Annotated in this window: 58 protein-coding genes, 1 tRNA gene and 1 other RNA gene (2 of these 60 cut by a window edge); 42 read left to right on the plus strand and 18 right to left on the minus strand. The window is 48.8% G+C overall.

Features of this window, described 5'->3' with window-relative positions; all coding sequences use genetic code 11:
* The 4 genes in view from typA to A1sIA56_RS00830 are tightly spaced (at most 44 nt apart) and all read left to right on the plus strand, a layout consistent with a single transcriptional unit that may run on beyond the window.
* Window positions 1–851, plus strand: the 3' end of a protein-coding gene (gene typA / locus A1sIA56_RS00815) for a translational GTPase TypA (protein ID WP_095673076.1). Its footprint begins 1,078 nt before the window's first position; the window shows 851 of its 1,929 coding nt (coding positions 1,079–1,929); the start codon falls outside the window, past its left edge; the stop codon is at window positions 849–851.
* A gap of 18 nt (window positions 852–869) precedes the next feature.
* Entirely contained in the window at window positions 870–1,268 is a 399-nt protein-coding gene (locus A1sIA56_RS00820) for a copper resistance CopC family protein (RefSeq protein WP_095673077.1), read from the plus strand.
* Between the two features lie 44 nt (window positions 1,269–1,312).
* Window positions 1,313–4,381, plus strand: a complete 3,069-nt coding sequence (locus A1sIA56_RS00825; RefSeq protein WP_223298443.1) for an ATP-dependent helicase — start codon at window positions 1,313–1,315, stop codon at window positions 4,379–4,381.
* Complete coding sequence (locus A1sIA56_RS00830) at window positions 4,378–7,590, plus strand: ATP-dependent DNA helicase (protein ID WP_095673078.1); 3,213 nt, start codon at window positions 4,378–4,380, stop codon at window positions 7,588–7,590. Before A1sIA56_RS00825 ends, A1sIA56_RS00830 begins: the two co-directional genes overlap by 4 nt.
* A 2-nt stretch (window positions 7,591–7,592) precedes the next feature.
* Here A1sIA56_RS00830 and katG read toward each other — a convergent pair whose 3' ends face one another.
* Complete coding sequence (gene katG, locus A1sIA56_RS00835) at window positions 7,593–9,836, minus strand: catalase/peroxidase HPI (RefSeq protein ID WP_095673079.1); 2,244 nt, start codon at window positions 9,834–9,836, stop codon at window positions 7,593–7,595.
* A gap of 32 nt (window positions 9,837–9,868) precedes the next feature.
* Window positions 9,869–10,693 (minus strand): endonuclease/exonuclease/phosphatase family protein, encoded by an 825-nt coding sequence (locus tag A1sIA56_RS00840; RefSeq protein ID WP_150121985.1) that lies wholly within the window; start codon window positions 10,691–10,693, stop codon window positions 9,869–9,871.
* A gap of 25 nt (window positions 10,694–10,718) precedes the next feature.
* Here A1sIA56_RS00840 and nudC point away from each other — a divergent pair, with 25 nt between their 5' ends.
* The 4 genes from nudC to A1sIA56_RS00860 all read left to right on the plus strand — a co-directional run bounded on the left by nudC (window position 10,719) and on the right by A1sIA56_RS00860 (window position 14,105).
* Window positions 10,719–11,648, plus strand: a complete 930-nt coding sequence (gene nudC / locus A1sIA56_RS00845) for an NAD(+) diphosphatase (RefSeq protein WP_095673081.1) — start codon at window positions 10,719–10,721, stop codon at window positions 11,646–11,648.
* A 42-nt stretch (window positions 11,649–11,690) separates the two neighbouring features.
* Window positions 11,691–13,340: an ATP-dependent helicase gene (locus A1sIA56_RS00850; protein ID WP_095673082.1), complete on the plus strand. Its 1,650-nt coding sequence runs from the start codon at window positions 11,691–11,693 to the stop codon at window positions 13,338–13,340.
* Between the two features lie 91 nt (window positions 13,341–13,431).
* Window positions 13,432–13,617: a hypothetical protein gene (locus A1sIA56_RS00855; protein ID WP_095673083.1), complete on the plus strand. Its 186-nt coding sequence runs from the start codon at window positions 13,432–13,434 to the stop codon at window positions 13,615–13,617.
* Between the two features lie 125 nt (window positions 13,618–13,742).
* The gene (locus A1sIA56_RS00860) at window positions 13,743–14,105 is read left to right on the plus strand and encodes a WhiB family transcriptional regulator (RefSeq protein ID WP_095673084.1); all 363 of its coding nucleotides are present in this window, start codon (window positions 13,743–13,745) and stop codon (window positions 14,103–14,105) included.
* A 16-nt stretch (window positions 14,106–14,121) separates the two neighbouring features.
* Here the strand turns inward: A1sIA56_RS00860 and A1sIA56_RS00865 are convergent, their stop codons facing one another.
* The 4 genes from A1sIA56_RS00865 to A1sIA56_RS00880 all read right to left on the minus strand — a co-directional run bounded on the left by A1sIA56_RS00865 (window position 14,122) and on the right by A1sIA56_RS00880 (window position 17,800).
* Entirely contained in the window at window positions 14,122–15,231 is a 1,110-nt protein-coding gene (locus A1sIA56_RS00865) for a hypothetical protein (protein ID WP_095673085.1), read from the minus strand.
* A gap of 120 nt (window positions 15,232–15,351) precedes the next feature.
* On the minus strand, window positions 15,352–15,522 hold the full coding sequence (locus A1sIA56_RS06945; protein ID WP_095673086.1) for a DUF5679 domain-containing protein: 171 nt from the start codon (window positions 15,520–15,522) through the stop codon (window positions 15,352–15,354).
* Between the two features lie 124 nt (window positions 15,523–15,646).
* Window positions 15,647–16,228 (minus strand): M48 metallopeptidase family protein, encoded by a 582-nt coding sequence (locus tag A1sIA56_RS00875; RefSeq protein WP_095673087.1) that lies wholly within the window; start codon window positions 16,226–16,228, stop codon window positions 15,647–15,649.
* 222 nt (window positions 16,229–16,450) lie between these two features.
* The gene (locus A1sIA56_RS00880; RefSeq protein WP_095673088.1) at window positions 16,451–17,800 is read right to left on the minus strand and encodes a zinc-dependent metalloprotease; all 1,350 of its coding nucleotides are present in this window, start codon (window positions 17,798–17,800) and stop codon (window positions 16,451–16,453) included.
* Window positions 17,801–17,931: 131 nt separating this feature from the next.
* Between A1sIA56_RS00880 and A1sIA56_RS00885 the strand changes: the two genes are divergently transcribed.
* The 5 genes from A1sIA56_RS00885 (at window position 17,932) to A1sIA56_RS00905 (ending at window position 22,779) form a co-directional block, all read left to right on the plus strand.
* Complete coding sequence (locus tag A1sIA56_RS00885) at window positions 17,932–18,183, plus strand: hypothetical protein (RefSeq protein ID WP_223298444.1); 252 nt, start codon at window positions 17,932–17,934, stop codon at window positions 18,181–18,183.
* A gap of 12 nt (window positions 18,184–18,195) precedes the next feature.
* Complete coding sequence (locus tag A1sIA56_RS00890) at window positions 18,196–19,005, plus strand: S16 family serine protease (RefSeq protein WP_095673089.1); 810 nt, start codon at window positions 18,196–18,198, stop codon at window positions 19,003–19,005.
* Window positions 19,002–21,806, plus strand: a complete 2,805-nt coding sequence (locus A1sIA56_RS00895; RefSeq protein WP_095673090.1) for a UPF0182 family membrane protein — start codon at window positions 19,002–19,004, stop codon at window positions 21,804–21,806. Before A1sIA56_RS00890 ends, A1sIA56_RS00895 begins: the two co-directional genes overlap by 4 nt.
* A 73-nt stretch (window positions 21,807–21,879) precedes the next feature.
* A tRNA-Met gene (locus A1sIA56_RS00900) sits at window positions 21,880–21,956 on the plus strand.
* Between the two features lie 76 nt (window positions 21,957–22,032).
* Complete coding sequence (locus A1sIA56_RS00905; protein WP_223298445.1) at window positions 22,033–22,779, plus strand: CDP-alcohol phosphatidyltransferase family protein; 747 nt, start codon at window positions 22,033–22,035, stop codon at window positions 22,777–22,779.
* A gap of 12 nt (window positions 22,780–22,791) precedes the next feature.
* Here A1sIA56_RS00905 and A1sIA56_RS00910 read toward each other — a convergent pair whose 3' ends face one another.
* The 4 genes from A1sIA56_RS00910 to aroA are packed head-to-tail and all read right to left on the minus strand — an operon-like array spanning window position 22,792 to window position 28,248.
* A complete protein-coding gene (locus tag A1sIA56_RS00910) occupies window positions 22,792–25,119 on the minus strand; it encodes a heavy metal translocating P-type ATPase (RefSeq protein ID WP_223298446.1) in 2,328 nt (775 codons plus the stop codon).
* A gap of 17 nt (window positions 25,120–25,136) precedes the next feature.
* Window positions 25,137–25,940, minus strand: a complete 804-nt coding sequence (locus tag A1sIA56_RS00915) for an inositol monophosphatase family protein (protein ID WP_095673092.1) — start codon at window positions 25,938–25,940, stop codon at window positions 25,137–25,139.
* 26 nt (window positions 25,941–25,966) lie between these two features.
* On the minus strand, window positions 25,967–26,974 hold the full coding sequence (gene rsgA, locus A1sIA56_RS00920) for a ribosome small subunit-dependent GTPase A (RefSeq protein ID WP_095673093.1): 1,008 nt from the start codon (window positions 26,972–26,974) through the stop codon (window positions 25,967–25,969).
* Window positions 26,971–28,248, minus strand: coding sequence for a 3-phosphoshikimate 1-carboxyvinyltransferase (gene aroA / locus A1sIA56_RS00925; protein WP_095673094.1), 1,278 nt, complete (start codon window positions 28,246–28,248; stop codon window positions 26,971–26,973). The genes rsgA and aroA overlap by 4 nt, the downstream gene beginning before the upstream one ends.
* Window positions 28,249–28,290: 42 nt before the next feature.
* On the opposite strand from aroA, the gene A1sIA56_RS00930 reads away from it, so the two are divergent.
* From A1sIA56_RS00930 to A1sIA56_RS00945, 4 genes are read left to right on the plus strand one after another with little or no spacing between them, the layout of a single operon-like run.
* Entirely contained in the window at window positions 28,291–29,013 is a 723-nt protein-coding gene (locus A1sIA56_RS00930) for an SOS response-associated peptidase (RefSeq protein ID WP_095673095.1), read from the plus strand.
* Window positions 29,014–29,028: 15 nt separating this feature from the next.
* Window positions 29,029–29,664: a sigma-70 family RNA polymerase sigma factor gene (locus tag A1sIA56_RS00935; RefSeq protein WP_095673096.1), complete on the plus strand. Its 636-nt coding sequence runs from the start codon at window positions 29,029–29,031 to the stop codon at window positions 29,662–29,664.
* Window positions 29,661–30,056: an anti-sigma factor family protein gene (locus tag A1sIA56_RS00940; protein WP_095673097.1), complete on the plus strand. Its 396-nt coding sequence runs from the start codon at window positions 29,661–29,663 to the stop codon at window positions 30,054–30,056. Before A1sIA56_RS00935 ends, A1sIA56_RS00940 begins: the two co-directional genes overlap by 4 nt.
* A 10-nt stretch (window positions 30,057–30,066) precedes the next feature.
* Complete coding sequence (locus A1sIA56_RS00945; RefSeq protein WP_095673098.1) at window positions 30,067–30,471, plus strand: thioesterase family protein; 405 nt, start codon at window positions 30,067–30,069, stop codon at window positions 30,469–30,471.
* A gap of 12 nt (window positions 30,472–30,483) precedes the next feature.
* Here the strand turns inward: A1sIA56_RS00945 and sodN are convergent, their stop codons facing one another.
* Window positions 30,484–30,882 (minus strand): superoxide dismutase, Ni, encoded by a 399-nt coding sequence (gene sodN, locus A1sIA56_RS00950; RefSeq protein ID WP_095673099.1) that lies wholly within the window; start codon window positions 30,880–30,882, stop codon window positions 30,484–30,486.
* A 35-nt stretch (window positions 30,883–30,917) separates the two neighbouring features.
* Between sodN and A1sIA56_RS00955 the strand changes: the two genes are divergently transcribed.
* Complete coding sequence (locus A1sIA56_RS00955; RefSeq protein ID WP_095673100.1) at window positions 30,918–31,262, plus strand: S26 family signal peptidase; 345 nt, start codon at window positions 30,918–30,920, stop codon at window positions 31,260–31,262.
* Here A1sIA56_RS00955 and A1sIA56_RS00960 read toward each other — a convergent pair.
* Together A1sIA56_RS00960 and A1sIA56_RS00965 are read right to left on the minus strand one after the other, a co-directional pair.
* The gene (locus A1sIA56_RS00960; protein WP_095673101.1) at window positions 31,259–31,534 is read right to left on the minus strand and encodes a glutaredoxin domain-containing protein; all 276 of its coding nucleotides are present in this window, start codon (window positions 31,532–31,534) and stop codon (window positions 31,259–31,261) included. The two genes, A1sIA56_RS00955 and A1sIA56_RS00960, sit on opposite strands and share 4 nt — an antisense overlap.
* On the minus strand, window positions 31,531–35,271 hold the full coding sequence (locus tag A1sIA56_RS00965) for a multifunctional oxoglutarate decarboxylase/oxoglutarate dehydrogenase thiamine pyrophosphate-binding subunit/dihydrolipoyllysine-residue succinyltransferase subunit (RefSeq protein WP_095673102.1): 3,741 nt from the start codon (window positions 35,269–35,271) through the stop codon (window positions 31,531–31,533). The genes A1sIA56_RS00960 and A1sIA56_RS00965 overlap by 4 nt, the downstream gene beginning before the upstream one ends.
* A gap of 181 nt (window positions 35,272–35,452) precedes the next feature.
* Here A1sIA56_RS00965 and A1sIA56_RS00970 point away from each other — a divergent pair, with 181 nt between their 5' ends.
* Window positions 35,453–36,208, plus strand: a complete 756-nt coding sequence (locus A1sIA56_RS00970; protein WP_095673103.1) for an SDR family NAD(P)-dependent oxidoreductase — start codon at window positions 35,453–35,455, stop codon at window positions 36,206–36,208.
* Window positions 36,209–36,239: 31 nt separating this feature from the next.
* Here A1sIA56_RS00970 and A1sIA56_RS00975 read toward each other — a convergent pair whose 3' ends face one another.
* Window positions 36,240–36,620 (minus strand): hypothetical protein, encoded by a 381-nt coding sequence (locus tag A1sIA56_RS00975; protein WP_095673104.1) that lies wholly within the window; start codon window positions 36,618–36,620, stop codon window positions 36,240–36,242.
* 51 nt (window positions 36,621–36,671) lie between these two features.
* Between A1sIA56_RS00975 and A1sIA56_RS00980 the strand changes: the two genes are divergently transcribed.
* The 13 genes from A1sIA56_RS00980 to ssrA all read left to right on the plus strand — a co-directional run bounded on the left by A1sIA56_RS00980 (window position 36,672) and on the right by ssrA (window position 45,276).
* Window positions 36,672–37,142: a diguanylate cyclase domain-containing protein gene (locus A1sIA56_RS00980; protein WP_095673105.1), complete on the plus strand. Its 471-nt coding sequence runs from the start codon at window positions 36,672–36,674 to the stop codon at window positions 37,140–37,142.
* 72 nt (window positions 37,143–37,214) lie between these two features.
* Window positions 37,215–38,201 carry a TadA family conjugal transfer-associated ATPase gene (locus tag A1sIA56_RS00985; protein ID WP_095673106.1) on the plus strand — a complete coding sequence of 329 codons (987 nt, stop codon included), beginning with the start codon at window positions 37,215–37,217 and terminating at the stop codon, window positions 38,199–38,201.
* Window positions 38,198–38,929, plus strand: coding sequence for a type II secretion system F family protein (locus tag A1sIA56_RS00990; protein WP_095673107.1), 732 nt, complete (start codon window positions 38,198–38,200; stop codon window positions 38,927–38,929). The genes A1sIA56_RS00985 and A1sIA56_RS00990 overlap by 4 nt, the downstream gene beginning before the upstream one ends.
* Window positions 38,930–38,949: 20 nt before the next feature.
* On the plus strand, window positions 38,950–39,723 hold the full coding sequence (locus A1sIA56_RS00995; RefSeq protein WP_190277016.1) for a type II secretion system F family protein: 774 nt from the start codon (window positions 38,950–38,952) through the stop codon (window positions 39,721–39,723).
* Between the two features lie 65 nt (window positions 39,724–39,788).
* Window positions 39,789–40,028 carry a hypothetical protein gene (locus A1sIA56_RS01000; RefSeq protein ID WP_150121986.1) on the plus strand — a complete coding sequence of 80 codons (240 nt, stop codon included), beginning with the start codon at window positions 39,789–39,791 and terminating at the stop codon, window positions 40,026–40,028.
* Between the two features lie 132 nt (window positions 40,029–40,160).
* The gene (locus A1sIA56_RS01005; protein WP_095673110.1) at window positions 40,161–40,394 is read left to right on the plus strand and encodes a hypothetical protein; all 234 of its coding nucleotides are present in this window, start codon (window positions 40,161–40,163) and stop codon (window positions 40,392–40,394) included.
* On the plus strand, window positions 40,394–40,819 hold the full coding sequence (locus tag A1sIA56_RS07020) for a TadE/TadG family type IV pilus assembly protein (protein ID WP_223298488.1): 426 nt from the start codon (window positions 40,394–40,396) through the stop codon (window positions 40,817–40,819). The genes A1sIA56_RS01005 and A1sIA56_RS07020 overlap by 1 nt, the downstream gene beginning before the upstream one ends.
* Before the next feature lie 72 nt (window positions 40,820–40,891).
* A complete protein-coding gene (locus A1sIA56_RS01015; RefSeq protein ID WP_150121987.1) occupies window positions 40,892–41,380 on the plus strand; it encodes a hypothetical protein in 489 nt (162 codons plus the stop codon).
* Between the two features lie 20 nt (window positions 41,381–41,400).
* Window positions 41,401–42,507, plus strand: coding sequence for a peptide chain release factor 2 (gene prfB, locus A1sIA56_RS01020; protein ID WP_095673113.1), 1,107 nt, complete (start codon window positions 41,401–41,403; stop codon window positions 42,505–42,507).
* A 132-nt stretch (window positions 42,508–42,639) separates the two neighbouring features.
* A complete protein-coding gene (gene ftsE / locus A1sIA56_RS01025; RefSeq protein ID WP_095673114.1) occupies window positions 42,640–43,329 on the plus strand; it encodes a cell division ATP-binding protein FtsE in 690 nt (229 codons plus the stop codon).
* A 38-nt stretch (window positions 43,330–43,367) separates the two neighbouring features.
* Window positions 43,368–44,270, plus strand: a complete 903-nt coding sequence (ftsX, locus tag A1sIA56_RS01030) for a permease-like cell division protein FtsX (protein WP_095673115.1) — start codon at window positions 43,368–43,370, stop codon at window positions 44,268–44,270.
* 38 nt (window positions 44,271–44,308) lie between these two features.
* Entirely contained in the window at window positions 44,309–44,791 is a 483-nt protein-coding gene (gene smpB, locus A1sIA56_RS01035; RefSeq protein ID WP_095673116.1) for an SsrA-binding protein SmpB, read from the plus strand.
* A gap of 114 nt (window positions 44,792–44,905) precedes the next feature.
* Window positions 44,906–45,276: a transfer-messenger RNA gene (gene ssrA / locus A1sIA56_RS01040) on the plus strand.
* A gap of 3 nt (window positions 45,277–45,279) precedes the next feature.
* Here ssrA and A1sIA56_RS01045 read toward each other — a convergent pair.
* Window positions 45,280–45,567 (minus strand): DUF3039 domain-containing protein, encoded by a 288-nt coding sequence (locus A1sIA56_RS01045; RefSeq protein WP_095673117.1) that lies wholly within the window; start codon window positions 45,565–45,567, stop codon window positions 45,280–45,282.
* A 35-nt stretch (window positions 45,568–45,602) separates the two neighbouring features.
* Between A1sIA56_RS01045 and argF the strand changes: the two genes are divergently transcribed.
* The 4 genes from argF (at window position 45,603) to A1sIA56_RS01065 (ending at window position 49,534) form a co-directional block, all read left to right on the plus strand.
* Window positions 45,603–46,547, plus strand: coding sequence for an ornithine carbamoyltransferase (gene argF / locus A1sIA56_RS01050; protein WP_095673118.1), 945 nt, complete (start codon window positions 45,603–45,605; stop codon window positions 46,545–46,547).
* 142 nt (window positions 46,548–46,689) lie between these two features.
* On the plus strand, window positions 46,690–47,835 hold the full coding sequence (locus A1sIA56_RS01055; RefSeq protein ID WP_095673119.1) for a Re/Si-specific NAD(P)(+) transhydrogenase subunit alpha: 1,146 nt from the start codon (window positions 46,690–46,692) through the stop codon (window positions 47,833–47,835).
* Window positions 47,835–48,125, plus strand: a complete 291-nt coding sequence (locus A1sIA56_RS01060; protein WP_095673120.1) for an NAD(P) transhydrogenase subunit alpha part 2 — start codon at window positions 47,835–47,837, stop codon at window positions 48,123–48,125. The genes A1sIA56_RS01055 and A1sIA56_RS01060 overlap by 1 nt, the downstream gene beginning before the upstream one ends.
* On the plus strand, window positions 48,125–49,534 hold the full coding sequence (locus A1sIA56_RS01065) for an NAD(P)(+) transhydrogenase (Re/Si-specific) subunit beta (RefSeq protein ID WP_095673121.1): 1,410 nt from the start codon (window positions 48,125–48,127) through the stop codon (window positions 49,532–49,534). The genes A1sIA56_RS01060 and A1sIA56_RS01065 overlap by 1 nt, the downstream gene beginning before the upstream one ends.
* A 10-nt stretch (window positions 49,535–49,544) precedes the next feature.
* Here the strand turns inward: A1sIA56_RS01065 and A1sIA56_RS01070 are convergent, their stop codons facing one another.
* From A1sIA56_RS01070 to A1sIA56_RS01080, 3 genes are read right to left on the minus strand one after another with little or no spacing between them, the layout of a single operon-like run.
* The gene (locus A1sIA56_RS01070; protein WP_095673122.1) at window positions 49,545–49,925 is read right to left on the minus strand and encodes a VOC family protein; all 381 of its coding nucleotides are present in this window, start codon (window positions 49,923–49,925) and stop codon (window positions 49,545–49,547) included.
* 8 nt (window positions 49,926–49,933) lie between these two features.
* On the minus strand, window positions 49,934–50,977 hold the full coding sequence (locus tag A1sIA56_RS01075) for a pirin family protein (RefSeq protein ID WP_095673123.1): 1,044 nt from the start codon (window positions 50,975–50,977) through the stop codon (window positions 49,934–49,936).
* A 58-nt stretch (window positions 50,978–51,035) separates the two neighbouring features.
* On the minus strand, window positions 51,036–52,358 hold the full coding sequence (locus A1sIA56_RS01080) for an HNH endonuclease signature motif containing protein (RefSeq protein WP_095673124.1): 1,323 nt from the start codon (window positions 52,356–52,358) through the stop codon (window positions 51,036–51,038).
* 148 nt (window positions 52,359–52,506) lie between these two features.
* On the opposite strand from A1sIA56_RS01080, the gene trhO reads away from it, so the two are divergent.
* The 6 genes in view from trhO to A1sIA56_RS01110 are tightly spaced (at most 37 nt apart) and all read left to right on the plus strand, a layout consistent with a single transcriptional unit that may run on beyond the window.
* The gene (trhO, locus tag A1sIA56_RS01085; RefSeq protein WP_095673125.1) at window positions 52,507–53,430 is read left to right on the plus strand and encodes an oxygen-dependent tRNA uridine(34) hydroxylase TrhO; all 924 of its coding nucleotides are present in this window, start codon (window positions 52,507–52,509) and stop codon (window positions 53,428–53,430) included.
* Between the two features lie 6 nt (window positions 53,431–53,436).
* Window positions 53,437–54,012: a GNAT family N-acetyltransferase gene (locus tag A1sIA56_RS01090; protein WP_095673126.1), complete on the plus strand. Its 576-nt coding sequence runs from the start codon at window positions 53,437–53,439 to the stop codon at window positions 54,010–54,012.
* 19 nt (window positions 54,013–54,031) lie between these two features.
* Window positions 54,032–55,804 (plus strand): glycosyl hydrolase family 18 protein, encoded by a 1,773-nt coding sequence (locus A1sIA56_RS01095; RefSeq protein WP_095673127.1) that lies wholly within the window; start codon window positions 54,032–54,034, stop codon window positions 55,802–55,804.
* Complete coding sequence (gene clpS, locus A1sIA56_RS01100; RefSeq protein WP_095673128.1) at window positions 55,804–56,097, plus strand: ATP-dependent Clp protease adapter ClpS; 294 nt, start codon at window positions 55,804–55,806, stop codon at window positions 56,095–56,097. The genes A1sIA56_RS01095 and clpS overlap by 1 nt, the downstream gene beginning before the upstream one ends.
* Window positions 56,094–56,684, plus strand: coding sequence for a DUF2017 domain-containing protein (locus A1sIA56_RS01105; RefSeq protein ID WP_095673129.1), 591 nt, complete (start codon window positions 56,094–56,096; stop codon window positions 56,682–56,684). Before clpS ends, A1sIA56_RS01105 begins: the two co-directional genes overlap by 4 nt.
* A gap of 37 nt (window positions 56,685–56,721) precedes the next feature.
* Window positions 56,722–56,757: the start of a M67 family metallopeptidase gene (locus tag A1sIA56_RS01110; protein ID WP_095673130.1), read on the plus strand. 381 nt of this gene lie beyond the right edge of the window; the window shows 36 of its 417 coding nt (coding positions 1–36); its start codon is at window positions 56,722–56,724; its stop codon lies off the right edge, out of view.

A 56,757-nucleotide genomic window follows, 5' to 3' on the forward strand; every position in this document is an offset into this window, starting at 1 on the left:
CTGCGCGCCAGGTTAAGGATCGTCTTGATAAAGAGCTCATCGGTAACGTTTCACTTCGTGTTCTCAACACCGAACGCCCAGATACATGGGAAGTTCAGGGACGTGGCGAACTTCAGCTCGCTGTTCTCGTTGAAATCATGAAGCGCGAAAGCTTCGAACTCACAGTTGGTAAGCCACAGGTTGTAACCAAGATGATTGATGGAAAACTTAATGAACCAATGGAGCGTCTAACAATTGATGCACCTGAAGATTACTTAGGTGTTCTTACACAGTTGATGGCTCTTCGTAAGGGCCGTATGGAACAAATGGTTAACCACGGAACCGGTTGGATCCGTCTTGACTACAAGGTTCCATCACGTGGACTTATTGGTTTCCGTACTGAGTTCCTTACAGAAACTCGCGGAACAGGTCTCCTGCACCACGTATTTGATTCATACGAACCTTGGTTTGGTGAACTTCGTACACGTGCAACAGGTTCACTTGTCTCAGACCGTATCGGAGCTGTGACTTCTTATGCACTCGCAGGTATTCAAGAGCGCGGTTCAATCTTCGTTGAACCAGGCGATGAAGTTTACGAAGGCATGGTTATCGGTGAGAACTCACGTTCTGACGATATGGATGTCAACTGTGTTCGCGAAAAGAAGCTCACCAACATGCGTGCTTCAGGTACCGATGATTCTGAAAAGTTGATTCCACCTAAGAAGCTCAACATGGAAGGCGCTCTCGAATTCTGTCGTGAAGACGAATGCGTTGAAGTAACTCCTGCAGTTGTTCGTATTCGCAAGGTGACTCTCGATGGTGCAGAACGCGCTCGAGCAACATCACGTGCGAAGAAGAATAACCAGAACTAGTTATTACAAGGAGCTGTCGTGAATCGAGTTATTCGTTTACTCGCATTCACGACAGCTTCTTTACTTCTCACAACACTTTCTGTAACGCCATCTCATAGCCATTCTGCAATCGTTAGCTCGATTCCTAAGGCAAGTGCGACTCTCACTGCGGCACCTACAAGCATCACACTCAATTTCAATGAAGATATCTTGGAGTTAAAAGGTAAGCAGATTTCAACCGTTTCACTTGCAACATTTGCTGGCAAAGTGATTGCTCTCAAGAAGCCGCAAGTGACAGCGAATCGACTTACTGCCCGCATCGCTTCACCAGCTCTGAAGTCAGGCAAATATCAAATCTCGTATCGAGTTGTATCTGCCGATGGCCATGTCATTACTGGTGGCTACACATTTTCCATAGCTCTCACTAAGGGCAAGTGAGCCATACACGCTGATTGTCAGCCCCTTAGGGTTGAATACGAACTGTGAGTAAAGCCCCTGCAACGCCGCTTCGCCTGGTGCGAGCCGACGTTCAGAGCGCTTCTCTCGTTCTCTCTGATCAGCAAAAAGCAGCAATTGCCCACCGCGGTTCGCCACTCATTCTTACTGGCGCAACCGGTACAGGTAAGACCACAGTTCTGATTGAAGCAGCGCTCTCGCGTATTGCAGCGGGGCAATCTCCTGATTCAATTCTCTTACTCACTTATGGCCGCGAACGAGCATCTGAAATGCGCGATGCGATTGTGACACGCTCTGAAAAGACTGCCTTCGAACCTCTGGCGCGCACATTTCACTCACTTGCTTACTCAATTCTTAAGATGCGCACCGGCGATAACTATCGCGAAATCGTTCTTCTCTCTGGCGCCGAACAAGAAACCTTTATCTCTCAACTTCTCGATGGCGATATCGAAGATGGCTATAAGAAATGGCACGATGATTTAAAGAAGAGCCCTGAATCACTAGGCGAACCACTGCAGACACAAGGCTTTGTCCGCGAACTCCGCGACCTCATCATGCGCGCAAACGAACGCGGTATTACACCTGATGCACTTGCTACACGTGGCCATCAACTTGGTGAAAAGTATTGGGAAGGCGCCGCTGATTTCTGGAAACGTTACTTAGGTGCGATGACCCTGCAAGAAGTATTGGCAGGAGATGCCAAGGTCCGTATTGATCCGTCTGAAATCATCAACTCAGCAATTAACTATTTGCGAGCCAACCCTGAATTGCTCACCGAACTCCGTGCGCGATTTACCACCATCATCGTCGATGAATTCCAAGAGAGCGATCCTGCTCAGCGCACTCTGCTTTCACTATTGGCAGGTTCAGATCTCGTTATCGTGGCCGATAGCGCAAGCGCTGTTGGTCGATTCCGCGGCGCTGATCCTGAAGGTATTGCCGACGTTATCAACGCCTACATCAACGCAGGTGCAAAGACGATTGAGTTAACAGAGAATTTCCGAGGCACACCTGACGCGCAGACTGCCCGTTTATCTTCTGAATCTGAAGAAGCGCAGTACATCGCCTACCAATTCAAACGCGCACATTTGATGCAAGGTGTTCCATATTCACAGATGGCGGTGATTGTGCGTTCGCATGGACAGACAGCATCAGCTATTCGTCGAGCATTTGCTCAGGTATCTATCCCAACTGCTGGCGATGTCGAAGCGCTAGCTAATAACGCTGCCATTGCTCCATTCTTACTACTTGCTCGTGTTGCCACGGGCGCACAGCCACTCAATCTCGATACGGCTGAAAAGTTACTGACATCAGAATTTGGGGGAGCAACTTCGGTCTCACTTCGCCGCACACGTGCAGCGCTGCTTGCAGCTCGCGATGAAGCAAGCGATAAGCGCTCTGGCACACAGTTGATTCTCGACGCCATCACAACAGGTGATGTAGCGATTGAAGACTCCGCCGAGTTGTTACGAGTACATCATCTTCTTGCTCTAGCTAAGAAATCAATCGCCAAGAAGAACGCAACCATTCACGACTTATTGTGGGCTATCTGGGATAACGCAACCAATAGCGATAACGAGAAGATTGCTGAAAGCTGGCGTGCTGCAGCACTTCGTGGTGGTTCACGCGGAGCATCTGCTGACCGCGATCTCGATGCCATGATTCAACTCTTTGATACTGCAGCGCGTCACATTGAAAGATTCCCTGGCGCAAAGCCAGATCTATTCCTGACTGAAATTGCCAACGAAACAATTGTCTCTGACCTCATCACCGCTCGCGGAGTACGCCCTGATGTCGTTGAAATTCTTACTGTGCACTCTGCCAAAGGTCGCCAGTGGCGGTACGTTGCAGTTGCTGGAGTGCAAGAAGGTGCGTGGCCAAACCTCAAACAACGCAGCTCATTGCTGGGCGCTGAACGACTTGTTGAACGAGTACGCCATGGTGATGAGCTTGCTCAAGTAACTCTCGACATGATTGCTGCCTCTTCTTTGGCAGAAGATGAAGCGCGTCTTTTTCATGTTGCAACAACTCGAGCACGCCAATCACTACTTGTCACGGCAATCTCTCGCGAAGATGAAACCCCATCGATCTTCTTTGAAGATCTCGCTGAATCCCTTGGAACTTCAGCATCCGATGTAGAAGTTCCTAGACCGCTCACAGCTTCGGCACTCGTTGCCACTCTGCGTCGTGAGGTAAATCTGACCGGCAACACATCTGCTGCTTCACTTCTTAAGACCTTAAGTGCCAATGGAATTCATTTGGCACAACCATCACAATGGCTCGGAACAGCGCAGATAACGAGCGAACTGCCTGTTATCGATGAAGGCGCACTTGTTCCGGTATCTCCTTCGGGAGCTGAAAACTTCACTGAATGCGGCCTGAAATGGTTCCTCGAAAAGAGCGGAGGCACCGATGGCGATTCAACTGCGCAGTTATTGGGCTCTGTTATTCACGAATTCGCTCGCATAAAGGTGGAAGAACCTGGAATCACCGATGAAGCGTTACAGACCAAACTAATTGATTCATGGCCACTGATCGACGATAGCCAGGGCTGGATTAGCCATGCGTCCCTGGCTCGCGCTAAGAAGATGCTCGAGCGCTTCTCTGTATTCCACCAGAAGTCTTTATCTGACAATAACCGCACCGTTGCCGGAGTTGAGAAGAGCTTTGAGATAACCGTAGGTCGCGCACTCATTCGCGGAAATGTTGACCGCATTGAAGTCGATAGCGATGGCAAGCATTACATCATCGACTTTAAGACCGGTAAGAAAGAGATTTCAGGAGATGATGCCAAGAGTAACTTGCAGCTTGCGTGTTACCAGCTTGGCGTAGTTCTTGATGGCTTTGAAGAGAAGTTAAAATCAACTGATGTCACAGGTGCACAACTTGTCTATTTAGCAAGTAAGAACAAGAGCTACAGCACCCGCGAACAAGCTGCACTCGTTGATGTTGAAGCAACTACTGCCATCCTTGAAGAGATTGCAGTTGGTATGGGTGGTGCAACATTTACTGCGCGCAAGAACGATATGTGCAAGCAGTGCAAGGTGAAACCTTGCTGTCCGCTCTACCTCGAAGGTAAGGCGGTGCATCAATGATTGAGAAATACTCACCTGACAAAGTCGCCGAGATGATTATCTCGATTGACCCAACTTTCCATCTTCCATCTGATGAGCAACGCCCCATCATCTCGATCTACGACAATCCACTCGAACCTGCCGTTGTCATCGCAGGTGCTGGTTCTGGTAAGACGGAAACGATGGCTGCTCGCGTTGTGTACTTAGTCGCCAATGAAATCGCCCGACCTGATCAGATTCTCGGACTTACCTTTACTCGCAAGGCAGCAGGCGAACTCAATACCCGTATCCGTAAGCGCCTTCGCCAGTTCCAGCAGGCGCAAGATAAGCAGGGTATTCCGCGCACTTTCAGCAGCCTTGATACTGCAGTGACTACCTATCACTCTTATGCAGGTCGCCTCTTGAGCGAACATGCCATCCGTTACGGCATCGATGCTGATGTTCAACCACTCGGTGAAGCAGCTTTATGGATGAGCGCCAATAAGTTGGTGCGCGAATGGGATGACGGCACCTTTGCAACGACAGATGCAGCAAGCACTGTAGTCAAGGATCTTTTGGGCCTTACCTCAATGGTTCTCGAACATCGTGCAACCGTGGCTCAAATCCGTGAAGCTGATGAAAAGTTACTGCAAGAAGTTATTGCGATGACAGGTCAGACAAATGATGAGACTCGCAAGGTTGCCAAAGTTCTCAATCAGCGCATCGCGATGCTTCCGATGATGGAAGCATTCCTTGAAGCGCGTCGTCAATCTGGCGAACTCTCATTCGATGATCAGATTGCACTTGCTGCAGATATCGCGGTCAACTTCCCTGATGTCGGAATTCTTGAACGGGCCAAGTACCCCATTGTTTTGCTAGATGAATATCAAGACACTTCGCAATCACAGGTGCGTTTACTTTCAGCGCTCTTCGGGCAGGGACATCCAGTAACTGCAGTCGGAGACCCTTGCCAATCTATCTACACATGGCGCGGTGCATCTTCAGGAACCATCAGCGCATTTAACGCAAACTTTCCTAAGGCTGCAGGTTCTACCGGCAAAGATGTCTACGAACTTCTGACCACCTATCGCAACGATGAATCAATTCTTACCCTTGCCAATGAAATCTCGGCCGATGTCCGCAAAGATGAAGGCATCACCGTTGCAGCGCTCAAACCACGTAAGGGCGCCGGAAAAGGAAATCTCACCTGCGGCGCCTTTGAAAACCTTGAAGGTGAAGCAAGTGCAATCGCTGAATACTTTGCACCGCTCTGGAATAACCCCGAGCGCATAAAGGCAGGCGCAAAGGTTCCAAAGACATTTGCCGTTCTTGTCCGAAAGCGCGCACAGATTGCGTTGATTCAAGAAGCGTTGGCTGAAGCCGGAATACCCTCTGAAGTCCTTGGTTTAGGCGGACTTGTGCACGTTCCTGAGGTCGCAGATTTAGTTGCAATGCTTAAGGTCATCAACAATCCTGATGCAGGTGCATCACTCATGCGTCACCTGACAGGCCCACGTATCAACTTGGGTCCACGCGATATTGCAGCCCTTGGTCGCTTTGCTCGATCACGCTCTGAATCTTTATCTGCCGATAGCCGCAGCATTGTGAAGAATATTGTTGCTGGCAATCCACAATCAGCTGAAGCTGATGATCAATTTATCGGTAGCGTTATTGATGCACTCGATGAAATCGAACGTTGCGATAAATCAAAGTTCAGTAGCGCTGGTTACGAGCGTCTAGTTTCTTTCGCCTCCGATCTACGACGCTTGCGTTCACGTGCATCTGCGCCAATCACAGATCTCATCGTTGATATCGAGCGTTACCTCAATCTTGAAACAGAAGTTATGTTGCGCGATGGTGGAACACACGGCCGTCGACATCTAGATCGTTTTATGGATGAAGCTGCAAAGTTTGCTCGTAGCGGTGGAACACTTTCAGCGCTCTTGCAGTGGCTCGATGTTGCCAGCGAAGAAGAAGGTGGCCTTAAGGCCGGAGCCCCAGATGTTGATGCATCTGTCGTTCAGATTCTCACCATCCATATGGCAAAGGGCGCTGAATGGGATGTCGTTGCAGTTCCAGGGCTAGCTGAAGGAACTTTCCCAGGTGCAAATACATCTGATCCCGATAACTGGATAACCAACGAACGCCATATTCCATTTGCCTTACGCGGGGATGCCGATATCTTGCCGGTATTTTCTTGGAACGCAGCAACAACTAATGCAGCTGCAAAGAAGGCAATCGATGCCTTTGCCCAAGAGTGTGTTGATTTCAAGATGCGCGAAGAGATCCGACTTGGTTATGTCGCAATGACTCGCGCACGCACCCATCTCTTCTGTTCCACATCATTTTGGCGTGATGGCGCAAAGCCGGTGGCACCATCGGTCTTGTATGAAAAGGTGGTTGAGGTCGCAAGTGCAGTGGGGACAGTGCTTTGCGCCCCTGAGGCTCCGGCCAGCACTGATCGCAACCCTGCAAAAGATATTGAGATTACAGCCCAGTGGCCGCGAGACCCTCTCGGCAATCGTCGCGCAGATTTCAATCGGACTGTGGCCCTGGTTGATTCATCAGCACCGTTCGATCTTGCAGCATCACCAAGTGAAGAGATGCGCGGTTTAGTTGAAGATGCACAGGCAATCATCGCTGAATTTAACGAGTACAAAGCGGGCGCTCTCGATGTTGCTCTTCCTGCCCGTCTTTCAACTTCAACGCTGATTGCGCTGCACCAAGATCCTGCAGAGCTTGCTCGCACAATCCGCCGCCCAATGCCACGTGCAATGGATGAATATTCACATCGTGGAACCGCATTCCACTTATGGATTGAAAACCACTTCAATGCCAAGACACTCTTCGATGATGAAGATTTCGATTTGCTGACGCCATTTGAAGAAGATCAGAAACTGGAAGACCTCAAAAGTAAGTGGCTGGCATCAAGTTGGGCTTCTCTACAACCACATGCAGTCGAAGTCCCATTTGAAACTGTGATAGCGGGTGTTCTTGTTCGCGGTCGCATCGATGCTGTCTATAAGACAGATGCTGGTTTCGAAGTAGTCGATTGGAAGACTGGTTCTAAAGTCCTAGGCGAATCTTCTGCCGTACAGCTCGCTGTCTATCGTTTAGCGTGGGCAAAGTTGCAGGGTGTTGCAGTTGAACAGGTAACGGCTGCTTTCCATTATGTCCCCACAAATACAACAGATCGACGAGCGAACCTCCTTACGGAAGCTCAACTCATCGATCTGTTGAGTGTGAAGTAGTACTACTTTTTCTTCTTGGTGCTGAGTTCGAAACGGTCAAGGTTCATAACCTTGTTCCATGCAGCGATAAAGTCTTCAACAAACTTCTTCTCTGCATCGTTGCTTGCATAGACCTCAGCTAGTGCGCGTAGCTCTGAATTTGATCCGATGACCAAATCAGCGCGGGTAGCGCTCCACTTTACCTTTCCGGTCTTGCGATCGTGCGCCTCAAAGAGGTTGGTATCGCCATTCTTTGGCGCCCACTGATACTTAATATCGAGGACGTTGATAAAGAAGTCGGTGCTTAAGACTTCCTTCTTATGGGTTAAGACACCTGTCTTTGATCCATCGTAGTTAGCGCCAAGTACGCGCAGACCACCCACGAGTACAACGAGCTCTGGGGGAGTCAGCGAAAGGAGTGCAGCCTTATCTACCAATGGAACTTCAGCAGGACGTGTATCTGCCTTGTTGGCGTAGTTACGGAATCCATCTGCACTTGGCTCAAGAACTGCAAAGGAAGCAACATCTGTCTGTTCTTGCGTTGCATCTGTGCGACCTGGAGTAAATGGAACCTTTGCCTTGATGTCATTGTTCTTTGCCGCAAGTTCGATACCCACGCAACCTGCCAAGACAATGAGATCTGCAAGTGAGACCTTCTTCTCTGACTTCTTATTGAAGTTGATCTGGATCTTTTCGAGGATAGCAATAACCTTCTTGAGTTCCTTAGGGTTATTTACTTCCCAATTACGCTGTGGTTCAAGGCGGATACGTGCACCATTTGCACCACCGCGCTTATCGGTGCTGCGGAATGATGATGCAGATGCCCATGCAGTTGTCACCATCTGAGCGATTGTTAATTCACTCTTCTCGATGCGCTTCTTCAGAAGATCAATCTCTGCCTTACCAATTACCTTCTTTGGCTTTGCAGGAAGTGGATCTTGCCAAATCAACTGTTCCTTTGGAACAAGTGGCCCTAGGTAGCGAGCGATTGGACCCATGTCGCGGTGAGTTAACTTAAACCACGCACGTGCAAATGCATCAGCAAATGCATCGAGATCTTCGGCAAAGCGACGTGAAACCTTTTCATATGCAGGATCCATACGCATTGCTAAATCTGTTGTGAACATAACGGGAGCATGTGTCTTGCCCTTGATATGTGCATCAGGCACAGCCTTTGCAGCAGATTCATCCGTTGGAATCCACTGTGTGGCTCCGGCAGGTGACTTTGTCTGATTCCACTCGTACTTAAAGAGAGTTTTAAAGTAGGTGTTATCCCACTTCGTTGGAGTTGGAGTCCACGCACCTTCTAGACCACTTGAGATTGTCTCTGCGCCATTGCCTGCGCCATAAGTGTTCTTCCAGCCAAGACCCATCTCTTCGATTGGCGCAGCTTCAGGTTCTGCTCCTACATACTTTCCAGGATCTGCAGCTCCGTGTGCCTTACCGAATGTATGGCCACCAGCAATAAGTGCGACAGTCTCTTCATCATTCATCGCCATGCGTGCAAATGTTTCGCGAATGTCTCGCGCTGATGCAAGAACATCTGGATTTCCATCTGGACCTTCAGGGTTTACATAGATCAAACCCATCTGCACAGCGGCAAGTGGATCTTCTAATTTACGATCTCCGCTGTAACGCTCGTTGGTAAGCCACTCTTGCTCTTTACCCCAGTAAGTCTCATCTGGTTCCCACACATCTGCGCGACCGCCACCGAAACCAAAAGTCTTAAGTCCCATTGATTCAAGTGCACAGTTACCGGCAAGGATCATGAGATCTGCCCACGATAAACGCTTTCCATACTTCTGCTTGATTGGCCAAAGAAGTCTGCGAGCCTTATCGAGGTTAACGTTATCTGGCCAGCTATTCAGTGGTGCAAAACGTTGCATACCTGCACCAGCGCCACCGCGACCATCGTGTGTGCGATATGTACCAGCGCTATGCCATGCCATACGAATAAAGAATGGACCGTAATGTCCGTAATCTGCTGGCCACCACTCTTGTGATGTCGTCATTAACTCTTCAATATCTTTCATTACCGCTTTGAGATTAAGCTTTGAAAATTCTTCTGCGTAATCAAAGTTCTCGCCCATTGGATCTGACACTGGTGAGTGTTGGCGAAGTACACCGAGATCAAGTTGGTTAGGCCACCAATCAGTGTTGTAGGTGCCTTCCTTATTGAGCTTGCTGCCTGTGTATGGGCACTGTGCTGCAGAAGTCTGACCCGCAGCGCCATTAGTTGAGTATGAAGGAGTTGATTCTTTAGTCATGGGCCAAGGCTAATCAATCGACTGCCATTGCACTACTCGAAGATTTCTACCCCGATAGGAAGGTGGTCACTTACCCCGGCAGGCTCAAAATTTCTCACCGAATATTCACCGAAAGCCATATCGGGGGTGAGGATGTAATCGAATTGAATCTTGGCGCCCCAACTTGGATAGGTGTTCTGGGTGACGAGAGATTTCCATGACGATGCCACGATCGGCAGATTCTTTGGCAGGTTGAGGTCGCCCAAGACAATGGCGCGAGTGCCAGTTGATTCTGCAATCTGTAACGCCCACTTCTTTACGCGACGTAACTGCGCAAGATTAAATCCTGGAACAAATGAGAGATGCGTATTGACAATGGTAAATCCATTTTCCAGAACTGCCGCAATTGCTAAACGAGGTTCATCCTTCACATAGATAAATCGCGGCTTACCTTTTCCGGTTTCATCACCAGGGACAACAAGTGGAAGTCCGAGTGGAGAATTTCCTAAGTTAAGTCGATGCCAACTCAGAACTGGAACTTTGGAAACAATTCCTATTCCATAACATTCGTGCATTAAATCTGCGTGGCTTGATGCGGCGGTGATAATTTCTGGTTCTAAAGAATTCAATTTTCTCCATGATTCACCCGGTGTGCCAATAACGCTAGGCGCCATCGCCCAATCGCGAGCCCCCATACTTTCGGCGATATCTCTCATCTGAGGTCGAGATTGGGAACGCGGTAAGAAGTGATCGACTTCCTGAAAAGCGAATACATCGGATTCAAGGGATTGCACGGCGCGATTGAGCGAGCTGGTATCAACGCTTGGCTGCGGGGGAATGGCCATTCCATGCAGGAGATTCCACGAGGTGAGGCGCACCCCCACAGACTAGTAACCTGCACCCGTGAGCGCGATTCATCAGCACCCTTCCCACATAGATCGCGCCGGAGAACTGCGCACCAATCAAGGCACTCTCGACACTTTGTGGCAACAAGCCAAGATTCTTCATATCACCGAAGGTCGCATCGCATCAGTCGATGAAAAGCTCACATTCTCTAGCGCACTACAGATTTCCGAGCTTCTGGCATCAGGAAAATTCACTGAGGGTTCTCGCTACTTCTTGGGTCTTGATCTCGATACTCGCGCTCCCTACTTCGCTTGGGATACGCAGTGGGTAGGCGAGGTTTCTGATGAGGTCAAGAGCGTTGGTTTCACAACTCTTCGCGAAATTGGCGCAGAGCTTTCGCCGATGGAATTTGAACTCTCACTTCATGCAACTGCCATCAGTAATTGGCATCGTGCACATCCGCGTTGTCCTCGCTGTGGTGGGCCAACACGTGTTGATCTCGGCGGAGCAGCGCGCTTCTGCGATGCAGATCAAAGTCAGCATCACCCTCGTACAGATTCTGCCGTGATCGTTCTGATTAAAGATCGCGATGATCGAATTTTGTTGGGGCATCAACCGGTGTGGCCCGAAGGTCGCTTCTCTACTTTTGCAGGCTTTCTCGAACCAGGTGAAACATTTGAACAATGCGTTTCTCGTGAAGTCTTTGAAGAATCTGGCATCACAGTGAGCGAGATCAAATATCTCGGCTCACAACCGTGGCCCTTTCCTGCAAGCATCATGATTGCATTTGAGGCAGTAACTGATAACCCTGGCGTTGCAAAAGGTGACGGAGAAGAAATTACTGAAGTGAAATGGTTTAGCCGCGCAGAACTGAAAGCGGCAGCAGCCGATGGTTCACTTCTTCTTCCCCCAACTATCTCTGTTGCACGCAAGATGATTGAAGGATGGCTCGGCGAAAGTGCCCAGGGCGGCGAGACGTGGAGATAACTCCATGGCTATTCCTTCGGGCCACTTTTATGGCGGCATAACGTGGCTATAGAAGACGAGATCCTCGCTGCACTCGACCCAGATCAGCGCGCAGTAGCACTTGCCACACGTGGGCCTGTCTGCGTTATTGCAGGAGCGGGCACCGGTAAAACTCGCGCAATTACCCATCGCATCGCATATGCCGCAGCTATCGGAACGATGGATCCGCAGAAAGTATTGGCACTTACCTTCACTGCCAAAGCAGCAGGTGAGATGCGAGCTCGTCTACGTTCACTCGGTGTTCCCACCGTTGCAGCGCGCACGATTCACTCAGCCGCGCTGAAGCAACTGCTCTACTTCTGGCCATCTGTATTCGGTGGTCGCACACCAGATTTGATGACTACAAAGACAGGATTTCTCACTGAAGCAATTAATCGCGCCGGTTTAAGCGATTCGATCCGAGCCACAAATCGCGAAATCATGCGCGATATTGCATCTGAAATCGAATGGGCAAAAGTTTCACAAGTTGCCCCAAGTGATTACGTTGATGAAATTTCTAAGCGCATGCAGAAACCTCGTGTTTTGCCTGAGCAGATGGTGCAGATTTACACAGCTTATGAATCTGTGAAGAAGCAAGAGCTAGCAATCGACTTTGAAGATGTTCTCTTGCTCTGTGCTGCAATGCTTGAAGAAGAACGCGAAGTCCGCGAACGCGTTCAAGATCAGTACAGATACTTCACTATCGATGAGTATCAGGATGTTTCACCAGTTCAACAACGCTTGATCAATGCCTGGCTTGGAAAGCGAAACGATATCTGCGTCGTTGGCGATCCGGCGCAGACCATTTACTCATTTGCTGGCGCTACTCCAGTATTTCTCAATACCTTTACCCAGCGCTTCCCTGATGCTGAAGTAATTCGCCTCAGCACCGGATATCGCTCAACTCCTGAAATTACCTTTGCTGCTAATGCGCTCTTGCGTTATGGATCTATGGGACAAGAACTTGTTGCACAGAATGACCACGGCAGTGCGCCTAGCGTCGTTGGCTACGCAGATGAAGCTGCCGAAGTCACCGGTGTGCTGTCAGAAATTACTTCTCTTCTTAGCGCAGGGACTCCGCCACATGAAGTCGCAATTTTGGCCCGCACCAATTCACAGTTGAAGAGCGTTGAACGAGCAATGGTGAAGGTCAATCTGCCATACCAAGTTCGCAGCACAGAAAGATTCTTTGATCGTAAAGAAGTTCGTGATTTCTTAGGCGAAGTTCGTAAAGCTTCTGTTATTCCTACAGAAGGTCAGGGGTGGATCGATGAACTTCGCACACTTGCGCAGCCATATCTAACAGATGAAGCAATCGATGGAATTGCAGCGCTTCTGCATTTAGCGCGCGAACTCGATAGCGATGAGAACTTCACACCGAAGACTCTGCGCGGTTACTTACGCGAAGTGGAAGATCGGGTGCAGCAGAACAATCCACCGACAATGCCTGTCGTAACCCTGGCAACTCTGCATGCAGCAAAAGGTCTTGAATGGGAACGCGTCTTCTTAATCGGCGCATCTGAAGGCCAGCTACCTGTCTCTGATGCCTCGATCGATGAAGAGCGCCGTCTCTTTTATGTGGGAATCACCCGCGCCAAGGCTGATTTACATATCTCTTACCGCAAGAGCCCCAGCCCATTCCTGCGTGAATCCGGGTTACTCGCCGGTTCTTAGCTCACCTCTGGCTCTGCCCGCAATTAATTAGGTTGCCAGAACGATTACCCGTCGCGTACCCTTACTCCATCTACTAGAAGAAGGAGTTGAAATGAATTCAGTATTCGCTTCAACAACAGCAGGCGCTCGTGCGTCTGTTCCTTCTGCTGCTCATACAACCTCAACAGCTACAGCTAAGCGCACTCATAAGCGCGCAGCTTGGCCCACAGCAACAAAGTCAGCGTTTTACGCCAACTTTTATGCAGTGGTTGAGGCCACAGGAGCTCTAGTCGAGTAATTCGAACAGAACCCACAAGGGCCTCAAATCCACAAAGGATTTGTAGGTCCTTTTTTATTTCCATACCAACCAAATAGAAACCACATAGATACGAAAGTAAGTAAAAGAGAGAAGAGGTGAGAGCTATGACAGTTCTCTTCAGCGAACTACAGGTGCCAGGCTGGGCAGATAGCGGCGAAAAGATTGGCTTGAAGGATGTGACCTTCACATATGACAACGCCAAGGCTTTTACGCTCCCATGCCATTCTGCAGACCCTGAGCTCTTCTACTCCGAGACAGACCAGGGAATTGCAGAGGCGAAGGCGCTCTGCGGCACCTGTCCTTCACGTAACAAGTGTCTTGATGGCGCACTTTCACGCCAAGAACCATGTGGCGTATGGGGCGGCCAGTTAATTGAAGATGGCGTGATCATCGAACGTAAGCGTCGCGCCGGTCGACCACCACGTCAGGTGATTGCAGCTGCTCGTTTAATCGAGAGCGATATCTAAAAACTCCTGATTGAAGTTAGAAAGCACATCCGCAGAGTGGATGGCGAGTAATCGCCACCACCTGCGGTTGGGCAACTCTTTGATAATCCAATGTTGTAATTTTTCCAAAGAGTTCAGCGTCTTTCAGTACTTCTCCTTCTGAAAGAGTTGCAGCATCGCAAAAGGCAACAACGTTTGATGCGGCAAGGGCTGCAACTGCGTGAGCTGCAATATGAGGATATTCCTGAGTAACTTCACCGCTCAGAACCCGTTGCGAAGTAACCCCACTTTGATCACGTTCTACAAGCTCGGCACAACGCAGACATGGCGTCTTTCCCGGAATTACTATCTGACCGATTTTTGCGCGACCGCCTTCAGGGTGTGGAATACGTATAAATGTTTGTCCGTAGCTCATCCATAGAGCGAGCTTCTCTGGGTCAACATCTCCGCAGACAATTACAAGGTCAGGTGTTGATGCTTCATCAAGGTAATTAGCGCTCTTATCAAGTGGAAAGAGCGAGTAATCGCGCCTGACATCTTCGCGATTCTTGATAAAGGCAAAACCATATTGAGCTGAAGTGATTCCATCGACTGCAATATCAAGATCACCAATCTGCGCAGTGCGAGCTCCCGGAGCAAAGCGGCTCTGCGTAAAGCCGCTTGCGAGTAGAAGTGAGTAGAGAAGTGTGGCAACGCGATTGTTGCCCGAAATTTCAATAAGGAAATTTTGACGCGCACTCAGTAGCGCAACTCCACCATCTGTGACATCGCTTCTCCATGTTGTCTGCTCAAGCTCAGGTGCAATGCGATTCTGAAGTTGGATATATGCCCCATCACGTTGCGGCTTACTATTTTTGGAAGCGCGACCATCAATCTTCGAGATAAAGCGATCGCTAATTGTGATTGCGCCCTGCGTTGTATCAAGGAGTGATTGGTGGGCAAGCTCGGTCATCAGGTTATGGATTGCAATGGATGAGACCCCAGCGATGCGAGGGATCTCGTCTTCGCGTACCCCTTGCGCAAGATGCTCGGCGATGATCTTCTGCTCCGCTGTGTAGATGCGAATTGCTCGCGCTGAGGTTCCTAAGAAAAATTCGCCAGGAGTTGTTGTTTCAAAGAGTGATGTACCGCGCTTGAGTGTTCTCATAGCCGGGCATTCTCCGGCGAGCGCACGTGGTGTTAAGCGAGCGCCCGTAGATGCTGTGGAAAAAGAAATAACCCCCGCCCATAAGGGCGAGGGTTATAACTACGTATAGTGACGTAAAACTTATTCTGGCTTCTTGCCGAGAATGCGATTCACCTTGGTGCCACACACTGGGCAGATGCCCTGTGCCATGCGACGACCAGAGTCTGAGATCTTTACAGTTCCCTCGAAATCACGCTTCTCTTTGCACTTAACGCAGTAAGCGTCACCCTTGTATGTCTCTACCTCTGTCATTTTTGCCTCCGTTCGACCCATGTGCTTGGCGCTCATGTGTACTGGCTGAAACAATACCCCCGCTCACGCTCAAAAAGCCGTTTCTACGCATGAATTGTGCGTAGAGATTTGGGCAGGGATTGGGCTAGATCCTCTCGAGTTCAACGGGGGCCAAGAGAGCTCGCTCGGCTGCCTCATAGCCATCGAGATAGGCGCTGGCTAGCTCGGAATCCTCGAATCGAGCCAGGACTTCGGTGAATTCAGAGCCATGGTCGAAGTATTGGAGGTGAATCGCCTCGTGGAAGAGGACGTAATCCAGGGCGTAGGCGGGGGCAAGCTTGAGGCGGTCAGAGATGCGGATAGAGCGGTCAACGCTCGTGCATGAGCCCCAGCGCTCGCGCATCGCCCGCCATGTGACTGAAATAGGGCGCTCGGTGATTTCAGGGGCCAGCTCAGTAAGCAGTTGGTCGATTCTGGCGATGAGATCGGCCTCGCCTGGGGTCTTGGACTCCTCTTGGCTGCGAATCTTGGCGATCATCTCGGGGACGATAGCTCGCTCATCGGCTTTGCTCAGGCGGGCCGGAATAGAGATGACGATGCGCCCACCTTGGCGATAGGCCGAGATGCTCTTTTTGCGACGGGTGGAACGGATAACAAGGATTTCACCCTCGTCGACCCCAGGAAGTGTGACCTCTTCAAAGTTTTGTGAAAAGTCTCCAGTAGTCATTGAGGAAATGTATTAGATGCAATAAATATTGAAGGAGAAATCAAAGTTTTTGACAGAAAAAAATTTCTGTGTCTTCGCCATTTTCATTTGATTCTGCTCTCTATTCGTCGTACTTTTCGCATACGAAGTCCTCGGATAACCGTTTGATATCAGCAAGGGGAAGGCTGATATCAAAATGTGCGCCCGGGGACTTCGCTTTTCTTTTACCTCAAGTTTGTGCGATTAGAGCAGGCCGCTGAGGTCATCAGGAACTTGCGTCGACGATAAGAACTTCTCAGGATCAAGCAACTCTTCAGCGCTCGGCAAAATTCCGCTCCAGATTTGATCGCGGGCCGCAATATCTTTCGATTCGCGCACCTTTTGCCAGAAGGCGCTCGCTTCTCGTGCAAGCTTTGGAGTTACTTCAAGTCCCAACAGTGTTTTAAAAAGTTGTTGTGATGGCGCATTGGTTGCGCGTTGACGTCGATACATCTCGCGAAGTTGAGTAAGCGCCGGAAGTCGATCACCTGCAGCCAAAGCTGTTACTTCATCTGCCCAACCATCGACGAGAGCAAGTGCTGTTTCTAGCTTTGAAAGAGCTGCACGCTGTGCCGGAGTTTCTTCAGGTGTGAAGATTCCATTGTTGAGTGCAATCGTGAATGAGTTTTCACCAGATTCAGGGTTGAGTTGTGAAGGATCAAAGTTCTGCATCGCATCTTCTGCTTGGCGTTGAATGGCTTCCATATCGATATGGATTCCACGACCGTAATCAACGATGGCGCTGCGAATGTAAGAAACAATCCAAGGGTTATGTTCAAAGAGGCGGGCAATCGCTGCTTCGCGAAGGGCATGGAATAAGTAGACCTCTGTCTTTGGAATCTCGAGATCTGCGCTCCACTTCTCAATATTTTCAGGGATAAGTAACGGGCGAGCGGGATCAAGAAGCGGCAGACCAACATCGTGCGCACCAGTTGCAGTGGCAGAGATGCTGCCAATCGCTTGGCCTAGCTGTGTTGCAATGAGTGAACCAATGAAGGTGCGCAGAAGCCCTGCAATAGTGCCCATCGGACCTGCCATGGCCTCGCCATTTTCAGGATCGTGCGCTTGTTGCGCCATCGCTTCATCGAGCAGAGTTGAAATTGCACCAGTCAGACCCGTTGCAAGCGGCTCCATGGTTGCCTGCCACCCTTTAAGAGTCTCATCAACCCAATCAAGTCGGCTGACAGAGCGATGAGATGTGTTGCCAGTTGTTGCCGGAAAGACTGTTGCTTCATTGAGCCAGAGGTCGGCAATTTCAAAAGCGTTATCGACAACGGTGACATCTTTCGTTCCGATGGGTTGCGAACCTTGTGCCTGGACAAATTTCTTTGCAGTATCGCGAACAACAGTGGGAGGCAGAGCCTCTTGACCACCTTGAGCAAAAGCTGCAAATGGATTTACAAAACCAGTTGGATTAATTCCTAGTTGTTCAAATTGTTTCTGAATCTGCTCTTGCATCTGACGCATCATCGCGCTTAAATTTTCTTGGTTGGGATCTTCGGGCTTACCATTTTCTTCATCGCCATCATCAGGCGTGAATCCAAAAGGTGTCATCAAGATCTCCTTTAAGCGCGAAGGCCCAATTGGCCGGATTGATTCTATCGAGAGCAAGTATCGACAGTCGTATCTAAGGTATGTAACAAGTGGAGTGGGCACTTTCTTCCCGAAAGCACTAGGATTTTTACATGTCCCCAATAAGCGTAGCTGCCGGAACCAGTGCATTTGCCGCCCTTATTTGGTGGGTAGTCCCAGCAGCAGGCCTCTTTGGCGCAATTGGATATGTCATCTGGGTATCTAAATTTAAATCGAAGTTTGAATCCGAGACTTCACGTTCAGTTGGGCAGTTCCAGAGATTCCAAGAGTCTTTTCGCGAACAACCAATCCAGGAAGAAATTCCTCCCACTACATCTTCACTTCCTGAAGATCAGATTCGCTAATTCATTTAGCAAGTGGCTCGTTCAGTGCGCTTCTCTCATACGCCTCGCACTATCAAGGCATTCTTTGTAGCTCTCTTCCTACTTCCTCTTGTTCTTCCCGTTAATTTCGCCATTATTCAACCGGGTGAAGGAACGCCGCTATTTCCTAAGGTGCTGACTGTCGATAAGAAGGTCGCCACAACATATAAACCAGATGGCCAGATCTATCTTCTCTCTATCTGGGTATCAAACCCTGATGCGAAAATTCTTGGAGCAGAGGTGCTTACATGTTGGGCTCGCGCAGATTGCGTCGTCTTCCCACGTTCAGTCATTTATAAGAAGAACACAACATCGAAGGTCGAAGAGAAGAAGGCAAAGATTGAGATGGAAGATTCTCAAAGCGATGCACTCCTTGCAACGAAGGCGCTTCTCAAGAAAGAGTTTCCCGGCGTTGATACTTCTAAGCTCACAGACCGGGCAATAAAAGTTTCACTTCCCAATGTGGGTGGTCCAAGTGGAGGACTTATCTTCTCCTTGGCTTTGATCGAACTGCTAACTTCTGAAGATATTTTGCAAGGAAGAAAAGTTGCTGGTTCCGGCACCATTTCACCCACCGGAAAGGTCGGTGCAATCGGGGGAATTTCGGAGAAAATTATCGCCGCCAAAAAGGCAGGAGCGAGCATTCTCTTTGCCGCTCGCGATAATTGCGATGAAATCCCAGGTGATGTCAGCGGTATCGCTGTAGTGGCCGTATCCAGCCTCGAAGAAGCTATCTCTTTCCTCCGAGAGCCCTCTCACTCCAGTTTTCGGGGTCTGAGTGGTTGCACTAACCTAGGAGCATGAATAGAAATCGCAGCCCATTTGTTATAACTGCCGCAATCCTCGTTGCCTTAGGTGCACTAGTTACCTATTTCAGCGGTTATTACGTCGACTGGCTCTGGTTCCAATCTGTTGATTTCACAGATGTATGGACAACTGTTCTTGCAACAAAGATTCAACTCTTCCTCGTCGTAGGAACCGTTACTTCTCTCATCATCTCTCTCAATATTTATCTCGCTTATAAGCGCCGCCCTCTCTATGTTCCTGTCAGCATTGAAGTCAGCGGACTCGAAAGATTGCGCGCGCAGATCGAACCAATCCGCACATGGGTATTTGTTGGCGTCGTTGCAGCCCTTACCTACTTTGCTGGCTCATCTGGAATGGTCTTCTGGCGCGAATGGTTGCTCTTTAAGAATGCAACAGATTTCGGCGTCACCGATCCACAATTTGGATTAGATATCTCATTCTTCGCTTTCCGCCTTCCTATGTTGCAAGCAATCATCGGTTGGGGAATCTCAACTCTCGTTCTTGCCGCCCTTGCTTCTGCCTTTATTCACTACATGTACGGCGGAATTCGCACCAATGTGCAGACTGATCGCACAACGGTCGCAGCTCGCGTTCAGATTTCAATCCTTCTCGGACTTATCGTTCTTCTTAAGGCTGTTGCTTACTGGTTCGACCGTTACGCACTAGCCCTCAAAGAGAGCAAGTTGATCACTGGTCCTACCTATACCGATGTCAACGCGGTGCTTCCTGCAAAGGCAATCCTTTCTGCAATCGCAGTTGTATGCGCACTCCTCTTCTTTGCAAATATCGTGCGTCGCTCTTGGCTGCTTCCTGCAGCTGGAACAGCGCTTCTCGTAGTCTCTTCAGTTCTTATCGCTGGAATCTACCCAGCAGCTATCCAGCAGTTCCAGGTAAAGCCATCTGAATCATCAAAGGAAGCGCCATATATTCAGCGCAATATTGATGCCACCCGAGCTGCCTATGACCTCAATCAGGTTGAGATGAAGGATTACAACGCAACGCTTTCTACGAGTGCAGGGCAGCTCGCCAAGGATGCGGCAACAATTGCAAATATCCGCTTGATGGATCCAAACGTTCTTTCAGCAACTTTCCGTCAACTTCAGCAGATCAAGCCTTATTACACATTCCCAGAATCACTCGACGTTGATCGCTATACAGTCAACGGAGTTTCTCGCGATGCTGTCGTAGCTGTTCGTGAATTAAATATCGATGGAAACCCAAGCCGTAACTGGATTAACGACCACCTTGTCTACACACACGGATTCGGTTTCGTTGCTGCATATGGCAACACAGTAGATGCAGATGGAAAGCCAAACTTTATTGTGGGAGATCTTCCACCAACTAAGGGTCTTGGTGCGTTCCAACCACGTGTTTACTTCGGTGAAAACGTTCCGGATTACTCAATCATTGGTGGAAAGAAGACAAACTCACCTGTTGAATTCGACTATCCAGATGATGCATCTGCAAATGGTCAGAAGAACTACACCTACACAGGTAACGGCGGCGTCCCTGTTGGAAGCCTCCTTAATAAGTTGATCTTCGCTGTGAAGTACGGCGAACAGCGCATCCTTCTCTCAAACCTCATCAACGCAGATTCAAAGATTCTCTTCAACCGTTCACCACGTGAGCGCGTTGCCAAGGTCGCTCCATGGCTCACACTTGATGGAGATCCATATCCTGCAGTTGTCGATGGCAAGATCACATGGATTATTGATGGCTACACAACAAGTGCTGGATATCCATATTCACAATCAACGTCACTGGCAACAGCCACAAACGATGCGTTGACATCAACTTCAGCCTCAATCACTGCTCAGGCAAACCGAACTGTTAACTACATTCGTAACTCTGTGAAGGCAACAGTTGATGCATATGACGGAACAGTGACTTTGTATCAGTGGGATACCAAGGATCCAGTCCTTAAGACTTGGATGAAGGCCTTCCCTAACTCTGTGAAGCCAAAATCAACTATCTCTAAGGGTCTGCTCGAGCACATCCGCTTCCCTGAAGATATGTTCCGAGTTCAGCGCGATATCTTGAGTTCCTATCACGTGAAGAGCGCAGCAGCGTTCTACGGCGGACAAGATTTCTGGCGCGTACCTCGTGATCCATCAACATTTGGAGCTAACGCTGGTGCGCAACCTCCTTATTACATGACAGTGCAGATGCCAGGTTCAGCAAAGCCTGCCTTCTCATTGACGACACCATTTGTACCTCGCGGTGGACGTGAAAACCTTTCAGCTTTTGCTGCAGTGAACTCCAATGCAGGTCCTGACTACGGCAAGATCACCGTGCTGCAACTTCCACGAAGCACCAACATCGCTGGTCCTTCACAGGTTGCATCTAACTTTGAAGCGAAGCCAGAAGTTGCAAATGCACTCTCGCTTCTGCGCCAAGGTGGTTCAGATGTAGTGCTCGGTAACTTGCTTACACTTCCAGTAGGAAATGGTCTGCTCTATGTGCAGCCGGTCTACGTTCGTGCAACAGGTAACTCATCTGCATATCCATTGCTGCAGAAAGTACTTGTCTCATTCGGAGATGTCATCGGATTTGATAGTTCACTTAAGGGTGCACTTGATCAAGTATTCGGTGGAAACTCTGGAACAAATGCATCTGCTTCATCACCAACTACATCAAATAGTTCTGCAGATCTTGCGAGTGCACTACAAAGTGCAAAGCAAGCAATTGCTGATGGACAGGCTGCACTTGCTAAGGGAGATTTCGCTGCGTACGGTCGAGCACAAGACCGCTTGAAGGCAGCTATCGCTGCTGCGATTTCTGCGCAGTCACGTAAGTAATCTCTTCACGTATAGCAAGCTACCTATGCGATTTGGTGGAAGTACCCACCTCGTCGTAGACTGACACTTCCGACGCGGGGTGGAGCAGCTCGGTAGCTCGCTGGGCTCATAACCCAGAGGTCGTAGGTTCAAATCCTGCCCCCGCTACCAATGTAAGTAAATGTAGGTAAAGGCGCTGATTTCAGCGCCTTTTCTTATTTTCCAACCCTGCGAGATACCCTAAAGCGTGGCCAACTCAGTGAAGGTAAACAAGAGAGCCGGATACGCACTCCATGTCATGACAGCTAGCGGAGCCGTTGCCGGTCTGCTCGCTCTCCAAGCGGTCATCGATAACAATATTCGTGGCGCATTGATCTGGTTAGTTGTCTGCCAAGTTCTCGATGGACTCGATGGTCCCATTGCACGCCGAATCGATGTCGTTATACACGCACCTCGCGTAGACGGATACGTTCTTGACCTCATCGTTGATTACCTGACATGTGTAGTTGTACCGGTTGCTCTACTGGTTCGCCTTGAACTACTTCCTAGCGAATTCCAAACGTTGATAGCTGGACTTATTCTTTTGATGTCGGCGCTCTGGTTTGCTCGCACCGATATTGAGACTGAAGATCATTGGTTTAACGGCTTTCCGGCAGTCTGGAACTTAGCCGTTCCTACATATCTAGTTCTGGATCTCTCTGAGAACACTGTGGCAATCGTGACACTTGTTCTCTGCTTCTCGCAGTTAACGATGCTGAAGTTCCCACATATCGTCCGAGTCTCAACACTTCGGCTTATTACCTTGCCATTTGGCACACTTTATATCGCAACGCTCTTCTATCTCTCTTGGAGTTATTCCAACGAAACTGGAATTAAAGAGTCCATGGCCTCGGAATTAATCATGATTCTCTTCCCTATTTACATCGCAGCCATTTCTCTCTGGAGATCAATGCAGAGTGATCCTGAAGAGAGTGCAGAAGTTATTAAAGAATAACTTGATACGTAGTTACTTGATACGTAGTGAATTAGTGACAACGAAGAGGCTGCTAAGCGCCATTGCCGCTGCTGCATACATAGGAGAAGCAAGGCCTGCCGCAGCGATAGGAAGACCAATCGCGTTATAAGCAAAGGCCCAACCGAGATTTACCTTGATGGTGCGAAGTGTGCGTCGTGAAAGGGCGAGAGCCTCGATAACCCCCATCAACTGTGGGCGCATTAGCGTGATATCTGCCGTTGCAATTGCAGCATCTGTACCTGTTCCCATTGCAATGCTTAAATCTGATTGCGCAAGAGCTGCAGCATCATTGATTCCATCACCAACCATCATGACGTGGCGCCCAGCTGATTGCAGTTCAACAATCTTTGCCAACTTCGCCTCAGGGGTAGCAGTTGCAATGATGCGATCTGAAGGTATGCCAACAGCTGATGCAATTTTGTTCGCACTCTCTGCATTGTCACCAGTCAGCAACCAGGTTTCGATGCCACGTTCATGCAAAGCCGAAATCGTTGCAGGCGCATCTGCCTTGATGACATCACCGGTTGCAAAGACGGCGATAGCAACGCCATCCCACGCCAATACCGATACCGCGCGAGATTGCGATTCACCTTCTGCGATTGCTTGAAGAATCTCTGCATCAAAGGGAGTTGAGCTGTGAGCCACGGAAGCAGGGGAACCAATAATGACAACCGGCGCCTTATCTGCGATAACAACACGGCCTGCTGTTCCGATACCCGGAGTCTCGGTGAAATCTGTAACGGGGATCTGCTGTGCGCCCTGTGCAATACAGAAGTGCGCAATCGCTTGTGCAACAGGATGGTTACTCTGACTTTCCAAAGCTAAAGCTGAAGAGAGAATATTTCTCTCGTTGGTCAATTGTGCGAATTCTCGTCCAAGAACCTTCTGCGCAGATGTTGGGATAGCAACATCAAGAACCTTCATCGCCCCATCAGTGAGCGTGCCGGTCTTATCTAGTACAACGACATCGATAGAACGTGATGCTTCGAGAACTCGAGGATGGCGAATAACAATTCCGCGAAGGGCTCCGCGACCGGAAGCTACGAGAAGCGCGACTGGGGTTGCGAGGCCAAGAGCGCATGGGCAGGCAATAACAAGGACTGTGATCGCAGTAGAGATGGAATACGTGAGTGATTTATCGCCGAAGTAGTACCAAGCCTCAAATGTTGCAATCGCTAAAACCGTAACAACGGGCACGAAAATTGATGCGACCTTATCGGCTAGCGCTTGAATCGGCGCCTTACTTCCTTGAGCAGTAACGACCATCGCTGTGATGCGAGCTAGCTCTGTATCGCTACCAATACGAGTGGCGCGCACAATAATTCGACCGTTGTTATTGAGTGCAGAACCAATAACTAAAGATCCTGGTGAGACTTCTATTGCTCGTGATTCACCAGTAACTAATGAGTTATCAACCGAACTTTGCCCTGAGATAACGATGCCATCTGTTGCAATGCGCGCACCTGGCTTGACTACAAATTGATCTCCAACAACGAGATGTGAAATGGGAATGATTACTTCAGTTCCGTTGCGAATGACAGCAACTTCCTTCTCGCCAAGAGCCAGAAGTGTGGAAAGTGCGCTGCTCGCACTCTTCTTAGCCCGTGATTCGAGATATCTACCGAGAATGACAAAGAGAAGTACGCCTGCCGCTACTTCGGTATAGACATCGCCTTCTTGGGTATAGGTGGCATAGATAGACCAGATGTATGCCGTGAGAGATCCCAGCGAAACCAAGGTATCCATGGTCGGGTGAAAGATATTTCGAATTGCAGCACGGTGGATAGGGAAAGCCACAAAGAGAATGAGCGGAGCGGTCAGTGCAATGACCAACCACGATGCAAAAGAGTGCACCGCGTGTGGTGGAAGTGGAATTGAGTAATCGTTAAAGTGCGCAATCAACCAATCGTTGATCGGTTGATGCCAGCTCATCACCATTGAAATTGCAATAGATGGAACTGCGAAGAGCGCGGCAAAGAAGAGTGCACGTGCTGCGCCTTTGCGATGAAGTGCTGGGCTAGCACCGTCAGAGAGAAGAGTTGCTCCATAACCTGCAGCCTTGATCTTCTTAATTACAAGCTCTGACGATAAGTCAGCGGGAGCAAGAACATGAACTGTCTCTGATGCAAAGTTAACAGATGCAGATACGCCATCCATCTCATTGAGTGCGCGTTCAATACTGTTGACGCAGGCCGAACAAGTCATTCCGGTTACTGCAAAAGTTTGTGCAAGAAGCGGCGATGATTCAGATGGAGAGTAATTCTCATCTGAAGCTGCGTCGCTCTTATGCTTCATGAGGTCGATCTGGATATCTTCCATTTAATTCTCACCCATGGCTATACCGAAACCTTGAGCGCGTTGACCACATAATCGTGGAGCGCTGCATTTGTTGAGAGACCATTTCCGCCAAGCGATCCGTCAAGACCATCAAGGTTGGTAAAGCGTCCACCTGCTTCTCGCACAATAATGTCGAGTGCTGCCATATCCCAGAGAGCAAGTGAAGGCTCGGCAGCGATTTCGACCGCACCTTCTGCCACCAACATATGTGACCAGAAATCACCATGTGCGCGGGTGCGCCAAGCGTTCTTCATCAAGTTATTAAATGGTTCAAGGCGATCGCCCCAGCCAATGAAATCAGAGTGCGAGACTGATGCATCTTCGATTGATGAAACTGCAGAGACGCTAATCTTCTTAGGAACTTCCTTGTTCACAATGACAAATGCTCCGCCACCTTCAAAGGCATACCAGCGACGAAAGAGAGCCGGAGCGCTTACAACGCCAACGACAACTCTCTCAACGCCGTCAGCGTCACGCTCCATCAAACCAATAAGAGTTGCCCAGGTTGGAACTCCGCGTAAGAAGTTCTTTGTGCCATCAATCGGATCGATGACCCAGTAACGATTCTTCTCTGTTCCTTGCGTACCGAACTCTTCTCCAACAATTCCATCATCTGGGCGATGTGCGTGAAGCAGTGCGCGGATTGCGTCCTCTGCAGATTTATCGGCATCGGTGACAGGTGTGTTATCTGGCTTAGTTGTGACGGTGAGATCGAGAGCTTGATATCGCGAGAGAGTTATTGCATCTGCCGCATCAGCTAATCGGTGGGCGAGTGCGAGGTCTTCACCGCGTCGCGTGCTCATAGTGCGAGTCTAACGCTCCCGAGCAATTACTCGTCGGTGAGTGGCTTCACTTCCAAGAGAGAGCGCAAACTGGTGACTCTAATGAGGCGTTCATCATGCAAGGCGGCATCTGAGTCGATCCACGGATTGAGAGCGCAGGATGCTTCGTGATGAGAACAGTTCGGCATACATGTTTGAGTGACCTGATAGATATCGGGAAACGATTCGATGATGCGCTCTTTATTGAGGTGAGCAAGGCCAAATGCGCGAATTCCAGGGGTATCAATAATCCAGCCACCGTTGACCAGCGGCAGAGCAATCGCGCTCGATGATGTGTGGCGACCGCGACCGGTTACATCGTTTACATCGCCGGTCATGCGATCTGCTTCGGGAACGAGATCGTTAATAAGAGTTGATTTACCTACGCCTGAGTGGCCAACAAGAACGGAGATCTTCTCATCGAGGATTTCAAGAATTCCCGCAACATCCTTTGCGCGATCTTCACTCTTTGAAGAAGTAGTAATGATGTCCACGCCGAGAGCTGCGTACTCTTTGATGAAATCTGGCACGGGGGAGACATCTACCTTTGTGACCACAATGATGGGTTTAATCGATTCGTGGAATGCGCTGACCAGGAAGCGATCAATAAGACCACGACGCGGTTCAGGGTTTGCAGACGCTACGACAATAAGTAGTTGATCAATATTTGCAACGATGGTTCGCTCAACTCGGGCTGCATCATCGACTGTGCGACTCAATGAGTTTGTGCGCTCGTTGACAGTAACAATTCGGGCAAGCGTTCCTTCTGTTCCTGTTACATCTCCAACAATTTCAACAAGGTCTCCGACAACAACTGATTTAGGTCCTAGCTCACGCGCTTTCATAGCGGTGATAACCACGCCATCATCGGTAACGCAGGTTGTGCGCCCACGATCTACAGTTGTAACAAATGCTGTGATGGAGTCAGAGTGAGAAGGTCGATCTTTGGTACGTCTACGCGTTGTGCGAGATGGTCGGATACGTGCATCCGATTCGTCGTATTCGCGTGGACTCATAGAACCAAACTATTCCAGAGCCCTGGGAAATCAGTCAGGGTCTTACGTGTTGTAGCAACATTTTCAACGAGAATATCAGGCACGACTAAACCGATGACGGCTCCTGCTGTTGCAAGGCGATGGTCTTCATATGTGTGGAAAGTTCCACCATGCAAAGGCGCAGGAGTGATGTGCAGAGCTGTCTCCTCTTCGACCACGTTGCCACCAAGTGAGTTAATTTCGCGGGTTAGGGCAGCTAGACGATCTGTTTCATGCAGACGCAGATGGCCGATACCGCGTAGGTGCGAAGGAGAATCTGCGAGAGCTGCAAGCGCTGCAATAGAGGGAGTGAGCTCGCCAACATCATGGAGATCAATATCGATTCCATGAATTGCATCGCCACCGGTAAGAGTTAAACCATCGGCAGTAAATTCAACGCGCGCACCCATTTGGGTAAAGATCTCGCGCAGTTGATCACCAGGTTGAGTAGTGCTCTTTGGCCAATCAGCGATTGTGATACTTCCACCGCAGACCATTGCGATTGATAAGAATGGTGAGGCATTCGATAGATCGGGTTCGATCACCAGATCTTGTCCACGAAGTGTGCCTGGTTCAACTCTCCAGCTTTCAGCGCTCTTATCGACATGAACGGTCGCACCGAAATCGCGAAGCATCTGCACAGTCATATCGATATGCGGCATTGATGGCAGTGAACCACCGCGATGTTGCGCAGTAATTCCGTTGGTCATACTTGGAGCAACTAGCAGAAGTGCAGATAAGAATTGGCTTGATGCGCTTGCATCAATTGTTAGTTCGCCGCCAGGAATAGATCCTTTAGCTTTAATCACCATTGGAAGTGAATAGCGACCTTCATGTTCAATTTCAATGCCAAGTTCTTCAAGCGCTTTTATGACTGGGCCAAGTGGTCGTTCGTAAGAACGCGGATCACCATCGAATGAGATATCACCTTGTGCAAGGGCTGCAAGAGGTGGAAGAAAGCGCATTACCGTTCCAGCATTCCCAACATCAACCTTTGCTGGTCCTTGAAGAGGCGCCGGAGTTACAGTCCAAGCATCGTCATTGCCAGTAATCGCAACGCCCATTGCTTGCAGGCCGGCAGACATCAATTCAGAGTCGCGCGAAATCAGTGGTCGGCGAAGTGTCGATGGTGAATCAGCTTGTGCAGCAAGGATGAGAGCTCGGTTTGTTACCGACTTTGAACCCGGGATAGTGACGCGTGAGGAAACTGGCTTTCGTCCGCGAAAGGGCGCGGGCCAGAGTTCATGTGCTGTCATACGTTAAGTCTAACGGCTCGAACAGCGCCTAAGATTCGTAATATGTGCGGTAGATATGCCCAGACTCTTGGCGCTGAAGAGATAGTAGAGCGCTTTGAATTAGCAGGTTCGACTCTCGATCAATCGCTGCCGCTCAATTGGAATATCGCACCGACCAACGATATTTACATAATCCGCAATGAATCTGATTCTCGAATTCTCGATTCTGCATCATGGGGGATTATCGCGCCATGGCAGAAATCATTTGCTGATGCCCGCGCATCGCAATCACATGCGATCAATGCGCGCAGCGAATCCATTCACGAGAAGCCAACATTTCGCCACGCCTTTAGAACTTCACGTTGTTTGATTCCTGCAACTGGTTATTACGAATGGGCGACTTCACTTGGCAAGTACGCACCAAAGCAACCGTTTTATATTTCCCGCGAAGATCGAGAACAACTTTCTATCGCTGGAATTTGGAGTTCATGGCAGAGTGAAAAAGGGCAGGTAATTCAGAGCGCTGCAATCATTACTCGCGAAGCAGTTGGCGAACTTGCAACGATTCACAGTCGCATGCCGGTCTTCATGCCGATCGAACGGTGGAACGATTGGCTCGATCCACAATCACGCGACATCAACCGCTTGATAAATATGATGAATATTCCCGAGCCAGATGCGGGGCTCGTTGCCCAACCCGTTGCGTCTAGAGTCAACGTAGTAGCAAACAACGGCCCTGAACTAATTATTCCCATTGAACTCGGAGCGCCAGAGACCCTCTTTTGATATAGCCTAGGCGTAATGACATCGAAAGATTTGGTACTAGAAAGCGCTGCCGATCGCACCATTCGGTTCGAGCGCGATGCTCTGGTGTTTACAAATCAGTTATATGCAGCAGCACTTCGCTATACAAAGAACCCTGAAGATGCGCGCGATCTTGTGCAAGATACCTACCTCAAGGCATTTGCTTCATTCCATCAATTTGAAGAAGGTACCAACTTACGTGCTTGGCTCTATCGAGTACTCACAACAACATTTATCAATACCTATCGCAAAGGTCAGCGCCAGCCGCAGATTGCCAATAATGAACTCGAAGATTGGCAAGTAGCAGAGGCGCAATCACATACAAGTGATCTCGGAAAGTCTGCAGAACAAGAAGCACTTGAAAACCTTCCTGATAGCGATATCAAACGCGCACTGCATGAAATTCCTGAAGAATTCCGCATCGTTGTCTATCTTGCAGATGTCGAAGGCTTTTCTTATAAAGAGATTGCAGAGATAGTCGGCGCACCTGCAGGAACTGTCATGTCACGTCTTCACCGCGGACGTAAACAGCTGCGCGAAAAACTTGCCTCCTATGCAAAGGAGCTCGGTTACACAACCGATGCCCCAGCTACCGACTCTTCAAAATCAAAGAAGAAGGGAGGCGCAGAATGAGCTACATCGAGATTCAATGCGGCGAAGTTTTAGCATCAGTCGTATTTATTATTGAAGGCGAACTACAAGAGATTCCTCAAGCTGCCGCCATCCAATCTCACCTAGTTACTTGCGCACCATGTTCTGCCGAACTTGAGCATGAACGTTTGATGCAGCAGATGTTGCAAGATGTCCTCAAGCGCACCTGCGATGAGCAAGCACCCGAAGATCTCCACCAAAGCATTCACCGCCAACTTCGCGCACAGATGGCAGGGGCAGGCGCTACTGAAGTAGTAACCCAATTCAGCATGACTGAGATTTCAATTGAGATTGATGAATTTGGAAATGTGGAGCATCGAGAAATTCAGATCGAACAGACACATATCCAGCACTTTATCGACGACGAGGACTAATCTCCTTCGTATGAGACCTGCAGAAGAGGTATTGGGAGCCGTTGGCTTCTCTGTTCTCTCTGTTCGCCCCGGCGATACCTGCGTAACTATGGGAGTTTCAGATCTTCCTGTAGTTGCACCATCTATCTATCTCTCACTGATGGAGAGTGCATGTGTTGCAGCGCTATCTGAATACTTAGATGCTGGCGAGACTACTTTTCTTACCCATTCATCTCTGGAAATTGTCGGCTCTGCAACCGCTGGCGTTGAAATCCGCGCCAATGCACGCGTTATTAATATTGAAGGGCGCGAGCTCACATTCGAGTGCGAGGTTTATGACGGTGAACGCCATCTTGCACAAGCAGAAATAAGAAGAGCGACTGTCGAGCGATTATCTTTCCTCGCTCGTACAGCCGCTCAATCTTTAATTCAATAATTCCTTAAACAATTAAGCCTTCTTGGTCTCCCAGAAGATCGCTGCAATCTCATCGATCTTTGCGATCAATGAATCTGCAACTGCAATATCTTGAGTTCCCTTTGTTCCTGCAGCTCCTGCAAGCTTTGTCGCCTCATTGAAGAGTGAGTGCAACTGTGGGTACTTCTCAAAGTGTGGAGCCTTGAAGTAATCAGTCCAGAGAACCCAGAGGTGCTCCTTAACCTGATGTGAACGCTCTTCCTTAATTGCCACAGAGCGTGAACGGAAATCTGCATCTGGGTTAGCTGCATACTTTTCCATGCAAGCCTTCACTGAGAGCGCTTCGATCTTTGCTTGAGCAGGATCGTAGACACCACATGGAAGGTCGCAGTGTGCGTGGACAGTAATTTTCGGTGTAAGAATATTTCTCATAAGCGCGAGGGTACTCGAAGCCTTAGAATCTCGCCATGGCAAAGCATGCATCGATGATTATTGAAGGCGATTCGATGGAGCCCACCTATAGCGCCGGCGATTGGTTAATGGGGCGCTGGGCTAACTACAAAGTCACCGGCCTCAACCGCATCAAAGTCGGTGATGTTGTCGTGATAGAACGCGATGAACAGCCCGGAATCTTCTATGTAAAGCGCGTGAGTGAAACCCGCTTATCAGGCGATCAGCTTCCAGCAATCTATCTATTGAGCGATAACCCCGCAGGAACTGATTCACGCACCTGGGGTTGGATTCCTGTTACTTCAGTGCGCGCAAAGATTCAATTCCGAATGAAAAGAGCCCGCGGAAGAAAAAAGAGCTAGAGGCTAGCGAGCTTCTCTTTCACTGCAATCACTGATGGATTGGTAAGTGCAACTCCATCTGAGAACAAAAGAGTTGGAACAACGCGGTTTCCGCCATTTACCTCTTCAACGAAAGATGCATAGTTCATCTCTTGCTCAACATTGATCTCACGGAATGTAATTCCATTTTCATTGAGCTGGCTCTTGAGTCGCTTGCAATATCCACACCAATCGGTGCTGAACATAACGAACTCTTGTCCCGATAAACCAAGCTCTTGAACTGGAGTGCTCATCGTGTGAATGCCTCGACCATTAACGCCTTTGCCTCGTCCTCGTGCAAGTGGTGGTTACCAGTTGCAGGAGAAGCTGATGCGCGACGAGAGATGCGACGAAGAACGCGACCATCGACAGATGTTCCACCGATTGCCTCAGTTGTGCTGAGTGCAACGTGTGGCCATGCGCCTTGGTTTGCAGGTTCATCTTGTACCCAGAGCAAGTTAGCGCTTGGATGCTTCTTCGCTTCAACTTCCATCTGTGCGACAGGAAGTGGATAAAGGCGCTCAACACGAACGATTGCAGTGCTGCTGTCATTGAGGCGATTACGTTCTGCCACGAGGTCGTGATAAATCTTTCCTGAACAGAAGATCAAGCGAGATGCGTTATTCACTGTTGAATCACCAATCACAGGAAGGAATGTTCCTGAAGTGAAGTCACTGATTGATGACGCTGCAGCCTTAAGACGCAACATCGACTTCGGTGTGAAGACAACCATTGGACGACGCTTTGGATTTGCTGCGTGGAAGCGCAACAAGTGGAAGTACGAAGCTGGAGTAGATGGCTGTGCAACAGTCATATTCTTCTCAGCGCAGAGAGCTAAGAAGCGCTCAATACGAGCTGATGAGTGATCTGGGCCTTGGCCTTCATACCCATGTGGAAGCAAGAGCACTACTGATGAACGCTCGCCCCACTTCTGAAGTGCTGAAGAGACGAATTCATCGATGATTGTCTGCGCACCGTTTGCGAAGTCACCGAACTGACCTTCCCAGAGAACGAGCGCTTCATCGCGGACAACTGAGTATCCGTATTCAAAACCCATCGCTGCATATTCGCTGAGCAATGAGTCGATGACGAAGAATTGATTTGCATCAGAGATGAGCGAACGAAGTGGTGTCCACTCGCTGCCATTCTCCTTATCGATGATTACTGCGTGGCGGTTAGAGAATGTTCCGCGACGTGAATCTTGTCCTGCCAAGCGAATTGGTCGGCCTTCCTTAAGTAGTGAACCGAATGCCAGCATTTCACCGGTTGACCAGTCGATAGTGCCATCGTTGATTGACTCTGCACGCTTTTGAAGCTGTGGCAGAAGCTTTGGATGGACGTTAAACCCTTCAGGGACTGCAATCTGTGTCGCTGCAATCTCGCGGATGAGTTGTTCTGAGATAAATGTTGGTACATCTTCTGCATTAGGAACAATTGGAGGCACGAAGTTTGGATCGTGCTCTTCTTGGTAATTAGCAACGGATGCAAATACTTGCTCGAGTTGGCTCTGGTACTCAACTTCAATCTGTTCAGCTTCAACCGGAGTGATATCTCCGCGACCAACAAGTGCTTCGGTATACAAAGTACGAGTTGTGCGCTTTGCATCAATCAGCTTGTACATAAGTGGCTGAGTGAAGCTTGGTTCATCGCCTTCGTTGTGTCCGCGACGGCGGTAGCAGACCATGTCAATCACGACATCTTTATTAAATGCTTGGCGATATTCGAAGGCAAGGTGGGCAACGCGCACACATGCTTCAGGGTCATCACCGTTAACGTGGAAGACAGGAGCTTCAACCAACTTCGCAACATCTGTTGAGTAACGAGATGTACGAGAAGAGCTTGGTGACGTTGTAAATCCAACCTGGTTATTTACGACGATATGGATAGTTCCGCCTGTGCGGTAGCCCGGCAAGCCAGCTAGCTGCAAGGTTTCAGCGTTAACACCTTGTCCGGCAAATGAGGCATCACCGTGAAGAAGGATTGGAAGAACTGAGTACGCACCCTTTGTATTGAGGCGATCCTGTTTTGCACGAACAATTCCCTCAAGCACTGGGTTTACCGCTTCAAGGTGTGAAGGGTTTGCTGCGAGATAAATCTTTGTTGTCGCACCTGATTGAGCAGTGAAGACACCTTCTGTACCCAAGTGGTACTTCACATCTCCTGAACCGTGCACTTCATTCTCTGCGTAATGTCCCTGGAACTCTTGGAAGATCTGTCCAACAGACTTACCTGCAATATTTGCAAGCATGTTGAGGCGTCCGCGGTGTGGCATACCGATACAGACTTCATCGAGTCCACGTTCTGCCGCTGCTGAAACGATGGCATCGGTCAATGGAATAACAGATTCGCCACCTTCAAGTGAGAAGCGCTTCTGTCCCACGAACTTTGTCTGCAAGAAAGATTCAAATGCTTCTGCGCTATTGAGCTTGCGCAAGATGCGGAGCTGTTCTTCACGTTCGATAGATGGCAGGCCAACCTCAATATGTTGCTGCATCCACTGACGCTCTTCAGGGTTTGAGATATGCATGTATTCAACACCGATTGAGCGGCAATATGAATCACGAAGGATTCCAAGAATCTTACGAAGTGGAAGGAATGCCTTTCCACCAAATCCACCTGTTGCGAATTCACGATCAAGATCCCACAAAGTAAGTCCGTGAGTAACAACATCGAGATCTGGATGTGTGCGCTGCACGTAAACCAGCGGATCGATATCTGCCATGAGGTGGCCCCATGTGCGATATGCCTGGATAAGTTGCTGAACGCGCGCTGTCTTATCGATCTCATCGTCTTTAGTAAATGCAAAGTCTGATGCCCAACGAATTGGCTCGTATGGAATACGGAGCGCTGTAAAGATTTCATCGTAGAAGTTATCTGCACCAAGCAAGAATTCATTAATGCGCTTTAAGAAATCACCTGACTGTGCACCTTGAATAACGCGGTGATCGTAAGTACTTGTAAGAGTAATGACCTTGCTAATAGCCATGCGGGCAAGCGTTGCTTCACTTGCTCCCTGGAATTCAGCTGGGTAATCCATTGCACCAACGCCGATGATCAAACCTTGTCCCTGAACAAGACGTGGAACTGAGTGAACAGTTCCGATTGTTCCTGGGTTAGTCAGCGAAACTGTTGTTCCTGCGTAATCTTCAACAGTCAAAGTTCCGCCGCGGGCCTTCTTCACAATCTCTTCATAGGCAACCCAGAACTGACCGAAATCAAGTCCTTCGCAGCCCTTAATTGATGGAACAAGGAGCTGACGAGTTCCATCTGGCTTGGCCAAGTCGATCGCAATACCTAAGTTGATATGTTCTGGCTTACCAAGCGCTGGCTTTCCATCGAGCTCGCCATAGAAAGCATTCATCTCTGGCATTGCACGAAGAGCCTTGATCATTGCGTAGGCGATGATGTGAGTAAATGAAACTTTTCCACCACGTGTGCGCTTGAGATGGTTGTTAATAACAATGCGGTTATCAATCATCAACTTCGCAGGAATTGCGCGAACTGATGTTGCAGTTGGAACTGTCAATGAAGCTTCCATGCTCTGAACAACGCGAGCAGATACTCCGCGGATTGGTTCAAGAGTTGATGCACCAGGTGTAGCCAAAGTTGGAATTGGTTTTGCAACTGGCTGAGCCGGAGTTGCAGGAGTTGTATCAAGAGTGCGAACAATTTGTTGTGATTGCACTGGTGCAGCTGCGACAGGTGCAGCTGGAGTTACAGGTGCTTGCACAGCGGGAGCAGCAGCAACCGGTGCAGGTGCCGAAGGTGTCACTGGCGCGCCCTGTACAGAAATATTTGGAGGAGTTACAGGCTTTGGTGTTGGTGGAGTTCCGCCCTTAGGAGCGTTAGCAACAGCAGCTCCTGCTTGAGGATTGTTCTGGAAGTAGGAAATCCACTCAGATGGAACAGAGGTTGGATCTGCTAGATAGCGCTCGTACATCTCTTCAACGAGCCAATCGTTTGCGCCGAAGTCCTGACCTGATTGCGACACTGAGCGCTCCTTTGCGTTCTCACATACTTACTTATTACATACATCTAGCGTGCGGATGCAGGCTAAGACTATCGGCTGTGAGCGTGCTGAAAAAATGGCAAAAGCCCTCCAGAGTGCGCGAGATTGGGCACATTTCTACCTTCAAAAGGCGAGGTATCCCAATCCTTGAGAGAGTTCGCTCATGTCATCTGAGAGCACCCGCCCAATCGCCATCATCACAGGTGGAAGCCGAGGCCTAGGCCTAGAAGTCGCAAAGGCTCTCTCACTGCAGGGATTCGATCTCGCACTCATTGCTAAGGATGCACAGCGCCTAGAAGCAGCAGCTCAGCAGTTGCGTGATGCGGATACGCATCAGAACGGATCTGCCACCTCTCACATCTCCACATATGCGTGCGATCTCGAACAACCTCACCTTGTTCGCGAACTCATCGATTCACTCAACCAATCACTTTCCACTCCAACAGTTCTCGTACTTGCCCATGGCGTCATGAGCGAGAAGATGTCAAAGACATTAAAGACAAACGATGCCGAATGGCGACGAGTCATGGCAATTAATCTCGACTCTGTCTTCCAACTTGTCAATGGAATTGCACCTGCCATGGCAGACGCTCGCAATGGTCGCGTCATTATCTTCTCTGCATGCCTTGGACGAATGTCAGGACCAGGAAATGCAGGCGGACTTGCTCCTTACAGAATTTCTAAAGCTGGCGTTAACGCACTCGTTCGCAACCTTGCACATGAAACAGGTCTCGGCGCTCGCGGATTCCTCGTTGATGCAACATGTCCAAACCATTCACGCACCGACATGGGTGGCCCCGATGCACCACGTTCAGCTGAAGAAGGTGCAGCTACTGCAATCTGGTTAGCAACAAGAGAATTTAACGCTGGCGATACAACAGGCGTTCTTTGGGAAGATCAACAGATAGTTCCTTGGTGACGCGAAGCTCGACTGCATCGCATTGGCACTTTTAACTGTTCTCGTTCTTGGCGATGACGAATGCAAAGTACAAAGTAGGTAGTGCCAGAGCAAGAATGATGACTGCTCCAATATAGAAAGCCCCTTGTATTTGATAGTAAGCAACACCAAGAGCAATTAAGTTAGCCAAAATCGCTGGCGATCTTCCGTAATTCTTTCCTCGCGCATATCCGCGACCTGCTGCAAATAGCCCAAGTGCACCAAGAGCAGCAAATGAAATCTCACCTAGAAGTGGCGCCAGCTCTTCATTCTCATGAGTAAAGCTAAAGAAGACTAGCCATAGACCTAGGGCAAGCACGATGGCAGCTTCTACAAAAAGAAGGGTTGCCACGATAGAGCGATGTGAAGATGAGAGTGCATCATTTGCAGCCATGAAGCAGACTTTAGCAGGCTGGTATCAGTCAACGCTTAATTGGAAAGCGTGATGACTTTTTCTCATGATGGGCTTCGCGACTCACTCACCATGCTCGCAGCCCCACCATATTTTTATGAGAATTTACGTCGAGAACTAGCAACAGCAGAGAGAAATCGATCGCGTTTCACATTAATTAGATTTCAACTCTTTCCAAGAGATGAGCAAGCGAGCCTTGCATCAGAAGAATCTCAATACGAACTAGCAATCCTCTCTTTTGCAGAAGTGTTGAAAACATCTGTACGGGCTGAAGACTTATGTGCCCGACTTGGGAGATTTGAATTCACAGTAATTTTGAAGGCACCTTCGGCAGTCGCGGAATCATTGACTTCAAGAGTTGTCACTAGTTGGAGTAGCCACCAAGAGTGGAGCAAAACGGCTCTATGTAAGTCTGCGATTGTGACTGCCAAAATTGGTGAAAGCTCCCTAGAAATTCTCAATCGACTCGATAACCAAGAGTTAATCGGTATAACTCAGAGTTAACTCATCTCCTATCTATCCACAGAAACCGTAGAAAGCAGACGCACGTTGTCAGTGCCACCCTAACTTCGCCCCATGGAAACCATGGATCCCGACATCGTCTTCGGACCTATCGCGGAACTAATGTCGGATCCAACTGTTGAAGAAATTTGGATTAATTCACCGCAGAGAATCTTTGTTGCCAGAAACGGCAAGAGTCAATTAATTAATTTAGTTTTAACAAGCGATTCGGTCAGGCAATTGATTGATCGAGCTTTGATCTGGAGCGGACGTAGGTTGGATTTATCTCAACCATTTGTGGATGCCAGGTTACCTGATGGAAGTCGACTGCACGTTGCAATTCCTGAAATTACAGCTGAGCACTGGGCGGTAAATATCCGTAAGCATTTGATGCGGCAGAAATCGATTCTTGACCTTGCCGCCATGGGTGTAATGAGTGAAGAAATTGCCACTGAACTATCGAGTGCAGTTAAGTCTGGAATGAACATTCTCGTGAGCGGCGGAACGCAAGCAGGTAAAACTACTTTACTCAACGCACTCATTGCTGAAATTCCTCGAACCCAACGAGTAATCACGATAGAGGAAGTATTTGAACTTCAACCGATGTTTCCAGATCTCGTTCAAATGCAGACGCGAAGTTCTAACTTGCAAGGCACTGGTGCGATCTCTTTGCGACAGCTCATCAAAGAAGCACTGAGAATGAGACCTTCTCGAATCATTGTTGGTGAAGTAAGAGAAGCTGAAGCGCTTGATCTACTTCTAGCACTTAACTCAGGTCTTCCGGGGATGGGAACTCTGCACGCTAATTCAGCAAGAGATGCAATCACAAAGTTACAAACTCTTCCTTTATTGGCAGGAGAGAATATTTCTCACAAATTCATCGCCCCAACGGTTGCATCAGCAATCGATTTGGTTGTGCAAGTCTCTCTTGCAAACGATGGGTCGCGAAAGCTCATCGAAGTTGTTCACGTCACTGGAAGATATGAGAACGACAGGGCTGAAGTTGAAACTCTTTGGCGTTGGACCGGCCAATCCTACGAACGAGGATTGGCGAGATTATGAAAACTGGAAGAGTTACCCAGGTCGCAATCGTGCTGGCTTCAGGACTAGTCGCATTTGCATTTTCCCAATCCATCTACATTGCTACAGCTTTTTCGTCCTTTATCGCAATCTTTCTCTTCATCGCTCAACGAAAGAGCGAAAGCAAGCGCACCGCATCGATACAAGGCGGTGTACCAGAATTGATCGACATACTCATTTCGGGGGTCCAGTCAGGGCTTTCACTCAATGAATCACTCGCTGGAATGGCCGATCGTGGCCCGGAAATATTTAAAGATGAGTTCAAGAGTTTCAACCAAGAGATGCGTCTTCATGGCGATATTCGGACTGCACTCATTCACGTTAAGGAGTCATTAGCTGAACCCAATATTGATCAGGTAGTAGAGGCTCTACTTATTTCCCGTGAACTCGGTGGAGCAGAGCTACTAAACATCTTGAGATTGCTCTCCAAATTCATCCGGGAAGATCTGACTTTACGTCGCGAAATAGTTGTTAAACAAAGTTGGATTAAGAACTCCGCGCACTTATCTGCCGCCGCTCCCTGGATTCTTCTTCTGCTTCTCTCAACGCAACCCAGCACAAGTGAGGCATTCTCAACGAGTGGTGGGGTGCTAATCCTTATCACTGGGCTTGGATTTACCGCCTTGGCATATGTATGGATGAATCACTTGAGCAAAATGCCATATCCGAATCGAATCTTCATTGATGCAGAAATGACTCCTGCACAATGAGCTCGATACTTTCAATCACAATGCTATTTCTGATCCCAGCATTTTTCCTTATTTACAAAGACTTCTCATTTGAGTCGCTTAGTTTAAATTCCATTCGACGGATAGGAGATAAATCTGGAGTACGAGGGAAATTAACTGAACTCGGTTACCCCGAAGAGATTCACTATGAGAATTTCCGATATCGACAGATCATAATTTCATTCGCTCTGGTATCTGCTCTATTTCTTTTCTGGATACTTTCTCAAATTCCCTTCACCACACTGGTCGCTATTTCTATCTTCATTATCTGCGCTGTGGTTCTACTGACTGAATATCGGTTAACTGAGGAAGTAAAGAAATATCGCGAGAGTATCGAATCCGATTTCCCGGTCATCGTCGAAGCGCTAACGCTTGCTCTTTCCGCAGGCGAGACTCCACTCAGCGCTATGCAACGAATATCTGCACGAGGAAGAGGAGCACTTTCGCAAGAGTTTAAGAAGGTCATAGAAATGGTTTCATCAGGCACGCCTTTCTCAAATGCACTCGATGAGATGGGGCGACGTGTCAGCTCTTTGGCCGTCAGAAGGTTTGTAGATTCGATCGTTATAGCGATTACACGAGGCGCACCCCTTATTGATGTTCTACATAGCCATGCACGTGAGGCGAGAGATTTTCAGCGAAATCGAACTCTGGCCGCTGCCGCAAAAGCCGAACTCTCCATGATGATTCCGGTCGTATTTCTCATACTCCCGATATCAATTCTCTTTGCTCTGTGGCCTTCTTTATCAAACCTCAATTTGTTCGCACAAGGGTGATGTGCGGAACGCCAATGTTCATTACAAGAAAACTTCTTAAGAAAACCAACCGAAAGGAAAAAGAAATGACAGAAGTAATACAAGAACGATTGATCAATGCTGAGTTATATGTTGCTTTAAAGTTGAAGCAGATGAAGCAGTCACGTATATACAAAGCTCTACTCGATGATCGCGGTGATGTGCCTGGATGGGTACTTGTAGTTCTGATGACTACGGGTCTTGTTACTGCGCTCTGGACCATAGCTGCACCGCGCCTCACGGCAATCCTTAAGAACTCTCTCGATGCCATGAACGGAATTCGCTAATTGGTGTTAAAGAAACTGAGAAAGTTTGTATCGGAAGAGAGAGGGAGTGTGGAGAGCTCTCTTGTTCTGATCCCACTACTCACCCTCTTTCTTATTTCGGCGCAACTCACAATCGCCGTCCATGGGAGGAATATGGAGAAAGTTTCCGCTCAAGACGAAGCATCTTCAAGAGCAATCAGCGGAGAATTCTCAGAGAGCGATACCTTTCTTCATATTGATTCTCCGGATCCAAATCAGAACTTGGATCTAGTAATCAGTTATCGCTCGCGTTCGCTTCCAAAATTCCTGCCGGGTATCACCGAATCGCTTGGCAATGAAATGCGCACCGATGTCTCAGGAATTGCACTGATTGAGAATCAGCGATGATGGGCACTATTCGCACATCATTGAGGACTTTTCGAAAAGAAGAGCGCGGAAGCGCCTCTGTTGAGTTTGTCTTACTTGCAATCCCACTCTTCATTCCACTTTTCATCTTCCTCAATTCATTTGCCTCATCGATCGAAGCGCAAGAAGTTCTCAGAACTCTTGCGAGGGAATCAGCGCGAGGTTTTGTGACCAGTTCAAACGATGAAATCGCTTTCGCAGTTGCAGGGGAAATAGTTGCCCAAGGTTCAAAAATACTGAAGTTCGGAGATAACTCAGGAAGGTCGAGAATCAGAATGGAAGTTGATTGCCTATCAAGGCCATGTATTTCACCAAATAACTCAGTGAGAATTTCGTTAACTTTCAGTCGTGACGGAGAGCGTGCGATTACGGTGAGAGCTCTTGAATATGTCTCTCCGTGGGCCTAGTAATCAGTTAATGGGACTCATTTGATTCGGAAATTTCTTCGCGATGAACGCGGCTCGCTTTCAGTTCTCATCATGAGTCTCTTTCTGATGATAGTGACGACGCTTCTCATTCTCACAAATATTTCATCGGTATATCTAGCGAAGCGATCACTCACTCAAATTACTGAAGCCGCTGCACAACGAGGAGTACGTAATCTTGATTTAGATGCCTATTACCGAAGTCAGTACAACGCCACAAAGTTGGCCCTCAATGTATTAGGCGAAGGAGAGCGGGATCCTGGTATTCCAATTGATTGTCAGAAGGGTGCAGGAGATGCGCTTGATTCAATTTCCCAATTAGGCAGTAATGGAAGTGGGTTAATTCGTGAAAACCTTACAGAGATTAAGGTAGAAGCAATTGAGTGCGACGGATTTCAAATATCTTTAAGAACTTCAGCCACGGTAAACCTTCCATTTATTCTTCCCTTCACGGGGATAAGAGACGTTGAAGTGATCTCTGAAGTAGGTACCTTCGGTGAGCGAAAAATCACCACAAATTACTATGGAATTAATATCGGTTAACTTCTCGCTATCCTTCACCTATGGCTCGCGAATACAACCTCGAAATCAATGAGATTGGCGCGACCCTTACCTCGATTGAAAAGGTATTAGATCTTCCAAAGCTTGAAGCGGAAGCGGTAGAGCTAGAGGCTGCAGCTGGAGTTCCGAATCTGTGGGATGACCCTGAGAAGGCTCAAGCTGTGACAAGTAAGTTGTCACGAGTGCAATCAACGATTGCTCGCCTTAAGGGATTGCGTCGTCGCGTTGATGATCTGCCGGTTCTCTTTGAATTAGCAGCCGGTGAACCCGATGGATCAGCGTTGCTTGATGCAGAGAGCGAACTCGACTCCACTGTGAAGGCGATTAGCGAGTTAGAGGTAACAACTCTTCTCAATGGCGAATATGACGACCGAGATGCTTTGATCACGATTCGCTCTGAAGCAGGTGGCGTTGAAGCAGCCGACTGGGCAGAAATGTTGATGCGTATGTATCTGCGTTACTGCGAACGCCATGAACATAAGGTCGATGTCCTTGAAACTTCCTACGCTGAAGAAGCGGGAATCAAATCAACAACATTCCGAGTAAGCGCTCCATACGCATATGGAACTCTTTCGGTAGAACAAGGCACTCACCGTTTGGTTCGCATCTCGCCATTTGATTCACAATCTCGTCGCCACACTTCATTTGCTGGCGTTGAAGTTGTTCCTGTTGTGGAACAGAGCGATCACATTGAGCTAGATGAGAAAGAAATCCGCGTCGATGTTTATCGCTCATCTGGCCCTGGGGGACAGGGCGTTAATACAACTGACTCTGCAGTTCGCTTAACTCACATTCCAACTGGAATCGTTGTCTCATGTCAGAACGAGCGTTCGCAGATTCAAAATAAAGCTACAGCTATGGCTGTTCTGCAATCAAAGTTATTGGAACGTCGTCGCCAAGAAGAGCAGGCAAAGATCAATGCTCTTAAGGGTGATAACTCAGGATCATGGGGGAATCAGATGCGTTCCTATGTTCTGGCGCCTTATCAAATGGTGAAAGATCTTCGAAATAACCATGAAACAGGCAATACATCTGCAGTACTTAATGGCGAGATTGATGATTTCATCGAAGCGGGAATTCGCTGGCGCCGTAGCGCATCTCACTCTTAATCCTGTGAATTGCCATTAAATAACGCGAATCAACCCTGAATTTCCGCTCGCGCTCCATAAACTAAGCCCAGGTCTCAAACGTGCACCCCTGCACGAATTTCGCACCCAGTGCGTCAAAATAAGGAGCAGCGCGTGATTAAGTTTGAAAATGTAACGAAGATTTACTCAGGTCAGGATCGCCCTGCCCTCGATAGCGTGAGCCTTGAAATCACTAAGGGCGAATTCGTCTTCTTGGTCGGTATGTCAGGTTCCGGTAAGTCAACCTTCTTACGTTTGATCCTGCGCGAAGAGCGACCGACTTCAGGAATTATTCACGTCGCTGGAAAAGATCTTGGAACTCTTGCAAACCATAAGGTTCCAGAACTTCGTCGCCAGCTCGGCACTGTCTTCCAGGATTTCCGTTTGCTTCCTAATAAAACTATTTCAGAGAACATTGCATTCTCACTTCACGTTCTTGGTTACTCGCAGAAAGAGATCAACCGCGAAGTTCCAGAGATGCTTGAACTCGTTGGACTTGAAGATAAGGGCGATCGTCTGCCATCTGAAATTTCTGGTGGAGAGCAACAGCGCGTGGCAATTGCTCGCGCATATGTAACTCGTCCATCAATCATCATCGCCGACGAACCAACAGGAAACCTTGACCCGGCACTCTCTGTAGGAATCATGAAGTTACTTGATCGCATCAATCGTGAAGGCACCACAGTATTAATGGCTACACACGATTCAGGAATTGTTGATCAGATGCGCAAGCGCGTAATCGAACTTGATGGCGGCCATGTAATCCGCGACCAAGTTCGTGGCGTTTATGGATACACGGGTTAATTCGACAGGCTAATCGTCAAAGGATATGAGGTAGAAAAATGCGCGCAGGATTCTTAATGAGTGAAGTCCGAATTGGACTTCGCCGTAACCTCACCATGACCTTTGCCGTCATCGTCACAGTTGCTATCTCGCTCTCGCTCCTTGGCATCGGACTTCTCTCAAATTCACAGGTCAGCGCCATGAAGGATTATTGGTATGACAAGATCGAAGTATCTGTATTCCTCTGCGGATCTCTCTCTGAATCACCTTCATGTGCAGGCGGAGTTGTAACTCCAGAACAGCGCGCAACAATTAAAGCAGATCTTGATGCACTTCCAGTTGTAGACAGCGTCTTCTACGAATCACAGACAGAAGCATTTGAGCGTTTTAAAGAGCGCTTTAAGGATTCAGCAATCGCACAGAACGTCACAGCAGATCAGCTTCCAGAGTCATTCCGCGTAAAACTCAAAGACCCAACACAATTCGATGTTGTCGTCAGTGCATTTAGCGGTCGACCTGGTGTAGATATTGTTCAAGATCAACGCACCATTCTTGAGAAGTTCTTCCGTTTACTTGGCGTACTTCGCAACGGTGCACTTGCAGTTGGCCTTCTCTCAGTTCTTACAGCAGCGTTGCTTATTAGCAACACACTTCGTATCGCAGCATTTAACCGTCGCCGTGAAACTGGTGTCATGAAGTTGGTCGGAGCATCTTCTTGGTCGATTCAACTTCCATTCCTTCTCGAAGGAATTTTCTCTGCCTTTATCGGTTGGGGACTTGCTACCGGTCTTCTTGCAGGGCTTAAGTACGTAGTCCAAGAGAAGGTCGCGCCTCTTCTTACCTTCACCAAGTTCTTCGGTTGGGGCGAAGTTGCGGCAGCTTCTGCGTGGTTGCTCCTTACAGGCCTCGTGGTTTCAACGATTGCTTCTCTCATTACCCTTCGCCGTTATTTGAAGGTTTAATTAGCCCTTCAAAGTAATACTTGCTGGGAGGTGAGCTCATGGTTAAAGAACTAGGTAAGAAGCTCATCGCTCAGAACAAGAAAGCTCGTCACGATTTCTCCATTGATGATGTCTATGAATGTGGCATCGTCTTAATGGGAACAGAAGTGAAATCACTCCGTGCAGGCCGCGCATCTCTGATCGACGGCTTCGCCATGGTTGAAAATGGCGAACTCTGGCTACATGGCGTCCACATTCCTGAATACACCGAAGGAACGTGGACAAACCACACACCACGACGAAAGCGAAAGTTGCTTGTTCATAAACTTGAACTTCGCAAGATTGCTGCGCGCACAAAGGATTCTGGAATCACTCTCGTTCCATTACAGCTCTACTTTAAAGATGGAAAAGCGAAGATTGAAGTCGCTGTTGCCAAGGGTAAGAAGGCGCACGATAAGCGTTCTACTTTGATGGAGCAGCAAGCAACCCGTGAAGTAAACCGCGAGCTATCACGCCGCCAATCAGGCAAAGACTCCTTCTAGTTTTCACGCTTAGATTTTCGGGAATTTCTCACTTGTCTTATGCGTTCTCTATACTGAATGCACAACTTAATAAAACGCTCTTCAACGTTCCCAACCTAGCCTGGCTAGAAAATTGGGGGTGAACGGTCTCGACTTTAGTTGTTGAGGCAGGGGAAGCGGGCCGAGGAAGCCGGGATGATCTCGTAAACCATGAAACCTGTGCACAAATAACTGCAGACAACAGTCGCAGTGATTTCGCTCTAGCTGCATAAGCTAGTACCGAATCCGTCAGCCCGGGCGCGCTCTCGTCCCGGAACCTGGCGTCGCTAGAGAGCTTTTCATCGAGATAGCGTTGCGAATATCTCGAGAGAACAGTTTCGCAAATGAGTTCGTTGAATACTTGTGTGTAAGAGATTCAGGACTGAGAAAACGATAAACACACTACGCCCGTAGAAGCCCTGTTTTAATTCTGAAGGACCCGGGTTCGATTCCCGGCACCTCCACCAGTTCTATTCTGAATCTTTTGGTCCTTCGCGCAGACCGTCGTAAATCTCTTTGCAGATTGGGCAGACGGGATACTTCTGCGGATCACGGGAAGGAACCCATTTCTTTCCGCATAAAGCGCGGACAGATTTACCGGTTACTGCTGATTCAACAATCTTCTCTTTCTTAATGTAATGAGCAAAGCGATCATGCCCACCATCATCTTCTTGTTCTACGGGGCGAGTGAGTGTGTCTGTATCTGCACCAGTAATAGGTGAATCAAGCGTTGGTAGACCGCGGTCGAAAATACCCATACTCCTAGTATCTAATATGACTGTAGAATCTCCCAATGAAAGACTTACTACGCACAGAGCACCTTTCCCGCGCTGATGTCGATTTACTCCTCGATACAGCTGCTGACTTTGCGAAGAATCCGCTCCGCTCCAACACAGCGTTGAGCAATAAGACTGTCGCGATCTACATGACCAAGCCTTCAACACGTACTCGCTTGGCTTCAGAAACAGCAGTGGCACACCTTGGCGGAACACCTATCTTTATCCGCGGCGATGATCTGCAGCTTGGTCGCGGTGAAACTATCGCTGATACAGCAAAGATCATCAGCGGTTTCTGTGATGCGCTCATTATTCGTACCTTTAAACAATCTGATGTCGATGAACTCGGCGCTGAATCTTCAATTCCTGTCATCAATGGACTCACCGATGATGATCACCCAACTCAGCTTCTTGCAGATTGGGTAACAATCCGCGAGAACTTTGGCAACGACATCAAGGGCCGCAAATTTGTTTATCTCGGCGACGGAAACAATATGACCCACGCCTGGTTGATCATGGGCGCAATCATGGGCGCACATGTTGTTGCAGCAACGCCTGATGGTAAGTGGGCACCAGATGCAGCAGTAGTTGCAAAGGCGAAAGAGATTGCCGCAAAGAGCGGCGGAACTATTGAAGTAACTACAGATGCAGAAGCTGCAGCAAAGGGTGCATCAGTTCTCTACACAGATGTGTGGATGTCGATGGGCGATCCTGAAGTAGAGCGCACCGAAAAGATGAAGGCGCTTGCGCCGTATGCAGTGACCGAGAATTTGATGTCACTGACAGAGAAAGATTCCATCTTTATGCACTGCCTTCCTGCTCACCGTGGTGAAGAAGTTGAAGCGTCAGTGATTGATGGACCAAAGTCAGTCATCTGGCGCGAGGCGTATCACCGCCGCACAACGATTCAAGCGTTGCTCTATCACCTCACCCGCGGTGAATTAAAGGGTTTGCCGAGATAATTACTAAGCAAGTCCCTGGCTAACAATCGCTGCGGGACTTCTTATTAATTATCTCTTTATGTCGAGATAGTTCTGCGGCAATTGGCCGAATCTGATGCAATTCGCATAGCCCTCTCGGCATTCACCCACTACCTTTATCGCCATGAGAGTAGCTGTTCCTAGAGAAATCAGAGATGGTGAGAAGCGCGTAGCGCTCGTGCCAGATGTCATCAATAAGTTAACGCGACTTGGTTATGAAGTCGTCATTGAATCTGGAGCAGGCGTTCATTCGCAAGCAACGGATGATCTCTTTACAGCTGCAGGTGCCACAGTAAAGAGTGGCAACGTTATTAGTGATGCAGATGTGGTTCTCTCCGTTACCTCACTGACACCAGCGCAGATGGGCAGCCTCAAGAAAGGCGCCGTCACAATCTCTTTCCTTTCTCCAGTTACTGCAGTTGATTCAATCGATGCAGCAACAAGTGCCGGAGTAACAGCCTTCTCACTTGAACTCGTTCCACGTATTTCACGCGCGCAATCTATGGATGCGCTTACGTCACAAGCACTCTGTGCTGGATATCGCGCAGCACTTGTCGGCGCTGAACTTTCACCACGATTCTTCCCAATGCTTATGACGGCTGCGGGAACAGTTACACCGGCTCAGGTACTTGTTCTCGGAGCAGGTGTTGCAGGACTTCAAGCAATTGCAACAGCTCGCCGACTTGGCGGCGTTGTAAGCGCTTATGACGTTCGTCCTTCATCTGCTGATGAAGTGAAGTCAATGGGTGCAACATTTATCAACCTTGAACTCGAAGCACTCGAAGGCGCTGGCGGTTATGCGCGCGAAATGACAGAAGAGCGCGCAGCAAAGCAGCGTGAACTTTTGACTCCGTACATTGCAAAGTCACATGTAGTGATTACAACGGCAGCAGTTCCAGGACGCACAGCACCTCGCTTAATGACAGCGCAGATGGTTGATGCGATGGATGCCGGAACAATCATCGTTGACTTAGCTGCAGAAACTGGCGGAAACGTCGAAGGATCAAAGCCAGGTGAGATTGTTGTTACCGCAAAGGGCGTTCAGATCTGGGGCGGTAAAGATGTACCAAGCCAGCTCCCATTCCACGCTTCTAGCTTGTATTCACGCAACGTCGTAAACCTTCTGACCTTGATGACCACGCCAAGTAAAGATGGAGCACCAGTTGCTCTCAATATTGATTTCACCGATGAGATCATCGACAAGTCAGCCACAACTCATGGTGGTGCCAAGCACACACCAGGAGCAAGCGAGAAGGGCGGTGCTAACTAATGGATGCAATCGCAATCATTTCCATCTTTACTCTCGCAGTCTTTGTGGGATTTGAAGTAGTTTCGAAAGTTTCTTCAACACTTCACACACCTTTGATGTCAGGTGCAAACGCAATCCACGGCGTCATTCTTGTTGGCGCCATCATCGTTGCCGATCACAGCGAATCAAATCTTGAACTCGGCTTATCTCTTGCCGCGATTGTCCTTGCGACAATCAATATGGTCGGCGGCTTCGTAGTTACAGACCGCATGCTCGAAATGTTTAAGCCGAAGAAGAAGGGGGGCGAATAATGAATAGCACTCTCTATAGCTTGATTGGCCTCGCTGCCGGTGTTGCTTTCATCTTGGCTCTCAAAGGCCTTTCCCATCCAAAGACAGCTCGTCGCGGAAACCTTATTGGCGCATTCGGTGCCACCGTTGCAACTCTCTCTGTATTTCTTTACGTCACTCCATCACATGGAGAAGAGGTAGGTCATTCTCTTCCACTTCATAACTTCTGGTGGATTCTTGGCGCAATTGCAGTTGGTCTCATCATTGGTGTGCCTGCAGCTCGCAAGGTCGAAATGACTCAGATGCCACAACTTGTTGCACTCTTTAACGGTGTGGGTGGTGGGGCAGCTGCTCTCGTTGCAATCGTTGAATATCTCAACCTTGGCGCAGAAGCCACAACTGCAGAAGTTATCTTCACTGTCTTTACCGTTGTTGTTGGCTGTGTTTCATTCAGCGGTTCGATCATCACATTTATGAAGCTGCAAGAGTTGATGACAACGCGCCCTGTCGTATTCCCTGGCGGACGTTTCGTTATTGCAGGAACTCTCGCAGCAGTACTTGGTACTTCTGTTTGGGTTGTTGCAGCGCTCGGAACTACACCACTTCTAGTACTTGCTGTGCTCTCACTCCTGTTTGGTGTGCTCTTCGTACTTCCAGTCGGCGGCGCAGATGTGCCAATCGTTATCTCACTCCTTAACGCCTTTACTGGTCTTACCGTTGCAGCAAGTGGATATGTACTCTCATCAACACTTCTCATCATCGCCGGAACTCTCGTTGGTGCATCAGGAACTATCTTGACTCGCTTGATGGCAGAGGCAATGGGCCGCTCCCTCTTTGGAACTTTGTTCGGCGCATTTACTGCAAAGCCACAAGAAGCATCAGGTTCAGCAGAAGAGCGTCCAGTGCGTTCAGGTTCTGCTGATGACGTTGCCATTCTTCTTAACTATGCACGCCGCGTTGTAATCGTTCCTGGCTTCGGTCTTGCTGTTGCACAAGCTCAGCACACTGTCCGCGAACTCGCTGATTTGATGATCTCTAAGGGCATCGATGTTGCATATGGAATTCACCCAGTGGCAGGTCGTATGCCAGGACATATGAACGTTCTTCTTGCTGAAGCAAACGTTCCTTACGATCAGCTAGCTGAAATGGATGAAGTAAATCCAACTTTCGGTCAGACAGATGTCGCGATAGTTATTGGAGCTAATGACGTCGTGAACCCTGCAGCGCAGACAACTCCAGGATGTCCTATCTATGGAATGCCGATTCTTGAAGTCAATCACGCATCGAACATCATCTTCCTGAAGCGCTCAATGCGCCCAGGTTTTGCTGGTATCGAGAATGAACTTCTCTACGATCCAAAGACAATGTTGCTCTTTGGAGACGCAAAGGCATCTCTTACAAAGGTTGTCTCAGCGCTTAAAGCACTTTAACTCGAGCGCTCTAAGACTGTCTTTCACGTAAGACACAGAACTCATTTCCTTCGGGATCTGCCATGACAACCCATGTACATGTGGGTTCAGCCGACTGTCCAATATCAATCTGCTTCGCTCCCAATTTCTCAAGGCGAGCAACTTCGGCAGCTTGATCATCAGGGCGAAGATCTAAATGCAATCTATTTTTGCCACTCTTAGGTGTTGAATTCTTCAAGAAGAGAATGTCAGGAAATCCGGTGTTCTTTGGATCGCCTAATTCGCGTTCAATCCAAACTTCAATCTCGTTTACATCTTCGCCAATTTTCCAACCAAGTGCTTCAGCCCAGAATTGAGCAAGCGCTAAAGGGTCTTGGGCGTCAATGGTGATGCATTGCAGTCTGAGTGCCATGCAGGAAATTATCCCTCTTGTAAGTCAGTAGGCGCGTTATGAACGTCGAGAACATCGCCAGATAACTTATCTGTGCGGTTCAGCGGCTTCTTGGCATCTTCCTTATAGATCGCTGGGATTGAGCCCAGGAGACCTTTCTGGAAATCTTCAAATGCTTGAAGTACTTCGCGCTTTGTATTCATGACAAATGGACCCATCCAAGCAACAGGTTCCTTGATTGGTTGACCACCGAGAATAAAGAGCTCGAGGTTTGGTGAACGTGACTCTTGCTGATTCGCAGCACGCACAACGATTGTGTCGCCATCTCCGAAGACGGTGAGCTGACCCATTGAAACCGGACGCTGTTCGTCACCAACAAAACCATGTCCTGACATTGTGTAAACAAGTGCGTTGTAATCCTTGCGCCATGGAAGGCGAAGTTCTGCACCAGGTGCCACAGTTGCGTGAATCAAAGTAATTGGAGTCTGTGTTGTTCCAGGACCTACATGGCCATCAAGTTCACCAGCAATGATGCGAACAAGGGAACCGCCATCAGTTGAAGATAGAAGTGCAACGTCGTTTGCACGAACATCCTGATATGCAGGAGGTGACCACTTCTTAGCTGCTGGGAGATTTACCCAAAGTTGGAAACCGTGGAACAAGCCACCTGACATCACGAGATGCTCTGGGGGAGTTTCAATGTGAAGAATTCCGCCACCAGCAGTCATCCATTGCGTATCTCCATCAGAGATTGTTCCGCCGCCACCATTGGAATCTTTATGATCAAAGATGCCATCAATAATGTATGTAACAGTTTCGAAACCACGGTGTGGGTGCCACGGAGTTCCCTTTGGCTCACCTGGTGCATATTCCACTTCACCCATTTGATCGAGGTGAATAAATGGATCGAGCTCTGCTAAATCAACACCAGCAAATGCACGACGGACCGGGAAACCTTCTCCTTCAAAACCTTGCGGAGCAGTTGTAATGCTCTTAACGCGACGCGCACGCAGACCTGTTGTATCGCTGATGCGCGGAAGGATAGTGATGTCACTGACGGTTACTGCTGGCACGGTGGCTCCTTTGACTTGCGTTAAATGTAGTTGAACTTTCAACTAGTCGCAAGGCGAATTAAACGGGCTCATTCATGGAGCGTGCAGGCGTGAAGAACTCTTTTCCGAGCGGAGATGTCCAGGTGCAGGAGCCATCGCTAAAGCTTTGAATTCTCCAGCCGTCGTGAGTCTTGAGTCGGTGATGCCTTCGACAGAGTGCGCCGATATTTTCAGGAGAGGTTGAACCCCCGGATTCCCAACTTTCGGCGTGATCGAGATCGGAGAGAAGGGCCGACCTTCGACAACCTGGAAAACGACAAGTTCGATCTCGGGCGATCAGAAAATCCTTGAGATGTTGCGGTGGCTCGTAACTTTCGCGCCCAAAATCAAGAAGATTGCCAGTTTGTGGCTCTGTAATGAATCTCTTCCACTTCGCATCCGATGCGAGTTCTCGAGCAACCGACGCGGGAATAGGGCCGTAGCCCGCAAGCTGACCAGGATTTTCAGCAAGACCTAGAAGTGTTGGTAGATCGACAGTCACATTGACGGTGAGCGGACGACGCTGCGGAGTGACGGTCTCAGAGACTTCAGAGAGAAAGTTAGAGCAGATTGTTGAAAGTGCATCTGCGCGCTTCTGATCAATTGTGCGATCTGTATCGCTTTTGTTCTGTGAGAGATGAAGTTGATCTTGGCGCAGGATAAATGCTTCGATCGAATTCATAACTATCTGCGCATCGGCCGCGGGCAAAATTGCGACAACTGTAGACATGCCATCCGCTTCGTTATAGCAACTGACTCGACGAAGCGCCGTCGCACGCGATGTGATTTCTTCGAACTCTTCGGGAATAGCTTTAGCAATATCAGTTCGCACACGCGCTGCTACTTGCCCAGGTGTATGTAGTTCGGCGAAGGAAATTGCTCGCTGTTCTACTTCGAAGATAACTGAATCCGGTGCACCGTTACGAATCGCAATTGCTGCTTCGCGTGCGATAACGGTGGCATGCGCAGCAGAAATTTCTCCGGTAGCAAGCGCCGAACAGGTGTTAGGCAAGTTATTAACCAAAGTGCGCGCAATATCAATGCGTGACTGAGCAGTAGCTGGTGCCAATCGAAGTGCGGTTGAAACATCTTCGCGCTCTGCCTCATCAACACCATAAAGCGGCCCTTCACCTTCGCTGGGCTGCAGTCCAGCAACTGCGGCAATTGCACGTTGACGTAACGCATAGAGCCAGCCATCTTGGCGGTCGAGAGCTGCGAGGTAGTTAATGCGATCAGCGGCGCTGAGTGAGCACGGATCAATTTCTGAGAGACGAGCCAATGTTGCGGCACCCGGAATCGTGCGGAGAAGCTCTGAGACATGTTCAGAGAGCTCAGCTACATCGATAAGGCGGGCTGTCGTCATGGAGGTGATATTCGTTGAGCGCACTGACAAAGCGCTCTGTCTTTTTGCTTGGCTATCGATAACTGGGGAAAAGTATTTTCGAGTGGGTGGCTCTGCGTGCGCAAATGGGCGGGTTTATTACAGTCGGTAGCGGCGTTAGAATAGGAACGTGAACAAGCATGCGCCGAAGCTCAACAAGGTGATTCTGTATTACAAATTTGCGCCAATCGACGATCCTGAAGCTGTGCTGCTATGGCAGAAATATCTTTGCCAATCTCTGAATCTCAAAGGGCGCATCCTGATTTCAAAGCATGGAATCAACGGAACAGTCGGCGGCCAAATGGCTGATGTTAAGAAATATGTGACTGAAACTCGCAGATATAACGGATTTAAAAAGACAGTCTTTAAATGGTCAGATGGAACCGGCAACGAATTCCCTCGCCTTCGCGTCGTCATCAAAGATGAACTCGTGGCATTCGGTAGCCCCAACGAGATTGAAGTTGATGAAAATGGCGTAGTCGGTGGCGGCGTACACCTTCGCCCAGAACAAGTCGAAGAGCTTGTAAAAGAGCGCGGCGATGACGTCGTCTTCTTCGACGGACGAAATGCATACGAAGCAAAAATCGGAAAGTTTAAGAATGCAATCGTTCCAGATGTAGATTCTTCGCGCGATTTCATCCGCGAAATCGAGAGCGGAAAGTACGACCACATTAAAGATAAGCCAGTCGTTACTTATTGCACCGGCGGAATTCGTTGCGAGATTTTATCTGCAGTCATGAAGAAACGCGGATTTAACGAGGTCTACCAAATCGATGGCGGAATCGTTAAGTACGGTGAGCGTTTTGGTGACGATGCAAACTGGGAAGGCTCACTTTACGTCTTTGATGATCGAATTGCTATGGATTTCAGCGATAAGGCAAAGGTCATTGGCGAATGCGATAAGTGCAGCGCACCAACAAAAAACTTTCGCAACTGCAAGACAGAGACTTGTTTCCAATTAACTCTTCTTTGTGATTCCTGTGCATCACTGCCATCAAACCTCAGCTGCACACACGATCAATCTCGTCAGCACGATTCCGAACTCGTCGGCTAACCTCTCATGATTTGGTGGCCTGCTGAGATCCCCACTCTGCAATATGGGCTCGTCACCCTGCGCCAAAGCGCTGAAAAAGATATCGATTCAATTTTCAACGCCTGCCAAGATCCACTGATTCCCGCTTTCACCACAGTTCCGGCGACATACACACTTGATCATGCAATTGATTTCGTGCGATCAGATCCATTTAGCCTCGCAGAACGTCGCGAGCTGAGATTTGTTATCGAATATGGAAATGGCGCTGACGCCAAATTTGCCGGAGTGATTTCGCTTCACACCATCAACATCAAGAATCACACCGCTGAAATCGGTTACTGGCTTGAGAAATCGATGCGCGGGCAAGGCATCGGAACAATCGCTGCCAAGATGATTACTGATTATGGATTGCGCACAATTGGCTTTAGACGTATTGATGGTCTTGCCGATGTAGAAAACGCCGCTTCACAGAAACTTCTCACAACTGCGGGCTTCCAAAAGGAAGGAATATTGCGCAACAAGGTCACACGTGATGATGGTCGGCAGATTGATATGGCACTCTTTGCAACGACCGATACGACCTGGACACCGCTAGAGCAGTAATTTCACAGAGAGGAATGCCATGGCAAAGAACCTCTTTCGTTCAACAGCCCTAGTCATTGCAACTCTCTCGCTCTTCGCAACAGCCCTCACAGCTCCAGCCCGTGCCGATGACAATCCTCCGCGCAAGATCCTGACTGGCTGGATTCCTTATTACTCCATGAAGACAGCGCTTCCCGATGCGCTTAACAATGCCGATTTGGTTCGCGAAGTAATGCCCTTTTGGTACACCTTGAAATTCGATGGGAAAGCGAAAGCTCCATACGTTGCAGATTTATATGCTCCAGCAAATCCAAGTGTTCCAATCTCAGAACCACTGACAGCCATGCGCAATGCCGGACTTTCGATTATTCCCACCATTACCGACGGAACGAGCAAATTGGTTTTGGCAGGACTCCTTAAGAATCCAACTTCGCGCACACAAGTCGTGAATGCGATTATGAATTTAGTACGCACAAATAATTACGATGGCATTGATCTAGATTTTGAAGGTTTTGCCTTTGTTGACGGAAACTCCACATGGGCAGGCACGGCACCTTCGTGGGTTGCACTCGTGAAAGAGCTAAGCGCCGCACTGCGTGCAGAGAAGAAGTTGCTTTCGGTCTCAACGCCATATGTACTGAACCCAACTGGGGCTCAAAAGGGTTACTTTGTATATGCATGGGCTGCCATTGCGCCTTACATCGATAAGTTGCGAATCATGACGTACGACTATTCAGTCTCGAAGGTTGGTCCAATTGGCCCCATCACCTGGACCGAACGCACAGTTCAATATGCAGTTTCCATCATGCCTGCCTCAAAGGTTTATGTCGGAGTACCTGGATATGGACGCGACTGGGTGACAGCGGTAACTGGCGTCTGTCCTGCAAACGTGATCAATACAGTAAAAGCAGGTGCAAAGGCAGCAACATTTGTCATGCGCGATGCAGCAGCTCTAGCGGCAACATATGGCGCAGTTCCAACATATAACGAGCAATTTGGTGAGATGACCTTCTCGTATCAAAAGGTCTATAACGGCACAACAGCAACAGGTTTATCTACATCTTGCACTGCATCGCGAACTGCTTGGTATCAAGATGCCAGAAGCTGGGCGCTACGTGCAGACCTTGTTACCAAATATCGAATCGGTGGAATTACGGCCTGGACTTTCGGCATGGAAGAACCCTTTGCCATGGAAGCAATTCGCACAGTTGCTAAATCAGTTGCCCCAGATCAAGTAACACTGACTGCTGCAATTGATAAGAACGTCGTTGATTATGGAAATCCAATTACTGTAAATGCGCTGATAACAATTAAAGATAAATCTGCAGTTGCTGGAGTACCTGTTCGCATCGAAGGTAAATCACAAGGTGATTCAACGTGGCGACTTCTTGCAACAGCCACATCTGGCATCGATGGAAAGATTGAGAAAGCTGTCATTGTCGGAAAGAGCACCGCCATCCGCGTCGCATCAGATGCAACATGGGAACGTACCGAAGGCTTAAGCCCAGAGTTCCCGGTCTCCGTCAATCGTCTTCTCGTCGTATCAGCGCCTGCAACAGTTAAGTCTGCGGCCCCAATAACCATCACTGGAAATATCAGGCCACGTCTTGCAGGAAGTTCAGTCACACTAGAAAGACTTGTTGGAAAAGAGTGGAAAGCAGCCGGAACGGCAGTTCTGACAGATGCTCAAGGCAATTTCACAATCTCGCTAAGCGGTTACCCACGAGGAGTTATCCCATTTCGAGTAACTGTTGCTGCAGATTCGCTCTGGAACGTTGTGAGCAGCCCAACCTTTAATATCATTATCCGGTGATGGTAAAGACTGCAGATAAAATCGAAGAAGAGATTCGTGCAATCTTTTCTGGCGATACACCTTGGGTCACCATCGTCTGGGATGACCCCGTAAACCTGCAAACGTATGTGGTCTATGTATTTATGGAGCTCTTCGGATATTCAAAGGCGCGTGCAACAGAGTTGATGTTGCAAGTTCATAATGATGGCAAGGCCATTGTTTCTACCGGCAGCCGCGAAGAGATGGAACATGATGTGGCACGCCTACATGAATATGGGCTTTGGGCCACCTTGCAACGTGGCGATCAGCTATGACCGCGACCGAAGGTTTTAAGCGCCATGGCGACCATTCATATGTAGCAACATTTGCTGACAGTGAAAAGGAAGTGCTCCTCAATCTCTGCGAGCAAATCATTGAATTGCTGGCTGAGCGCCATGATCATGGCCACGATGACCCACTGGCGGCGATGGTTGGAATTACTTCACACGACTCTCCACCAGAAGATGAAGTGCTTCACCGCCTGCTTCCCAATGCATATGCAGATCAAGTGGATGCATCAGAATTTAGGCGATACACAGAAGCGACTTTGCGACAGAAGAAACAAGCACATGCAATCTCTATGCGTATTCATCTGAAATCTGCCGATGACGGTGTCATTGATTTAGATCATGACAATGCCAACGCATGGCTTGGAGCAATCAATGATATTCGCCTAGCACTCGGTGTCAGATTAAAAGTGCAGAACAATTCTCATGAAGATCTTGAACTTTTGGCGCCCGATGATCCTTTGCGCGGGGTGTATGCGGTCTATACATGGCTCGGTTGGCTACAAGAGACATTGCTATCGGCGCTCATAGATGATGCCGAAGAAGATGAAGAATCACAGCTCGGTAACTCGTAAGTTCTCTCCACTAGAAATTCTTGTGTAGGATTCTGATATGTCACTCGAGATTTCACGCGCATTTGTTGATGCA

Origin of the sequence: Candidatus Planktophila sulfonica (assembly GCF_002288065.1) — a bacterium.
Classification (GTDB): Bacteria; Actinomycetota; Actinomycetes; order Nanopelagicales; family Nanopelagicaceae; genus Planktophila; species Planktophila sulfonica.

Coding starts and splice junctions, on each gene's coding strand:
- A1sIA56_RS00830 (WP_095673078.1), top strand. CDS start 4,378: ATGATTGAGAAATACTCACCTGACAAAGTCGCCGAGATGATTATCTCG.
- katG (WP_095673079.1), bottom strand. CDS start 9,836: ATGACTAAAGAATCAACTCCTTCATACTCAACTAATGGCGCTGCGGGT.
- A1sIA56_RS00855 (WP_095673083.1), top strand. CDS start 13,432: ATGAATTCAGTATTCGCTTCAACAACAGCAGGCGCTCGTGCGTCTGTT.
- A1sIA56_RS00860 (WP_095673084.1), top strand. CDS start 13,743: ATGACAGTTCTCTTCAGCGAACTACAGGTGCCAGGCTGGGCAGATAGC.
- A1sIA56_RS00865 (WP_095673085.1), bottom strand. CDS start 15,231: ATGAGAACACTCAAGCGCGGTACATCACTCTTTGAAACAACAACTCCT.
- A1sIA56_RS06945 (WP_095673086.1), bottom strand. CDS start 15,522: ATGACAGAGGTAGAGACATACAAGGGTGACGCTTACTGCGTTAAGTGC.
- A1sIA56_RS00875 (WP_095673087.1), bottom strand. CDS start 16,228: ATGACTACTGGAGACTTTTCACAAAACTTTGAAGAGGTCACACTTCCT.
- A1sIA56_RS00880 (WP_095673088.1), bottom strand. CDS start 17,800: ATGACACCTTTTGGATTCACGCCTGATGATGGCGATGAAGAAAATGGT.
- A1sIA56_RS00885 (WP_223298444.1), top strand. CDS start 17,932: ATGTCCCCAATAAGCGTAGCTGCCGGAACCAGTGCATTTGCCGCCCTT.
- A1sIA56_RS00895 (WP_095673090.1), top strand. CDS start 19,002: ATGAATAGAAATCGCAGCCCATTTGTTATAACTGCCGCAATCCTCGTT.
- A1sIA56_RS00910 (WP_223298446.1), bottom strand. CDS start 25,119: ATGGAAGATATCCAGATCGACCTCATGAAGCATAAGAGCGACGCAGCT.
- A1sIA56_RS00915 (WP_095673092.1), bottom strand. CDS start 25,940: ATGAGCACGCGACGCGGTGAAGACCTCGCACTCGCCCACCGATTAGCT.
- rsgA (WP_095673093.1), bottom strand. CDS start 26,974: ATGAGTCCACGCGAATACGACGAATCGGATGCACGTATCCGACCATCT.
- aroA (WP_095673094.1), bottom strand. CDS start 28,248: ATGACAGCACATGAACTCTGGCCCGCGCCCTTTCGCGGACGAAAGCCA.
- A1sIA56_RS00930 (WP_095673095.1), top strand. CDS start 28,291: ATGTGCGGTAGATATGCCCAGACTCTTGGCGCTGAAGAGATAGTAGAG.
- A1sIA56_RS00935 (WP_095673096.1), top strand. CDS start 29,029: ATGACATCGAAAGATTTGGTACTAGAAAGCGCTGCCGATCGCACCATT.
- A1sIA56_RS00940 (WP_095673097.1), top strand. CDS start 29,661: ATGAGCTACATCGAGATTCAATGCGGCGAAGTTTTAGCATCAGTCGTA.
- A1sIA56_RS00945 (WP_095673098.1), top strand. CDS start 30,067: ATGAGACCTGCAGAAGAGGTATTGGGAGCCGTTGGCTTCTCTGTTCTC.
- sodN (WP_095673099.1), bottom strand. CDS start 30,882: ATGAGAAATATTCTTACACCGAAAATTACTGTCCACGCACACTGCGAC.
- A1sIA56_RS00955 (WP_095673100.1), top strand. CDS start 30,918: ATGGCAAAGCATGCATCGATGATTATTGAAGGCGATTCGATGGAGCCC.
- A1sIA56_RS00960 (WP_095673101.1), bottom strand. CDS start 31,534: ATGAGCACTCCAGTTCAAGAGCTTGGTTTATCGGGACAAGAGTTCGTT.
- A1sIA56_RS00970 (WP_095673103.1), top strand. CDS start 35,453: ATGTCATCTGAGAGCACCCGCCCAATCGCCATCATCACAGGTGGAAGC.
- A1sIA56_RS00975 (WP_095673104.1), bottom strand. CDS start 36,620: ATGGCTGCAAATGATGCACTCTCATCTTCACATCGCTCTATCGTGGCA.
- A1sIA56_RS00980 (WP_095673105.1), top strand. CDS start 36,672: ATGACTTTTTCTCATGATGGGCTTCGCGACTCACTCACCATGCTCGCA.
- A1sIA56_RS00985 (WP_095673106.1), top strand. CDS start 37,215: ATGGAAACCATGGATCCCGACATCGTCTTCGGACCTATCGCGGAACTA.
- A1sIA56_RS00990 (WP_095673107.1), top strand. CDS start 38,198: ATGAAAACTGGAAGAGTTACCCAGGTCGCAATCGTGCTGGCTTCAGGA.
- A1sIA56_RS00995 (WP_190277016.1), top strand. CDS start 38,950: ATGCTATTTCTGATCCCAGCATTTTTCCTTATTTACAAAGACTTCTCA.
- A1sIA56_RS01000 (WP_150121986.1), top strand. CDS start 39,789: ATGACAGAAGTAATACAAGAACGATTGATCAATGCTGAGTTATATGTT.
- A1sIA56_RS01005 (WP_095673110.1), top strand. CDS start 40,161: ATGGAGAAAGTTTCCGCTCAAGACGAAGCATCTTCAAGAGCAATCAGC.
- A1sIA56_RS07020 (WP_223298488.1), top strand. CDS start 40,394: ATGGGCACTATTCGCACATCATTGAGGACTTTTCGAAAAGAAGAGCGC.
- A1sIA56_RS01015 (WP_150121987.1), top strand. CDS start 40,892: ATGAGTCTCTTTCTGATGATAGTGACGACGCTTCTCATTCTCACAAAT.
- prfB (WP_095673113.1), top strand. CDS start 41,401: ATGGCTCGCGAATACAACCTCGAAATCAATGAGATTGGCGCGACCCTT.
- ftsX (WP_095673115.1), top strand. CDS start 43,368: ATGCGCGCAGGATTCTTAATGAGTGAAGTCCGAATTGGACTTCGCCGT.
- smpB (WP_095673116.1), top strand. CDS start 44,309: ATGGTTAAAGAACTAGGTAAGAAGCTCATCGCTCAGAACAAGAAAGCT.
- A1sIA56_RS01045 (WP_095673117.1), bottom strand. CDS start 45,567: ATGGGTATTTTCGACCGCGGTCTACCAACGCTTGATTCACCTATTACT.
- argF (WP_095673118.1), top strand. CDS start 45,603: ATGAAAGACTTACTACGCACAGAGCACCTTTCCCGCGCTGATGTCGAT.
- A1sIA56_RS01055 (WP_095673119.1), top strand. CDS start 46,690: ATGAGAGTAGCTGTTCCTAGAGAAATCAGAGATGGTGAGAAGCGCGTA.
- A1sIA56_RS01060 (WP_095673120.1), top strand. CDS start 47,835: ATGGATGCAATCGCAATCATTTCCATCTTTACTCTCGCAGTCTTTGTG.
- A1sIA56_RS01065 (WP_095673121.1), top strand. CDS start 48,125: ATGAATAGCACTCTCTATAGCTTGATTGGCCTCGCTGCCGGTGTTGCT.
- A1sIA56_RS01070 (WP_095673122.1), bottom strand. CDS start 49,925: ATGGCACTCAGACTGCAATGCATCACCATTGACGCCCAAGACCCTTTA.
- A1sIA56_RS01080 (WP_095673124.1), bottom strand. CDS start 52,358: ATGACGACAGCCCGCCTTATCGATGTAGCTGAGCTCTCTGAACATGTC.
- A1sIA56_RS01090 (WP_095673126.1), top strand. CDS start 53,437: ATGATTTGGTGGCCTGCTGAGATCCCCACTCTGCAATATGGGCTCGTC.
- A1sIA56_RS01095 (WP_095673127.1), top strand. CDS start 54,032: ATGGCAAAGAACCTCTTTCGTTCAACAGCCCTAGTCATTGCAACTCTC.
- clpS (WP_095673128.1), top strand. CDS start 55,804: ATGGTAAAGACTGCAGATAAAATCGAAGAAGAGATTCGTGCAATCTTT.
- A1sIA56_RS01105 (WP_095673129.1), top strand. CDS start 56,094: ATGACCGCGACCGAAGGTTTTAAGCGCCATGGCGACCATTCATATGTA.